This is a genomic window from Intrasporangium sp. (assembly GCF_040414665.1).
Taxonomy (GTDB): Bacteria; Actinomycetota; Actinomycetes; order Actinomycetales; family Dermatophilaceae; genus Intrasporangium.
The window spans coordinates 1-45,824 of record NZ_JBEDUL010000113.1 but is presented as its reverse complement, the minus strand read 5'-3'; the positions used below and the strand labels follow the sequence as shown (position 1 = coordinate 45,824).

The following is a 45,824-nucleotide window of genomic DNA, read 5'->3' as shown; positions in this document are numbered from 1 at the left end:
GGACGCTGATCTGCGGGCGACACCACACCCTGGCGCACCAGCTCGACCTGGTGCCCTCGATCACCCCGACCGGCGTGCGCTGGCTACGGGTACCCGACCGTCCCGGGGAGCCCCTCGGCGACCCACCGGGCGACCCACCGAACGGTCCACCCCTGCAGCTGACGGGCTGACCACCCCCAGATCCGTGCAGGTCGGACCCCACGCAGTTGCCGCTGGATCGTCCTCGAGTGGCCGTGCACAGTCATCGCCCCCGATCGAGAGCGGTGACCACCTACCTTCGGGGGCTTGCGCTCACATGGGCGGCGTGTACCGGCCGTCGATCGCCGTCCAGCCGCCGTCGACGACGAGCTGGGTGCCCGTGACGAAGGAGGAGGCGTCGGACGCGAGGTAGACGACCGCCCCGGCGAGCTCGTCCGGCCTGGACCAGCGCCCGAGCGCGCTCTTCGACGCGTAGGCGTCCGCCCACTCCGGCACGGCCCGGATTGGCGCGGTCAGCGGGGTCTCGACCACCCCCGGTGCGATCGCGTTGAGACGCACCCCCCGGGGCCCGAGCTCGGCGGCCGCGGCACGGAGGAGCTGGACGAGCCCGGCCTTCGTCGCCGCGTAGACGCCCTGCCCCGGCTCCACGGTCATCGACCGGATCGAGCTGAACGCGATGATGCTGCCCCGGCCGCGGTCGGCCATGCCGGGACCGAAGGCCCGGACGAGGTCGAAGGCCGCGCGCAGGTTGAGATCCACGACGCGGTCGAACTCGTCGTCTGCGTAGTCGAGGACTCGCTTGCGTACGTTGGTCGCCGCGGTGTAGACGAGGACGTCGACGACCCCGAGCTCGTCCGCAGCATTGCGGACCGCCTCTCCGTCGAGGACGTCGAGGCGGTAGGTCGTCATGCCCTCCCCGAGATCGGCTGTCTCCTCGGCAGCAGCCAGGTCGCGGTCCGCGCACACCACCTGCGCGCCGTGCGCCGCCAGCGCGAGCGCACTCTCCCGGCCGATGCCGCTGCCTGCGCCGACGACGACGGCCCGGCGGTCGTCGAGCCGGAAGAGCCGTGCGTAGTCGGGTCGGTCGGTCACGGCTGGCTCCTCGCGCCGGTCGACGGACGGATGATGGCCATCCGGGTCACCGTCAGCTCCTCGATCGCGAAGCGGGGCCCCTCGCGTCCCACGCCGGAGTCCTTGACCCCGCCGTACGGCATGACGTCCGAACGGAAGCCGGGCACCTCGTTGACGACGACGCCGCCCGTCTCGATGCGGTCGATCGCCCGGAACGCGGTGTCGAGCGAGGCGGTGAAGACGCTCGCGTGCAGACCGTAGCGGGACCGATTCACGAGGTCGAAGGCCGCGTCGATCGACTCGACCGACCGCACCGCGACAACCGGACCGAACACCTCCTCGTCCCACGCGAGCTGCCCGTCGGGGACGTCGAGGAGGACGGTCGGCTCCATGACGCCCTCGCGGACCGCGCCGCCGTGCACCAGCGTCGCGCCGGCCGTGACAGCCGCGTCAGCCCACGAGCGGACGCGCTCGGTGGAACGCTGGTCGATGAGGGCCGAGACCCTCGTCTCCGGCGAGCGCGGGTCGCCGACGACCACCTCGCCCAGGCGCGCGGACAGCGCGGCGAGGAACGCGTCACGCACCGCGTCGACGACGACGACGCGCTGGACAGAGATGCAGGCCTGGCCCGACGCGTAGTACCCGCCACGCACGACCGCGTCCGCGGCAGCCGCCACGTCCGCGTCAGCAGCGACGACGAGCGCCGAGTTCGAGCCGAGCTCGAGCAGCACCTTCGTCGGCGCCGCGTCCTTGGCGATCTGGTGCCCGACGGCGGCCGATCCGGTGAACGACACCGCCCCGACCCGCCGGTCCGTGGTCAGCGCCACGCCGACGTCCACCCCACCGGTGAGGAGCTGGACCAGCGCCCGTGGTGCGCCTGCCGCCGCGAGCGCCTCGCGGACGAGGTGGACGAGCCACAGCGTTGCGAGCGGCGTCTGCGGGGCGGGCTTGACCACCACGGGACACCCGGCTGCGAGGGCCGGCGCCAGCTTGTGGGAGGCCAGCAGCAGCGGGTAGTTGTAGCCCGCGATCCCGACGACGACACCGATGGGCCGGCGCACCCAGAACCCGAGCAGGCCCTCCCCACTGGGCAGCAGGTCGAGCGGCACGGTCTCACCGTGGAGGCGTGCCACCTCCTCGGCGGCCGTCGTCAGCGTCAACAGGGTCCGGTCCACCTCGACCCGGCAGTCGACGAGCGGCTTGCCCGTCTCGAGGACGAGGAGCTGCTCGAACTCACCCCGCCGGTCGGCAACCGCGCGATGCGCCTCCGTCAGCGCAGCACGACGGACGTGTGACGGCAGGGAAGACGCCTGCTCACGCAGCCCAGCGGCATACGAAACGGCTTGCGTCGCAAGCTCGGTCGAACCAACGGGTGCCTCGGCAACGAGCTCCCCGCTGAACGGGAAGCGGACCTCCGCCGTCGAGGGCGCGGGCACCCACTCCTCGCCGATCGGCAGGCCGGCGGGGTGGGCGATGCGATGCAGACCGGTCATGAGCCACCTCCGACGAGCTCGGCCGTGCCGCCGCCGCGCAGGGCCCGGCGCATGCTCGGCGCCGCGCGCAGCAGCTGCTGTGTGTAGGGGTCCTGCGGCGACTCGTAGACCTGCTCCGTCGGGCCCAGCTCGACGATCTCGCCGGCGCACATGACCGCCACGCGGTCGCAGATGTGGCGGACGACGGACAGGTCGTGCGAGACGAAGACGAGCGTCAGACCGAGCTCCTTGACCAGATCGGTGATGAGGTTGAGCACCTGGGCGCGCACCGACACGTCGAGGGCGCTCACCGGCTCGTCGGCGATGAGGATCGAGGGCCGCGGCGCGAGGGCCCGGGCGATCGAGATCCGCTGGCGCTGGCCACCGGAGAACTGGTGCGGGAAGCGGCTCGCCGCCTGCCGCGAGAGGCCGACCGCCTCGAGGAGCTCGTGGACCCGTTCCTCCCGGGCATCCCGGTCGTGGTTGCCTTGGGCGACGAGCGGCTCGGCAACGATGTCCCGCACGCGCATCCGCGGGTCGAGCGAGCCCATGGGGTCCTGGAAGACGACCTGCAGCTGCGACCGTACGAAGCCGAGGTCGCGCTCGCGCCGGCCGGTGATCTCCATGCCTTCGATGAGGATCTCGCCGCTCGTCGGCCGGTCGAGTGCTGCGATGAGCCGCATCAGGGTGGACTTGCCGCATCCGGACTCACCGACGATGCCGAAACGCTCCCCTCCCCCGACCTCGAAGCTGACCCCTCTCACTGCCTCGACTGCGGTTCCCTTGTGCCGCAGCGAGGTCCGCGGCCTGCGGTAGTGCCGCGTGACGTCGCGCACGACGATCGCCGCGCTCATCGGTCCGCTCCGGCGGGGTGCACGCAGGCATACCCGTGCTCGGGGCTCGCACCGCTCCACGGTGGGAGCACCTCGCACTCGGTGGTGGCGTGCGCGCAGCGGGTGCGGAAGACACACCCCTCGGGGAACATCCCGGCCGGAGGCACGGAGCCGGGGATCGTCTCGAGCGGTTCGAGCGGGTCGGCACCCTCGAGGTCGGATGCCGCGAGCAGCCCCTCGGTGTAGCGGTGCCGCGGCCGGGTGAAGACCTCCGACACGGGGCCGGCCTCGACGATGCGCCCGCCGTACATGACGAGCACCCGCTCGCAGACCGTGGCGACGACGGACAGGTCGTGGGTGATGAAGAGCAGCGCCGAGTTGCGCGCCTCGACACCACGGACGATGAGGTCGAGGACGCGCGCCTGGACCGTGACGTCGAGCGCTGTCGTCGGTTCGTCGCACACGAGCAGCTCGGGGTCGTTCGCCAGGGCGATGGCGAGGACCACGCGTTGCCGCTGTCCACCCGAGAGCTGGTGGGGGTAGGCGCGGGCGATCTCGGCAGGGCTGGGCAACCCCACCTGGTCGAGCAGCGTCGCGACGCGCTCGCGGACGGCGCCGCGCCCGGCCTCGGGCCGATCGCCGCGGCCTGCGTGCATGAGGATCGTCTCGGCGACCTGGGCGCCGACTCGCATCGTCGGGTTGAGGGCGGTCATCGGCTCCTGGAAGACCATCGACACCTGGTTGCCTCGCACCTGCGCCAGCTCGCGGTCGCGCGCGTCGACGACGTCGTGCCCCACACCCGCGAGGCGGGCCGAGCCCGTCACGCGCGCCCCCTCGGGCAGCAGGCCGAGCAGCGCCAGGCTCGTGAGGGACTTGCCCGAGCCGGACTCGCCGATGAGGCCGACGCGCTCGCCCCGGCGGATCGAGAACGTCAGGTCGTGCAGCAGGTCGTGCCTCCCGATGCTGACGGAGAGCCCGCGCACGTCGAGTACGGGCCGCTCGTCACCGAGGACGGACGATGGGCCGTATGCCGCTGGGCCGGCTGCCGCAGGATCCGCAGGGTTGGCGCTCATCGTCGGTCCTCCAGCCTGGGGTCGTAACGGTCGCGCAGGCCATCCCCCAGCAGGTTGAAGCCGAGGACGGCCAGGGCGATGGCGGCACCCGGGATGAATGCGAGCCGCGGCGCCGAGTAGAGCAGCTCCTGGCTCTCCTGGAGCATCCGGCCCCAGCTCGGTATGGGCGGAGGCGTCCCGTACCCGAGGAAGGACAGGGCGGCCTCGGCGAGGACGGCGATCGCGAAGGCGACTGACGCCTGGACGATGACGAGACTGCTCACGTTGGGCAGCACGTGCCGCAAGCCGATCGCCCAGGGGCTGCGACCCGCGGCCCGCGCCGCCAGGATGTACTCGCTGCTCAGCACCTGGAGGGTGCCGCTGCGCACGATGCGGGCGAAGATGGGGATGGTCGCGATGCCGATGGCGATCATCGCCACGAGCGTGCTGCCGCCATAGATGGCACTGAACATGATGGCGAGCAACAGGGCGGGGAACGCGAGGAGCAGGTCCATGGCTCGCATGAGGGTCTCGCCGAGCCAGCGCGCGGCCATCGCCGACACGATGCCGAGCGGGACGCCGATCAGGCCAGCCACGCCGACCGCCACGACGCCGACGAAGAGCGTCGTGCGCGCGCCGACGAGGATCTGGCTGAACACGTCTCGGCCGAACTTGTCGGTCCCGAGCCAGTAGTCCGGGTCGCCCACGTCGCGCAGTCGTGCCTCCGCGTTGACCAGGGTCGGGTCGTGCGGGGTCCAGACGAACGACACGAGCGCCATGAGCACGACCACGGCGACGATGACGCCGCCGACGACGAGGCTCGCGCCCGCGCGTCGCCGGACGTGCGGCTGCCCCACCAACGGGGGAACGGCGTCGACCTCGCCGGGCCCCCGGGCCCGCTCCGTGCCGTCAATGGCCTCAGCTGGCGAAGGCGGCTCGGTTGTCATGAGGTCCCCGCCCGGAGCCGGGGGTCGATCACCAGGTAGAGCAGGTCCACGAGGAAGTTGACCACGAGGACGGCGAAGACGAGGAGCATGACGATGTCCTGCACGAAGATGAGGTCCCGGTTCGAGACCTGGTCGAGCAGGAGGCTCCCGAGACCCGGGATGACGAAGACACGCTCGACGACGACGGCACCGATGAGCAAGGTGGCCAGCTGGAGGGCGAGCACCGTGACGACGGGGATCGCGGCGTTGCGGGAGCCGTGCCGCCACAGGGCGCGGAAGGGGCCGAGTCCCTTGGCCCGGGCCGTGCGGATGTAGTCCTCGCGCTGGACGTCGAGGATCGAGCTTCGAACGTAGCGACTCAGCACCGCTCCCTGGACGAGGCCGAGCGACAGCACGGGCAGCACGAGCTGGCGCAGGAACTGGACGGGATCCTCGCTGGGTGGGGTCCAGCCGTTGGCCGGCAACCAGCCGAGCCGGACGGCGAAGACGGTGATGAGCAGGATCCCGGCGAGGAACGCCGGGACCGCCACGCCGAGCTGCGACAGGCCGGTCAGGACGAAGCCGCTCGGACGGCGGTGCCGGATCGCCATCAGCGTGCCCAGTGGGACGGCGATGACGACCGCCAGGACCATCGCGCAGAGGACGAGCCAGAGGGTCACCTGGAGCCGATCGAGGATCTGGGGCGCGATCTCGACCTGGGAGACATAGCTGCGGCCGAGGTCGAAGCGCACCAGACCCGACACCCAGGAGAAGTACTGCACCACCAGTGGCTGGTCGAGCCCGAACTCTGCGCGAAGCTGCGCCACCGCCTCCTCCGACGCGTTGACCCCGAGCGCGACGCGGGCCGGGTCGCCGGGCAGGAGCACCATGAAGCCGAAGACGACCACGGAGCTGACCGCGAGGCTCGCGACGAGGATCGCGGTCCTGCGGATGACGTGCAGCAGCATGGTCCTCCAGGCTCAGCTCCTGGCTCAGCGCGGATGCGCTCAGCCGCGGCTCAGGTCGGACAGTCGGAACGACTCGGTGATCGCGTTCTTCGGCAGGCCGGTGATGCCCTTCTCCGCCACGATGAGGTTGGGCAGGAGGAAGAGGAAGTCGGCTGCAGCGTCCTGCGAGAGCTCGCGAGCCGCCTTCTTCATCAGCGTGACCTGCTCCTGCGGAGTGCCGGCGTCAGCAGCGGCCAGGTCGGCCTGGAGCTGCTTGTTGTCGTAGCGCGTGTAGTACTTGGGGTTGCCGAAGACCGCTGGCAGGTCCCGCGGCTCGACGTGCGCGACGATCGACATGTCGTAGTCCGCGTTGGTGAACACCGTGGTGAGCCAGACCGCCGGGAACTCCAGCTCGTCGAGCGTGACCTTGAAGCCGGCCTGCTCGAGCTGGCTCTTGACGACCTGCCCGCACGAGGTGGCGTAGGGCAGCGACGGAACGCGCAGCCGCAGCGGCGTCGCGGCCACACCCGTCTCGGCGACGAGTGCCTTCGCCTTCTCGAGGTCGAAGGGGTAGAGCCCGGTCAGGTCCTCGTACCACGGGTCGGTCGGCGGCACCATGCTGCCGATGAGCGTCCCGCGACCCGCCCAGCAGGTGTCGAGCAGCGCCTTGTGGTTGATGGCGTACCGAACGGCCTGGCGCACCTTGAGGTTGTTCATCGGCGCCTTGCCGTTGTTGAACGACAGGACCACCTCGCCGTTGGTCGTGCCCTCGGTGATCTCGTACTTGTCGTTGTTCTCGAACTGCTGGAGCGACTCCGGCGCCTGGACGGTGCCGATGACGTCGATCGTCCCGGTGAGCAGCGCGTTGTTGAGCGCGGAGGGGTCCTTGAAGTACTTGAGGGTGACGTTCTGGAAGAACGGCTTGGTCCCCCAGTAGTCCGGGTTCGCCTTGAGGTTGATCGAGTCGCCGCGCTTCCACTCGCCGAACACGTACGGGCCGGTCCCCACCGGCTTGTTCGCGAGGTCGGTCACGCCGGTCTGGGACATCATCGCGCCGATGCGGGTGGACATCTTGTAGAGCCAGTCGTTGCTCGGCTTGCTCAGCGTCACCTGCAGCTGCGTGTCACTCAGGGCCTTGGCGTCCGCGACGACGTCCATCGCGGCCTTGAGCGAGACCGTCCAGTCGCTCTTGACCCGGTTGATCGAGAACGCGGCATCCTTCGCGGTGAAGGTCGTGCCGTTCGTGAACTTCGCGTTGCCGACGAGGTCGAACGTGTAGGTCTTGTTGTCCGGCGAGACCTTCCAGGCCGTGGCGAGCGCCGGCTTCAGCTCGCCGGACTGGTCGACCTTGACGAGCGTCTCGTAGACGTTGTCGAGCAGCGCCTGCGGGATGGCTGCGCCGTCCTTCGTGGTGAAGTCGAGGCTGACCGGCTCTGCGACGAGGCCGACGGTGAGGGACGTGTCACCGGACCCACCGGCCCCGGTGGTCGCGGCTCCGTTTGACGTGCCGGACCCTGCCGAGCAGGCGGCGGTCACGGCAAGGAGCACGACGCTCCCGGCTGCGACGGCGAAACGGCTGAGCTTCATCGTGACTCCATCCCATGCGGCCAATCGAATGGCACCGGTCTGACCAGTGGACTTTTCTCCGTTGGGCGCTACCGTTTCCCTCGATGACGCGGATGTCAAGGGTTGACACCGCATCGAGATCGGGAAGCGGGTGAGCGGCGACGTGTCGACGGACTCAGCCCGGCGCCCGGCCAGCCTGACCGCACAGGCGATGTCAGCGGCATACCGCTCTCTCTCGTTGTCCCCGCTGGACGTCGTGGAGGACGTGGCCGACGTCATCGCAGTGCGGGAGCGCGAGCTCAACGCCTTCTGGACGTATGACCTCGACGAGGCGCGGGATGCCGCTGAGCGCAGTGCCGCACGCTGGCGAGCGCGCGCCCCGCGAAGTCCCATCGACGGCGTGCCCCTCACGGTCAAGGAGAACCTCGCCCGCGCCGGCGTGCCGATGCCGGCGGGCAATGCCGGGGTGACCCCCGCCCTTCCCCAGCGCAGCAGCCCCGTCGTCGAACGCATCGAGGAGGCCGGCGGGATCATCCTCGGCTCGACCGTCATGCCGGACTGGGGCATGCTCTCGTCCGGCGTGTCGAGCCTGCACGGCATCACGCGCAGTCCATGGGATCCCCGTCTCACGACGGGGGGGTCCAGTTCAGGGGCCGGTGCCGCCGCTGCGGGTGGCTACGGCCCGCTCCATGTCGGCACCGACATCGGGGGCTCGATCCGCCTGCCCGGGGCGTGGCTGGGACTGACGACGCTCAAGCCGAGTGCCGGCCGCGTCCCTCTCGACGCGCCCTACCTCGGGCGGGCGGCCGGTCCGATGGCGAGGTCCGCGGCCGATGCGGCCATGTTGCTCGACGTCATCAGCGGCCCCGACGCCCGCGACTGGACCACCCTCCCGGCGGAGCGACTGGAGCTCGACGACCTCACCGCCGGAGGCACCTACGACGTCGCGGGCCTGCGGGTCGCACTGCACCTCGATGCCGGGTGCGGGCTCCCCCTCGACTCGGCGATCCGGGAGGCGGTCGAGGAGGCCGCCCGGGTCTTCGAGGCGGCCGGCGCCCGAGTCGAGCGGCTGGAGCCGTTCCTCACGCCACAGCTGCTGCGACAGCTCGACGAGTTCTGGAGGGTGCGCTCACTCGTCGACTTCGACGCCCTGGAGCCGGACGCCCGGGAGCGGGTGCTGCCCTTCATCCGGCGGTGGGTCGAGGCGGCGCGCGGCGTGTCGGCGCCGGAGCTGATGCGGGACTACGCGAGCATCGCACGCATCCAGCAGGTCACGGTGGTGGCCACGGACCCGTTCGACCTCGTGCTGTCCCCGGTGGCTCCCGTGGCGGCCTTCCCCGCCGAGTGGCCGATGCCGTGGGGGGACGGCGACGAGGGGATGGCCCACATCGGGTTCACCGCTCCGTACAACATGTCGGGCCAGCCGGCTGCCACGGTGAACTGCGGCTTCCTGCCAGACGGTCGGACCATCGGCCTGCAGGTCTCGGGCCGGCGGTTCGACGACGTCGGGGTGCTCCGGGCCGTGCACTGGTTCGAGCGGCGCCGCAGCCCGGAGGCGACCCCGATCTGGCCGATCCCGCCCCGGGACGAGCAGGGCTGAGCTGCGGATGGACGCTCTCCCGTGACTGGCCAGCCGGCCTTCGAGCAGGTCCGGCCGGTCCGTCTCTACGAGCGGATCGTCGAGCAGGTCGAGGCCGCCGTCGCGAGCGGCGAGCTGGCGCCCGGGCAGCGACTGCCGAGCGAGCGGGAGCTCGTCACGCAGTTCGGCACGAGCCGCGCGACCGTGCGCGAGGCGCTCCGGGTCCTGGAGAGCAACGGCGTGGTCCGGTCTCGCCCCGGGGATCCCCACGGACCCGAGATCCTGCCCTTCAGCGCTCGCGGGCTGAGCAAGCAGCTGCGTCGGCTGGCCCGCGCGGAGGAGCTCACCCTGGCCCAGCTGCTCGTCTCACGGATGATGCTCGACGCCACCGCAAACCGGCTCGCTGCGGTCCTGCGCACCGACGAGCAGCTCACCGACATGGAGGCGGCCATCGACCGGATGCGGGGTGCGCTCGGCCTCGGCTACGACGCGTTCAGCGAGGCAGACCTGGCCTTCCACGAGGCCGTCGCTGTTGCCTCGGGCAACACGATGATCCAGGTGAGCAACGAGGTCGTCCGCGACACCGTGCTCTCCGTCATCTCCGACAAGATCACCCATGCGCGCAACAGCAAGGCGCTGATGCGCCGCTCCCTGGAGCACCACCAGCAGGTCCTCGAGGCGATCCGTGCCGGCGACGGGCCCGCGGCTGCACGAGCCTCGGTGCAGAGCCTCTACGACTACTACGCCGGCTACGTGCCGGCTTCGGAGCGGCACGCCCTGCGGGCCCTCCTCGACACCTGAGGGCGCCACCCCCACCCTTCGCCGGGATCGAGGAGGGGGCGGCTTCGTCCCGGCACGACGGGACCGGCAGAATGCTGGCTCCACGCGCGGTGGCGCGCGGTGACACGAGGGTGGGAGTGAGCGGTGGGAGCGGGACTGCAGGCGATCGAGCAGCGGATCGCCGAGGAGCTGGGGGTTCGTGATGGCCAGGTGCGCGCTGCGGTCGGCCTGCTCGACGGTGGGGCGACGGTGCCGTTCGTCGCGCGCTACCGCAAGGAGGTGACCGGCGGCCTCGATGACGCCCAGCTGCGCACCCTCGAGGACCGGCTCGGCTACCTCCGCGAGCTCGAGGAGCGTCGCCGGACCGTGCTCGCCTCCATCGACGAGCAGGGCAGCCTCACGGACGAGGTCCGCGCCCAGGTCATGGCGGCCGAGACCAAGGCGCGCCTCGAGGACATCTACCTGCCCTTCAAGCCGAAGCGCCGGACCAAGGCCCAGATCGCGAAGGAGGCCGGCCTCGCGCCGCTCGCCGACGGACTCCTCAGCGACCCCTCCGTGTCACCCCAGGCCGCCGCCGCGGCCTTCGTCGACGAGTCGAGGGGCGTCCCCAACGCTGCCGCCGCACTCGACGGCGCCCGGGCCATCCTCGTCGAGCGCTTCGCCGAGGAGGCCGACCTCATCGGTGACCTGCGCGAGCGCCTGTGGTCGCGGGGGCACCTCACCGCCACGGTCCGCGCGGGCAAGGAGACCGACGGCGCCAAGTTCTCGGACTACTTCGACGTCTCCGAGCCGTTCCCCAAGATGCCCTCCCACCGGGTCCTCGCGATGCTGCGCGGCGAGAAGGAGGAGATCCTCACGCTGACCGTCGACCCGGTGCGACCGAACGACGAGGAGGCGACAGCGACCGGGCCAACGGAGTACGAGCGGGCCATCGCCCACCGGTTCGGGATCTCCGACGAGGGACGCCCGGCCGACGGCTGGCTCGCCGACACGGTCCGCTGGGCCTGGCGGACCAAGATCCTCATCCACCTCGGCATCGACGTGCGCATGCGCCTGCGCAAGTCGGCCGAGGACGACGCCGTGCGCGTCTTCGCCGCGAACCTGCGCGACCTGCTCCTCGCGGCACCCGCGGGCACCCGGGCGACCATGGGACTCGACCCCGGCTTTCGCACCGGAGTCAAGGTCGCCGTCGTCGACGCGACCGGCAAGGTCGTCGCGACCGACGTCATCCACCCCCATGTCCCGCAGCGGCAGTGGGACCGGTCCATCAGCACGCTCGCGCGACTCTGCGCCGAGCACCGGGTCGAGCTCATCGCCATCGGCAACGGCACCGCCTCACGCGAGACCGACCGCCTGGCGAACGACCTCGTCAAGCGCCACCCCGAGCTCAAGGTGACGACCGCCGTCGTCTCCGAAGCCGGGGCCTCCGTCTACTCCGCATCCGCCTACGCCTCCGAGGAGCTCCCGGGCCTGAACGTCTCCCTCCGCGGCGCCGTCTCCATCGCGCGACGCCTCCAGGATCCGCTCGCGGAGCTCGTCAAGATCGACCCCAGGTCGATCGGCGTGGGGCAGTACCAGCACGACCTCCCGCAGACGTCCCTCGCGCGCTCCCTCGACGCGGTGGTCGAAGACTGCGTCAACGCCGTTGGCGTCGACGTCAACACCGCCTCCGCGCCCCTGCTCCGCCGCGTCTCCGGGATCACGACCAGCCTCGCGGACAGCATCGTGACCCACCGGGACGCCCACGGACCCTTCCGGAAGCGTTCCGCCCTCAAGCAGGTCCCACGTCTCGGCGCCAAGGCCTTCGAGCAGGCGGCCGGCTTCCTCCGGATCCCCGACGGCGACGACCCGCTCGACTCCTCCGCGGTCCATCCCGAGGCCTACCCGGTCGTCCGTCGGATCCTCACCGAGACCGGGTTCGAGCTGCGCGAGCTCATCGGCAACACCGTGGCGCTGCAAGCCGTGCGGCCGGAGACGTTCGTCGACGAGACCTTCGGTCTGCCAACGGTGACCGACATCCTCGCCGAGCTCGACAAGCCGGGGCGCGACCCGCGGCCCGCGTTCCGGACGGCCACCTTCAGGGAGGGGGTCGAGGAGCTGAAGGACCTCGAGCCCGGCATGACGCTCGAAGGGGTCGTCACGAACGTCGCAGCGTTCGGCGCCTTCATCGACGTCGGCGTCCACCAGGACGGCCTCGCCCACGTCTCCGCGCTGTCGCACCGGTTCGTCTCCGACCCACGCGAGATCGTCAAGCCGGGCGACGTCGTCAGGTGCAAGGTCCTCGATGTCGACCTCCAGCGCAAGCGGATCTCGCTGACGCTGCGCCTCGACGACGAGGTGACCCCGCGCGGCGGAGGCCAGGACGGCACGCGTGGTCCAGGTGGTCGACGGCCGCCAGGAAAGGGGACGCAGCGGGGCGACCGGCCCGCCACCAGCGCGATGGCGGATGCGCTCCGGCGCGCCGGCTACCAGGGCTGACATCCCGGATTCCTCGATCGAGTGAACAGGTTTCGGCCCGGAAGCTGTTCACCCGATCGGAGTGGGAGTTGTTCACTGGACCGGGCTGGGAGGTGCCCTCTCCCGGACAGGCCGGCTCAGCGGCATACGTCACGCGTTTGCCTCTTGTCCTCGGGACGGATCCTTGGTCGACTGTCACTGGTGGGTCCAGCCCATCCGGGGCCGGACCCGCCTGACAGGCGACCGGAGGTACCCAATGACCAGTCAGACGCAGTCGATCCCTGAGGACGCAGAGCTCGAGGGGTCGCCGGCCGGTGTTCATGTGAGCACCGTCGTCGCGGCCCCGCTCGAGCGCGTGTGGACGCACCTGATCAGTCCGCGCGGCACGGAGGCCCTGCTCGGCCCCGGCGCCCGCCTCGCGACGAAAGGTGAGCCCTGGCACAGCGAGGACGGCCCGTGCGGCGTCCTGCGCAGCTACCACCCTCTGGAACAGATCCGCGTCTCCTGGCATCCCCACGAGGACGGGCCGCTCAGCATCGTCGACCTCCAGCTCAAGCGCGACGGCGAGGGGACCCGGCTCGACATCTTCCACGAGGGCCGGGGCATCGCCGAGGACGGCCTGGGCGACAAGGAGCGCTGGGACGACGCCCTCGGACGCCTGACCACGACCCTGAAAGGCTGACCGTCCGCTCGCACCACCCGGGTCGTATGCCGCTGGGCCCGGGCGCGCTCCACCGTGTCGTCAATCGCCTGCCGAAGTCGGGTCGGGCACCCACACTTGACGGGTGGACGGACGACTCTCCGCCGAGACCTACCGGGCAGCACTGGCCCGGGCCCACGAGCGCGCCCTGAGCTGGCTCGACTCGCTCGACACCCGTCCGGTGACACCCCGGGCGACCATCGACGACGTCTCCCTCGCCCTTGGTACCGACCTGCCGGACGGCCCGACTCCTCCCGAGGACGTCATCGACCTGCTCGCCTCCGCGGCTGAGCCGGGACTCACGGCGATGCAGAGCGGCAGGTTCTTCGGCTTCGTCATCGGAGGCACCCAGCCGGCCGCGCTGGCGGCCGACTGGCTCGTCAGCGCCTGGGACCAGAACGCCGGGCTGCGCCTCGTCACGCCGGCACACTCGGCCATCGAGGACGTCGCCAGCGCTTGGCTGCTCGACCTGCTCGGGCTACCGCGTGGCGCTGCCGTCGGCTTCGTCACCGGCGCGACGATGGCCAACTTCACGTGTCTGGCGGCGGCGCGCCAGGACGTGCTCCGTCGCGCCGGGTGGGACGTCGACACCGACGGGCTGGCCGGTGGCCCGAGGGTTCGGGTGCTCGTCGGAGCCGAGCGGCACGACACCGTCGACCTGGCGCTTCGCCTGCTCGGGCTCGGGCGCCCCGAGGTCGTGGCCGTCGACGACCAGGGCCGGATGAGCGTGCCCGACCTCAGGGGCGCGCTCGAGGAGGACGAGCGGCTCGACCGCGCTCGTCCCACCATCGTCGTCGCGCAGGCGGGCAACATCCACTCGGGCGGGTTCGACGACCTGCGCGAGGTCATCAGCGTGGCGCGGTCGCACGGCGCTTGGGTGCACGTGGACGGCGCGTTCGGCCTGTGGGCCGCCGCCTCGCCGAGTCACGAGCACCTGCTCCTCGGGCACGAGGAGGCGGACTCCTGGGCCACCGACGCGCACAAGACCCTCAACACGCCATACGACACCGGGCTGGCCATCGTCCGTGAGCCATCGGTCCTCCGTGCGGCGATGGCCCTGCACGCCGCCTACCTCATCCATGACAGCCACGGCGAGCCGAGCGACAAGACCCCCGAGCTGTCGCGGCGAGCGCGTGCCGTCACGGTATGGGCTGCCCTGCGCTCGCTCGGCCGGTCCGGGGTGTCGGACCTCGTCGACGGGTTGTGCCACCGGGCGTCGGCGCTCGCGGCAGGACTGGCCAGCATCCCGGGGGTGACCGTGGAGAACGACGTCGTGTTCACCCAGGTCTGCGCGTCCTTCGGCGACGACGAGGCGACCCGGGAGGTCGTGCGCCGGGTCCTCGACGAGGGCGAGACGTGGATGAGCGGCTCCACCTGGCGCGGTCGTGCGGTCCTGCGGATCTCGGTCAGCAACTGGGCCACCACGGATCGCGACGTCGCCCGGAGCCTGGCGGCTGTCCGCCGAGCCGTCGAGGGGTCGGCCAGGTCGGGTTGATCCGCAGCGTCGGCAGGGTCGCTCAGCGAACCACCATGACCGGGCACACCGCATCGTGGATGACCCGATGGCTGACCGAGCCAAGCAACATCCCGGCGAAGCCGCCCCGGCCACGGGAACCGACGACGATGAGGCCGGCGTCCTTGCCCAGCTCGCTGAGCATCGCGCCGGGCTCGCCGACGACGGCCTGGGTCGTCACCTCGAGGGAGGGGTGTGCGCCGCGGACCCGGTCGGCAACCCTGTCGAGGGCCTCCTCGGCCCCCGCCAAGGTGGCCTCGGGGCCTTCGTCTCCCTTGGGTGCCTGTTCGCCGGCCCCCGCCTCGATGACCGCATACGCGTTCGCGTGCAGCCGCTCCGCGACGCGCACGATGTGCAGCCTCGCGCCCGCCGCAGCGGCAGTCTCGGCGGCGGCGTCCACTGCGCGGTCCGCGGGCGGCGAGTCGTCACTGCCGACGACAACCGGGTGAGCGGCGTCAGGGCGGTGCGGCTTCGGCAGGTTCTCCAGATCGTCCGTGTCCTCGCCCGCCCGTGCCCGGACGATGACGACCGGGCACTGCGCATGGGCCGCCACGGCGTAGGACGTCGAGCCGAGGAGGCCGCTGAGGATCCGGCCTCGCCCCCGGCTGCCGACGACGACGAGGTCGGCCGACTTGGATGCCTCGATGATCTGGCCGGCCGGGCTGCCGAGCCAGTACTGCGTCTCGATCTGGTTCACCTCGAGGGACTTCTTCGCCCGCTCCGCTCCCTCGGCAACGATCTCCTGTGCCGTGCGCTCGTACACGGGCTCGGCGTGGCCGAGGTCCATCGCGGAGAACCCCGGCGTGCCGGCCAGGTTCATCCCATGCACGATCGTCAACGGGCGTCCCCGCTCACGGGCGGTCTCGATGGCCCAGTCGAGCGCCAGCTGCGATGGGAACGAGCCGTCGTACCCCACGACGATGCCGCGGTCCGGCCTGTTCTCGCGGCCCTCCGCCGAGATCGCCGTGTCGGATGCCGAGCCAGCCTGCTCGGTCGTGTCGGTCGTGACGTTCGAGTCCATCATCCGCACCCTCTCCGGTTCTCTGGGCCGGAGCGGCCGCTCCGGCCGCTCCCATCCTCTCGCAGCGACGGGTCCCGCGCAGCACCGGGGTGAGCAGCTCGACACTGTGACATTCGGGACATCAGGGCGGTCCGACCCGCTCGCCCGGTCAGATGCCGAGCTGTTTGGCGACCGCGTCTCCCCCGATCGACCGGATGAACTCAGGGTCGCCCACGACGACGAGCCGGTCCGTCGCCCGCGACATGCCGACGTAGAGCATCTCGCGGCCACGGTCGGCGCGCGCTGTGTTGATGCACAGCACCACCGCTTTCCGCTCGAGGCCCTTGCAGCCGAGGACGTGCCCGTAGAACACGTCGTCGTTCTCCCAGAAGCTGCGCCAGTAGCCGATCTGGCCGTCCACCTCCTGGCGCTCCTTCTGCGCCGGATGACGGGACCCCATCGTCAGGAGCGCGATGTGCTCCGGACGCCAGCCCTCGTCCAGGAGCGCTTCGACCTGGTCGTCCCCGACACCGAGCGCAGCGTCGCTCGAGCACGGCACGACGGCGACCTCTGGGCCGTCGCCTCCCTTGGGGGTCATCCGCATCGGGGTGAGCGGACCGAAGGCGCTGGCGATCTGTCGCGTGTTTCGCAGGTTGTGGTCGAGCACCAGGGGCACGAGCGGCACCGGTGGCTTGCCGTACCTGGCGAAGATCCGCTGGTTCTCGTCGCTGTAGACGTAGAGCCCGCCCCTGTCCTCGTCGTTGAGAGCCTTCATGAGCGGATGCCACCAGTGGTCGGCGAAGTCCTGCGCCTCGTCGACGATGATCGCGTGGAAGCGCTTCCCCTCGGGGAGGCCGGTCGCCACCTCGGCCATCTGTGCGGCCAGGTCCCGCTCCCAGAAGTCGGCGTCGTTGCGGTCGTGGTCGGTCGAGATGCCCCATTCGTTCGCGAGGTCCTCGAAGGAGCCGGCAAAGGCGGGACGGTGCCTTCGGGGTACGCCGTCGAGCTGCCGCTTGAAGTACTGCGACAGGCCGATCGAGTAGCAGAGCAGGGCGACCCGCTGCGGCTTCCGCTCCCCCTGTCCACGGGTCAGGTCCTTGGCCTGCGTCAGGGCAAGGATCGTCTTGCCGGAGCCGGCTCCGCCGCGTACCTCCAGCCGGGGGATGAGGCGCGTCACCTTGAGCAGCGCGGCCTGCTCCTGGGTCAGGCGGTCCGCGACGGCCTCGCGCTCATCGGCCTCCGCCGTGATGTCCGGGACGGGGAAGCTCCGGCCCGTCAGGATCTCCCGGATCAGGTCGATGTCGTCGTGCGTCGGCACGCGTTGCTCGTTCTGCTGGAGCGCCACGACGTCGTGGACGCGGCCCGCGAGGTCGTCGAGGTCAGCCCGCCCGCTGACCATCCATCGTGGGCAGTCCGGGGTGGCGAAGTCGGGCGCGAGGTCCGTGTACGGCAGGACGATCGCGTGGCCGAAGCGGACGCGGCTGCGGCGGTTCTTCCACCGTGGGTCGGCCTCGACGAAGTCACGGAGGGCGTACTTGCCGTCGCGGGCCTGCTCGACCGGGCGGATCCGGCTCGTTCGGTTCCGTCCTCCCGACCACCATCGACCCTGCTCGTCGACGGAGACGCTGCCGCCCTTGACCTCGACGACGACGACGCCCACCTCAGGCATGAGGACGAGGATGTCGAGCTCGTGGTCCTTCTGCGTGCTGGTCAGCCGCAGGTTCGGGACGAGAACCGTGTCCGGCGAAACCTGTCGGGAGAGCCGGTCCCAGACGAGCCGCTCCGAGTCGTTCGCGAACTGGTGCGCCTCATCGGTGTCCCCCTCCACCCGGCAGTGCCAGCTCCTCACATCCGGCACCATAGCCACGGCCGGACCGTCCCGCAGCCAGAAACCGATTCCCGCACGGGCGATTTCGCCTCGTGCACGCGGTTTGGGCGTGACCCCGGCCACAGCCATGGACCGCCCTTCGACCCGTGCCTAAGGTAAGGAATGGCCAGTTCGGCCTCCGGGATGCCCGGACTGGCTGTGGTCAGGCGCGATGCGCCTTCCGGCGCCTGCCACCGGCAGCCCCGGACTGGAGGTCGTCATGACGACGGACACGCAAGTATCGACGCCAGGTGGCGCCGCGTCCGCCCGGGCCCTCGACGGCGAGGCCCGCGTTCGGCTGTACGAGACGATGGTCCTCTCCCGCACCTATGAGGAGGCCATCCTCAGGGAGTACCACGCCGACAAGGGGCCGGGGTTCGACATCGGCAAGGGGCTGGTCCCCGGGGAGATGCACCTGTCCGCAGGCCAGGAGCCGGTGGCTGCCGGGGTCTGCGCCCACCTCAGCACCGACGACGGAGTCACCGCCACCCATCGGCCGCACCACTTCGCCATCGCCCACGGCATGGACCTGCGGAAGATGACAGCCGAGATCTTCGGCCGCGAGACGGGGCTCGGCCGTGGCCGCGGCGGACACATGCACCTGTTCGACCCCGACACCCACTTCTCCTGTTCCGGCATCATCGCCGAGGGCTACCCGCCCGCGCTCGGGCAGGCGTTCGCCTTCAAGCGCCAGGGCACCGACCGCATCGTGGTCGCGGTGACCGGCGAGGGAGCCGCCAACCAGGGCGCGTTCCACGAGTCGCTCAACCTCGCCGCGACGTGGAACCTGCCGGTCGTCTTCGTCGTGGAGGACAACGACTGGGGCATCTCGGTGCCGAAGTCGGCCTGCACCGCGATCCCGTCCAACGCCGACCGGGCCGCGGGCTACGGCATGCCGGGCGAGCGGGTGGAGGACAACGACGTCGAGGCGGTCCATGCTGCGGCCGGACGGGCCGTCGCGCGCGCCCGCGCGGGTCGGGGCCCATCCCTCATCGAGGTCCACACCCTGCGCATGTGGGGACACTTCGAGGGCGACGCCCAGGGCTACCGCCCGGAGCTCGCCGACGTCCCGGCACAGGACCCGATCCCCCGCTATGAGCAGGTGCTGCGCACGGCGGCGCTGCTCGACGACGACGCGGTGTCCCGCATCAAGGCGGCGGCGAGCGAGCGCGTCGAGGACGCGGTCGCCTTCGCCAAGGACAGCCCCCTTCCTGACCCAGCGCGGGCCACCGACCACGTGTTCGCCTGAGGAGACGACGATGACCATCACAGACACCCCCACGACTCCCGCCCCCGCGGCGAGCCGACGTCTCAGCACCTCCAAGGCCATGGTCGAGGCCATCGCCCAGGAGATGGAGCGTGACCCGTCCGTCATCTATCTCGGCGAGGACGTCGGGGCCTACGGCGGGATCTTCAGCTCGACGACCGGGCTGCTCGACCGCTTCGGGCCGGAGCGGATCCTCGACACGCCGATCTCGGAGACGGCCTTCATCGGGCTCGGCATCGGCGCGGCGACCGAGGGCATGCGCCCCATCGTCGAGCTGATGTTCGCCGACTTCCTCGGCGTCTGCTTCGACCAGATCTACAACCACATGGCCAAGATCCATTTCGAGTCCGGCGGCAACGTCCGGGTTCCGATGGTCCTGACCACGGCCGTCGGCGGCGGGTACTCCGACGGGGCCCAGCACTCGCAGTGCCTCTGGGGCACCTTCGCCCACGTGCCCGGCATGAAGGTGGTCGTGCCGAGCAACCCGGCTGACGCCAAGGGCCTGATGACCGCGGCGATCCGGGACGACAACCCCGTGGTGTACCTGTTCCACAAGGGCGTCATGGGCCTGCCCTGGATGGCCAAGAACCCCCGCTCGATCGACGCGGTGCCGGAGGGCGAGCATGTCGTGCCGATCGGGAAGGCGGCGCTGGCCCGCGAGGGCAAGGACGTCACCGTCGTGACGCTGTCGCTCTCCGTGCACCACGCCCTCGACGTCGCTGATCGGCTCGCCGGAGACGGCATCGACGTCGAGGTGCTGGACCTGCGCAGCCTCGTCCCCCTCGACCGGGAGGCGATCCTCACCTCCGTGGCCAAGACGGGCAGGCTCGTGGTCGTCGACGAGGACTACCGGTCCTTCGGCCTGTCGGGCGAGGTCGTGGCGACGGTCACCGACCGTGACCCGACGCTGCTCAAGGCGCCGGTCCAGCGGGTCGCCGTCCCTGACGTGCCCATCCCGTACGCCCACGTGCTCGAGTACGCCGTGCTGCCGAGGCCGGAGCGCATCGAGGAGGCGGTGCGCCGGGTGGCAGCCGGATGACCGACGTCCCGTTCCCCGGGCTGTCCACCGAGAACCCCGACAGCGAGGGGGTCGTGTCGACCTGGTTCGTCGGTGAGGGTGAGTCCGTCGCCGCGGGCCAGCTGCTCGCCGAGGTCCAGGTCGACAAGGTGGCCGCAGAGGTGCACTCCCCCGTTGCCGGGGTCGTGCGCCGCCTCGTCGAGGAGGAGGCCGTGGTCACGCAGGGAGAGGCGATCGCGCGGATCGAGTAGAGCGCTGCGGGCCGGCGAAGCCGGAATGTGCCGTATGCCGCTGGGCTGGGTTCGCGTCCACCATCACGACCCAGCCCGGCGGGGTCACTGTCGGCGTTCTCTTCTACGGTGAGCGCATGACCCTCCACGAGTCCAGCACGTCCCCGTCCACCGTCCGACAGCGCTTCCGCGAGCTCCATGTCGCCTCCACGCCGTTGCTCATGCCCAATCCCTGGGATCCCGGCTCCGCAAAGGTCCTCGAGAGCCTGGGCTTCCAGGCCCTGGCCACGACGAGCGCCGGATTCGCCGGCACCGTCGGTCGGCTGGATGGGCGGGTCACCCGGGACGAGGCGCTCGGCCATGCCGAGCAGATCGTCGCCGCCGTGAACGTGCCCGTCAGCGCCGACCTGGAGAGCTGCTTCGCCGCGGACGCGTCAGGGGTCGCCGAGACCGTGCGGCTCGCCGCGGCAGCAGGGCTGGCCGGCTGCTCCATCGAGGACTACGACCGGGACACCGGCGGGCTGTTCCCGATCGAGGCCGCAGCCGAGCGCGTCGCCGCCGCGGCTGAGGCTGCCCACGCCGGGCCTGATCCGCTCGTCCTGACTGCCCGGGCCGATGGCGGCCTGCATGGCCTCGAGGACCTCGACGACACGATCGCACGCCTGCGCGCCTTCGAGGCCGCGGGCGCCGACGTCCTCTATGCCCCAGGGGTGTCCGCCGTCGCCGACCTCCGGCGGCTCCTCGATGCGGTGTCCCTGCCCGTCAATGTGTTGGCCCTCGCGGATGCGCCCGCCGTCGCCGAGCTCGCCGAGCTCGGCGTCGCGCGGATCTCGGTGGGATCCGGGTTCTACCTCGCGGCCATGGGGGCCCTTGCGGCGGCCGGACGGGAGCTGCTCGACGACGGCACCTACCAGTTCTGGGTCCCGGCCAGCAGGGGTGGGGAGGCGACCAGCGCGGCCTTCGCCTGAACCGGGCCTGAACCGTGGCGGCGAGGGCGTCAGCGGACGACCATCACCGGCGAGGTCGCGTGGTGGATGACGGTGTGGCTCACGGACCCGAGCAGCATCCCGGCGAAGCCGCCGCGACCCCGTGAGCCGACGACGACCAGACCCGCGCCCTCGCCCGCTCGGGCGATGGCGAGGCCCGGGGTGTCCTCAACCACCTCTGAGGTGACCTCAAGGCCGGGGAAACGGTCGTGGATCCCCTCGACGAGCTCCCGAGTCGAGTCCTCGGCGTAGGCGCGGAACTCCTCCACGAAACGCGCGTCGTGCATGGCGTAGCTGTCGCCGTACCCCATGGGTGCCAGTTCCGGTTGGGCCTGGGGGTCGAGGACGATCGGCTGGATGACCCGGGCGATGTGCAGGACCGCACCGGCGTCGGCGGCGACCTGCGCGGCTCGCTCGAGCGCCCTGAGCGCCGGCTCGGAGTCGTCCACGCCGACGACCACCCGGTGCTCGGCATCCGGGTGGAGCGATGCGTCGCCCCGCACGACGACCGCCGGACAGGTGGCGTGCGCGGTGACGTTGTAGGACGTCGACGCGAGCAGGCCGCCCATGATCCGGCCCCTGCCATGCGAACCGGTCACGACCAGATGTGCCGAATCGCTCTCCTCGATCAGGCCTCCGGCAGCACTGTCGAGCACGCTCTTGCCCGTGACTGCCTCACGTCCGAGCACGGCGGCGGCACGCGAGACAGCCTCCTCGACGACCTGGTCGGCCACGCTCGTCAGGAGCTCGCTCTGCCCGTCCGGAGCCGTCGTCCCCAGGGCCGGGACATGGGCGAGGCCGTAGCAGTGCAGGATCGTCAGCGGGCGCGACTCGCGGCGTGCTGTCTCGATGGCCCAGGTCAGGGCCGGCTCGCACCCTTCCGCGCCGCTGTAGCCGACGACGATCCGTCGGGGGTCCGGCGCCCCGTCGGTGGAACCGGTGTGCTCGCTCATGGTCAGCCCTCCACGTCGAGCCGGCGGACGTGTCCGGCCACCAGACCATTATCGCCTCGTTGTGCCCCGCCGCGGGTCAGGACGCACCCAGGTGGCCGACCACGGGTCAACGACCTGGCGGAGAGCGGGAGTGCAGGGGCGTCGGGAGCGAGCACAGCGGCATACGCGCAATGCTCGTCTCACTCAGACCGGGCGTTGGGCCGGGGCGTTCTCCTGGGTGAGGTTGGCGTCCCGCTCGACGACGTCGCCGAGGACCTCGTCGATGAGAGCGATCAGTTCGGGAGCCAGCGAGACGCCGACCGCCTTGACGTTCTCGGTCACCTGCTCCGGTCGGGAGGCGCCGATGATGGCGGAGGCGACATTCGGGTTGTGCAGCACCCACGCCACGGCCAGCTGCGCCATCGTGAGGCCGGCTTGGTCGGCGACGGGCCGCAGCGCCTGGACCCGCTCGAGGACGTCCTCGCGCAGGAACCGCTTGACGAAGTCGGCTCCGCCCTTGTCGTCGGTGGCACGTGATCCCTCGGGGACCGGCTGACCCGGCAGGTACTTGCCCGTCAGCACGCCCTGGGCGACCGGGCTGAAGACGATCTGGCTCAGCCCGAGCTCCTCGCTCGTCGGGATGACCTCGTCCTCGATGACCCGCCACAGCATCGAGTACTGCGGCTGGTTCGAGACGAGCTGGAAACCCAGCTCGCGGCTCAGCTTGACGCCATCACGGATCTGGTCCGCGGTCCACTCGCTCACCCCGATGTAGAGGGCCTTGCCCTGGCGGACGATGTCGGCGAAGGCCTGCATCGTCTCCGCGAGTGGCGTTTCCGTGTCGTACCGGTGCGCCTGGTACACGTCGACATAATCGGTCTGCAGGCGGCGGAGCGACCCGTTGATCGACTCCATGATGTGCTTGCGCGACAGGCCGGTGTCGTTCTTGCCCTTGGGCCCCGTGGGCCAGTAGACCTTGGTGAGGATCTCGAGGCTCTCACGCCGCTCGCCCTTGAGGGCCTCGCCGAGCACGACTTCCGCCGCCGTGTTGGCGTACGTGTCCGCGGTGTCGAACGTCGAGATCCCGGCGTCGAGCGCGGCCCGAACGCATTGGATGGCGACGTCGTTCTCCACCTGGGACGCATGGGTCAGCCAGTTGCCGTAGGTGATCGTTGAGACCTTGAGCCCGCTGTTGCCGAGGTACCTGTATTCCATGGAGCCACCGTAGGGGCTGGCCGGCACGCTCATTGAGACACCCGCCCGTCGTGGCTCTCCGCCTGGGCCCCGGCGTGGTCGGCCTCCTGGCGGATGGCCTCCTGCTCGTCGATGAGCTTGGCCCGACTCCGGGCCCGCTTCTTCGAGGCCTTCGAGCCCCGGGGCGGGAGCTGGATGGCCTCCTCCGCGGCCATCCCGGCCTGCAGCTCTCGGCCACGCTCGAGCTCGGCGTCGACCTCCGCGCCGAACAGGAGGGCAAGGTTCATCAGCCACATCCAGAGCAGGAAGACGATGACGCCGGCCAGTGACCCGTACGTCTTGTCGTAGTTGCTGAACCCGGAGACGTACAGGCCGAAGCCGATGGAGGCGACGACCGCGACGGTGATGGCGATCGCTGCGCCCACCGACAGCCAGCGGAACCGGGGCTGCTTCACGTTGGGTGTCGCCCAGTAGAGCAGCGCGACCATGACGATGACGAGCACGAGGATGATGGGCCACTTGACGATGTTCCACACCGTGATGGAGGCCTCTCCCAGACCGATGGCGTCTCCCACCGCTCGGGCGAGACCGCCCGACAGCACGAGGCCGAGCAGGATCAGCGCCGCCATGACGACGAAGACGATGGTGAGGGCGAGGTTGATCGGCCGCAGGACGAAGAAAGGCCGTCCCTCGTCGATGTCGTAGATGCGGTTCATCGCGCGGCCGAACGCGCCGATGTAGCCCGATGCCGACCAGATCGCGAGTACGAGGCCGATAACCAGTGTCAGGCCGGCCCCGCTTGAGTTGACCATGTCGGTGATGGGGCCACGCAGCGTGTCCGCGGAGTCTCCCTGCCCCACCGCCTCGAGGATGTCGAGCAGGGCGTTGACCGTCGACTGGCCCTGGCCGAAGACCCCGAGCAGCGAGACGAGCGCGAGGAGGCCGGGGAAGATCGACAGGACGCCGTAGTACGTCAGGGCCGCTGCCAGGTCCATGCACTCGTCATGGCTGAACTCGTGGACCGCCCGCTTGAGGCTGACCATCCAGACGCGGCGGCGCAGGTCAGGCGGCGACTCCGGCTTGGTTTCGTCGTCCGGCGGGATGGCGGTGTCAGCTCGCGTGACGCTCGTGCCTTCGTTCATGTCCTCACACCCCTCGACCTCATCGCCCAGTCCAGCCCTCCTTACCCACCGGGCCGAGGTCGCACACGGACCGAACACCGTCGCAGCGGTGAATCGGCGCCCCAGCGGGTCGGCTGTGCCAAGGTGGTGGCGCAATGCAGATCGAGCGCATGAGTCCCAACGACGTCACCACGCTGGCCACAGACCACGGCCCGGTGCCGATGAACATCGCGGCAGCGCTCGTCATCGACGGCGGCTCGGATCTGGGGCTCTCCACTGTCCGCACCCTGCTGGAGCAGCGACTGCCTCGGGTGCCGCGGCTGCGTCAGCGGATCCTCAGCACGCCCTTGGGGCATGGTCGCCCGGTCTGGGTCGACGATGCGGACTTCGACCTCGACCGGCATCTGGCCGAGGTCCGGCTCGAAGCGCCAACCCATGAACCAGTCGACGGCACCGCAGCCGCCAAGGCCGCCTACGCCGCTGACCGCGCCGAGCGTGGGCAGCTGCTTCGGGTCGTGTCGGACGTGGCCTGCCATCGACTTCCGGCGAGCCGACCGCTCTGGGCGGCTCGGTGGGTGACGGGCCTGGCGGACGGCAGCGCCGTCTTGATCCTCGTCGTCCACCACGCCTTGGCCGACGGCCTCGGCGGTCTCGCCGTCCTCGCGGCACTCGGGGACGACGGCGCCGGGGGCACCGAGGGCACCGGGGGCGCCGAGGGCATCGGGGGCGCCGGACTGTCGACTGCGCCACCGTTTCCCCAGCCGCCACCCCCGCGGGAGGCCCTGGTGCGCGATGCGTGGCGCGAGCGCGGCCGCGCGCTCAGACGCACCGGCACAGGGCTGGTCACGGGTGTGCAGGGCCTTCGGGAGCTCGGCCTGACCGGCCGCGCACCCCGCCGAGCACCGGCGACCTCGTTGAACCGACCCACGGGTTCGCGACGCGAGCTGGCCACGGTCACCACTCCTCTCGAGCCGGTCAGGCAGCTGGCGCAGGCAAGCGAGAGCACCGTCAACGACGTGCTCGTCACCGCGATCGTCGGCGCGTTCTCCGCGTTGCTCCGTCAGCACGACGAGGAGCCCACCGAGCTCGTCGTCTCCGTGCCCATCTCCGGGCGGCGGACGACGACACCCGATCGTCTGGGCAACGTCACTGGCGTGGTTCCGCTGACGCTGCCCACCACGCCCGACCCGCGGGACCGGCTGGCGAGGACGGCCGCCATCTCCAGGGCCCGTCGCAGCGGCCATCGAGCCAGCTCGGCCGGACCGATGGGCCTGGCCTTTCGCGCGCTGGCGCGCCTCGGCCTGTTCCAGCGGTTCATCGACCACCAGCGTCTCGTCAACACGTTCATCACGAACGTGCGCGGGCCAGACCTGGCCCTCACGCTCGGGGGGCTCCGGATCCTCGAGATCATCCCCGTCGCCGTCACTCCGGGCAACGTGGCGGTGACCTTTGACATCCTGTCGTACGCCGGCCAGGTGTGCATCACCATCGTCTCCGATCCAGACCTCGTCGCTGATCACTCGGTGCTGGCCGGCCTGCTCGACCAGGAGTTGCACGATCTTGTCGCCGGAACAGGAACACCGCGGCCTCCTCGCGCGTTGTAGAACATGCGTTCGGTCCACAGATCGAACCCGGTCGGTTAAGCGCACGCAACGGGGTAATGAGCGGACGAGTCATCAGCCCACGGCACAGAGAGAAGGTGGAAATCGTGCAGAAGCGGAAAAAGTACGTGGAGATCGAGGAAGACAACGGGGCAGTCGTGCGGTATTTCCGCCACGAGAACGGTGGGGGCCTGGTTGACGCTTCCGCCACGGTCGATCGCACCGCGTTCGTCGAGGCGACGGCCTACGTCGAGTCAGGGGCAATCGTTCGCCCTGGCGCTCGGATCCTGACGGGCGCCTGGGTCGATCGCGACGCGGAGGTCCGCGAGGACGCCGTCGTCGGCAGCGCTGCCCATGTCGGACCGCGGGCCGTCGTCGGCCGAGCGGCGCAGCTGGGTCCGCGGGTGAAGGTCGGTGCGGATGCTCGCGTCGGAGCCGGGGTCCGGCTCGGTCCGGACGCCGTCGTGCCCGCGCGCAGCCGGCTCCCTTCCCACCCCAGCACTCGCGCCGCGGCCTGAGCGCGAGCGGCTTCCCGGTTCACCCGGGCGCGGTCCAGGCCACCCGGTCGACGACCAGCGCGGGGACCACGCTCTCACCGGGCCGGTCGGGGACGTCGAAGACGGCGATGATCGCCTGCGGCGGGAGCTCGGTGGGCGCGGTGTCCGCCGTCTTCCACGCCGTCGACCAGATGGATCGCGGTGTCGGCATCCCAGTCCACGGCAGAGGTGTGCATCTCGGCCGGATCGCTGTCCAGCCGTGGCGTCACGAGTCCTCGACAAGCCCGGGGACAGCTCGCCGCACCGGTCCGGCTCGTCCTCGGACCCCAGGAGCCAGGCAGCCGCCATGGCGCGACCTGAGATCCGCATGGCGCACCGGATCTCGAGCGTGAGGCACGAGTCGGCGAGGTGCCAGGTCGCCACCGCTTCCCGCCGGGAGCTCCACGCCGGAAGATGGGCGGGCAGCCAGGGCCGCACGTCGAGTTACGGCACGTCGACGTCGTCGACGAAGGTGTCGTATGCCGCTGGGCTCGACTGCGCTGTCTCGCGGGGTGCCCCATCGGTTGGGTCATCGCCGGCAGTCACGACATTGACCGTTGGCCGGTGAGGAGGAACGTCTCCATCGGCCCCTTCCCTTTGACGGTCACCGTCCCTCGCGGCCGGACGACGAACTGCTCCGAGAGCGCGGCTGCGACGCGTCCGGTCACCTGGATCTCGCCGGCCAGCCCGTGCGACTCCATCCGGCTGGCGGTGTTGACCGTGTCGCCCCACAGGTCGTAGATGAACTTGCGTCGACCGATGACGCCCGCGACCGCCGGCCCACTGTCGATCCCGATCCGAACGGCGAGCCACGAGTGGCCGGTCTGGAGGGCAACGCGCTCGAGCTCTGCTCGCATCGCGAGCGCGGTGAGTGCGATCGCTGTCAGGTGGTCCGGACGTGGGTCGGGCAGCCCGCCGGCGACCATGTACGCGTCTCCGATGGTCTTGATCTTCTCGACGCCGTGCCGGTCCGCGACGTGGTCGAAAGCAGTGAAGATCCGGTCGAGGAGCGCGACCAGCTCCTCAGCGGACATCACCATGGCGTGTTCGGTGAAGTCGACCAGGTCGGCGAAGAGCACGCTGACGTCGTCATAGCGCTCAGCGATGATGCCGTCCCTTTCCTTGAGCCGCTGGGCTATCGGCGAGGGAAGCACGTTGAGCAGAAGCCGCTCGGAGCGTTCCCGCTCGATCTCCAGTGCGGCTCGGGCCCGCTCGCGCTGCTCGACGAAGTAGCCGAGCATGACGAACGCGCTCAGCGTCACGCCCATGACATTGAGCACGAAGAAGGTGACCACGAAGGCGGCGGGGAGCTCGGCAGGGTGCGCCGCGAACCTCGAGTCCAGGATCGCGAGCAGCACCAGCCACAGGAAGCACGCTGCGAGCCAGGCGAGTGCGCGCCTGACTCCGAGCATCGCCAGCGCCGCCAACGGGGTGAAGGCCGCCCACAGCACCATGCCGCTCGATGCCACGAAGCCACCCAGCGACGCCTGGAGGAGACCGGGGAGGATGAGAAAGGCCACGAGCTGGGTCGTGCGGAAGACGGCGAAACGCCGAGTCCTGGCGAGAACCACGAGTCCCATCACGGTGAGCACCTGGTAGGCCGCCGGAATGGCGGCAGCAACGGGGTAGCCGTAGAAGAGGTAGGTCAGGACCCAGACGAACGACAGCAGAACGATGAGCACCGAAGCGAGGACGAGCGTGCCCTGGCGCAGCCGTTCGTCCCTGGTGTCACCCGGGTTCGCACCGAGCTCCGCCAGCGCGGCGAGCACGCGCTTCACCCGCGCGCCGCTCGCAGGATCGCGTCGGCCGACAGGTCGATGTCGCGGTCAGTCGTGGTTGCGTTGGACACCGACACCCGGATGAGCCGCCGGCCCTGCCACGTCGTGCCGCCGACCCAGCACGTCCCGTCTCGTTGGATCCGGCCGATGGCCGAGTCGGTCTCCTCCTCGTCCCCGACCCCGACCAGGACCTGGTTGAGGACGACGTCGTTGACGATCTCCACTCCCCCGGCGGCCAGGCGGTCGGCCATACGCCGGGCCAGGGCACAGGAGCGTTCGACGAGCGCAGCAACGCCGGACGATCCGAGCTCCTGCAGAGCGGCCCAGACAGCGAATCCTCTTGCCCTACGGCTTGACTCGGGCGTCAGGTCACCGAGGACGAAGTCGGAGGTCGCTCCGGAACCGCTGAGGTAAGGAGCACGGTAGGACATCGTCGCGGCATGAAGACCGGGGTCGACGCAGAACACGAGGCCGCAGTCGTAGGGCACGTTGAGCCATTTGTGCGCATCGGTCCCCCACGAGTCCGCGAGCTCGACCCCCTCGACGAGGTGGGCATGACGCGCGCTCGCCGCGGCCCAGAGGCCGAAGGCACCGTCGACGTGAACCCACGCGCCCCGCTCGTGCGCGATCGGGACAGCGGAGCGCAGGTCGTCACACGCGCCCGTGTTGACGTTGCCGAGCTGAAGGCAGACGACTGTCGGTCCAGCGTCCCCCCGGTCGAGGACCCCACGCAGTGTGTTGAGATCGATGGCTCCGTTGCCATCCGTCCCGACCGTCTCGATGCTCGCAGTCCCCAGTCCGAGCAGCTGAACCGCTCGGTCGATGGTCGCGTGTCGCTCCTCGCTCGCGACGACGCGAACCCGTGGTGCGCCGGCCAGCCCGTCGCGGGCGACGTCCCACCCGGATTCCGCCAGCACCTTGTTGCGGCCGATGGCGAGCCCCACGGTGTTGGCCGCTTGCGCCCCGGTGACGAAGCCCGTCGACGCCGAACCGGGCAGGTGCAGCAGTTCCTTGAGCCAGCCTCCCGCAGCGCGCTCGGCCGCCGCCGCTGCTGGTGACAGCACCTCGTTGTAGGCGCACTGGTCCCACCCGACGGCGAGCAGGTCGGCGGCTGCAGCGGCCGGAGACGAGCCCCCGATGACGAAGCCGAAGTACCGCGGGCCGACCGTGCCGACCAGACCTGGTTCGGCAGCGGCGACGAGCTTGTCGACGACCTCGGCCGCCGGTGTCGGATCGCTTGGCAGCGGTCCGCCGAACGCCTTGTCGAGTTCGGCCCGACCCGTCGAGGGTTGGACCGGGAGACCACCGACTCTGTGGCGGTAGTCCGCCGCGACCTGCGCGGCACGGGCGAAGAGGAGCGGCAGATCGGCGGGCACACGACTACGGTCCTCCAGCCTCGACCGCCGCGCATGGCGTTTGCCAGATCGCGGACGGGCAAGCGGTTGTGACGGGTCGGTCGGTCAGGAGACCGACGCCAGAGGTTCGGGCATGGCAAACACACCTTCGCGGGTGGCCACGTGGAAACCAAGCAGGCGTACCCGGTGGACGGCGCAGAGCTCGATGGCCCGCTCATGACACGCGCGATCGAGGTCGTCAGGACGGGACCCGTGCGGTCGGCCACGCCCGATCAGCACCGATCCGTGGGTCTCGACCACCAGGGGGAGCACGATCTCCAACAGCTTCGTGAGCCCATCGACGATCTCGTCCGCGTCAGGTATGTCCTTCAGGACGATGGGCTGGAGGCCGCGGTGATGCTCGTCGCACACCATCATTCCGACGGCACCGCGGGCTCGGTCGTCGAGGCCGAGGATGAGGTCGATGACGTCGCCAGCGAGGCGGCGATCGGTGAGCGGCAGGTGCCGCGCATTCTGCGGCAGGTCCGTGAATGACATGACGGTCATGGTCTCGAAGGAGCCACCTTCGCCCGGACGGTTATCCACAGTCCGCGCAGCTTCAGCGCCGTTCCTGGTCGTGAGCTCGGCCGTTACGGCGTCCTGCCAGGGATGGAGTGGCGCCCGAGAGGAAGGTGCTGCCCATGACGCACCAGAACTCGGACGGGCCGGACGGGACGCAGCCGCAACACCCCGACCCCGAAGTACTCGAAAGCCAGGAAGAGGAGCAGCCGTCGGACGAGTGAGCACTCCCGCGGGCCTCGCCACGGCTCGGGATGCGTGAAAGTTCGCACCCCCACATCGGGGGTGCGAACTTCCATACAGACCGCCGTCGGCCATTCGAGGACGCGGGTCAGTGCGCCTCACGACTCAGGGTCAGCCGGGTCGCGATCGCCGAGAGGGCGAGCGCCCAACCGGTCAGCACCAGCGCCGAGACCCAGGGCGAGAGCAGCTGTGAGCCCGCGCTGCCGACGCTCGTCAAGGCGAGAGCGTTGCCGGCCGGGAGCCACTTGCCGACCTGTGGGGCGACAGTCGACAGGATCCCGATCTCGATGATCATGGCCCAGGCGATCCCGCCGACGATCGCGGTCACCGTGTTGCGGGTCAGGGCACCGAGCGCGACGCCGAACAGCCCGAACAGCGCGGTCGAGACGGTGGCGCCGACCCAGAGCTGCGTCAGGTCGACGGGGAGCGTGTGCACGCCGCGCGAGGCGTAGATGAGCACCGCCTCGAACCAGGCCAATCCGAAGGCCACCGCGCCCAGCACGGCACCGAGGCCGAGGGCGGTCGCCAGCTTGGCGACGAGGACCCGAGCCCGCTGCGGTGTCGCGAGGAAGGTCGAGACGATCGTCCGGGTCCGGTACTCGGAGGCGACCATGATGACGCCCATCGACAGCATGACCATCGAGGTCAGGGCCGAGACGGAGACCGCGTGGTTGACGTGGTCGGTCGAGCCGAACGCCGGCCCACCGGGTGCGATCGGGCCCAACGTGTTCGTCGCGACCGACAGACCCCCGAGGAGGGCCGTGATGACGATGGCGACCCACGCGGCCGGCGTCGTCCGGAGCTTGTGCAGCTCGAGGGAGATGAGGCGGTTCATGACCAGGCTTCCTGTTCTGTGTGGGTGGGGTGGGTGATCGAGTGGAAGACCGACTCGAGGTCGGTGTCGGCGACGAGGTCGGCGAGCGCCCCAGCGGCCGCGAGCCGGCCCTGGCTGATGACGATGAGGTCGTCCGCGACGGCCTCGACCTCGCTGAGCAGGTGACTCGAGAGGAGCACCGTGCCACCGCGATCGGCGAAGGACCGGAGATAGCGACGCATCTCCCTGATGCCGTCCGGGTCGAGCCCGTTGAGCGGCTCGTCGAGGATGAGCACGGATGGCTCGCCGATGACGGCCGAGGCGAGGGCGAGGCGCTGGCGCATGCCAAGCGAGTAGCCGCCGACCCGACGCCGTGCCGCCCCGTCGAGGCCGAACCGATGGAGCAGCTCGTCCGCCTGAGACGGTGCCACTCCGGCTTGCCTGGCGATGATGCGCAGGTGGTTCCGGGCGGTCCGGTTCGGGTGGAAGCCTTGGTCGAGGACGGCCCCGACGACCCGCGTGGGGTGGGTCAGGTCGCGGTAGCGCCGCCCGTCGATGGTCGCGGAGCCGGTCGTCGGCTCGGCCAGGCCGAGCAGGATCCGCAGTGCTGTCGTCTTGCCGGCGCCGTTGGGGCCGACGAACGCGGTGACCCGGCCGGGCATCGCAACTGCCGTGAACCCGTCGAGTGCCGCGACGTCGCCGTAGCGCTTGGTCAGCTCGTGGAAGGAAAGGGTTGACATGTGGGTGGACTCCTCGGTGTGGGTGCCCCGCTTCGGTTGCGGCGGGGGCATGTCAACCACCGTCCGCCCCGGCCCGGGTAGCCGTCGTCGGCCCCGCGGGCGAACCTCACCGTCCGCCTGCGGGCTGATGGAGCGTGAGCGAGCTGGGCGGCATACACCTTGCGGCTTACTCCTCGAAGCGGATCCGCACCTCGACGCACGCCCCTACCGTTGAGGTATGTCCCAGCTCACCCGACCGCGGGTGCCGCGACTCGACCCGCGCCTCTTCGACGCGCTCGTCGCCGTCGGTCTGTTCGTCGTGCTCGTCCTGTCCTTCCCGGGGCCGACCACGACGGGCCTGAGGCCGGCCGACGCGGGGGCGTGGGCCCTCGCGCTCGGGTTGTCCATGCCGTATGCCGCTCACCGCCGGCTCCCGTGGCTGGCCCTTGTGGTGGCCTTGGGCTCGCTCGTGACCTGGGCGCTCCTGCACTACGCCCCGTACCCGGGAATCGGGGCTCTCGTGCTGCTCTTCGGGCTGACGCTGCATGGGACGAGACGGGCGTCGCTCGTGGCCTTCAGCGCCACGGTCGCCACTCTCGCAGTCTCGCTGGCCCTCCAACCGGCGGGCGTTGTCGTCCTCGCCGACTGGATCTCAAGCCTCCTCGCGGCCTGCGTCGCGTGGCTGGCGGCCGACAACCTACGACAGCGCCGGGCCCGCTGGGCGGCGCTCGAGGAACGGGCGCTGCTCCTGGAACGGGAACGGGAGGAGCGCGAGCGCGCCGCCGTTGCCGCCGAGCGGCTCCGGATCGCCCGTGAGCTGCACGACGTCGTCGCGCACTCGATGTCGGTCATCGCCGTCCAGGCCGGTGTCGGGTCGCACGTCATCGACCAGGACGTCGCCAGCGCGAAGGCGGCGCTCGCCACGATCGAGACGACGAGCCGAGATGCGCTGGCCGAGATGCGGCGCATGCTCGGGGTGCTCCGCGACGGCACCGAGCCGGTCGAGGTCCAGCCCGTCCACGGCCTGGCCGACCTGCCGTCACTCGCGGCCCAGATGCGACGGACCGGACTCGGCGTGACCCTTGAGGCACCAACGGGGACGCAGGTGCCCGCCTGTGTCGATCTGACCGCCTACCGCGTCGTCCAGGAGGCGCTGACGAACGTGCTCAAGCACGGCGGCCCGGTCGCGCACGTGCGCGTCGGGATCGACGACGAGCTCGTGACCATCGAGGTGACCGATGACGGCAGCAGTGCTGCCGACAGCGGCCCTGCCGGCCCTGCCGGCCCTGCCAGTCCTGCCGCTCGTGTCGCCGTCGGCTCGGGGCAGGGGCTGGCGGGGATGCGCGAGCGGCTCTCGCTCTATGGGGGCACCTTCGAGGCGGGACCCCAACTCGGCGGTGGCTTCCGGGTCCTCGCCTCGCTCCCCCGCGATGCGAGCGCGTCATGACCCAAGAGGCCCGCACCCGCGTCGTCGTCGTGGACGACCAGGCGCTGGTCCGGGGCGCATTCGTCCTGCTCGTCAACTCGGCGACGGACCTCGAAGTCGTCGGCGAGGCCGCCAACGGTGCAGAGGCGGTCGACCTCGTGCGCTCGCTGGCGCCGGACGTCGTCCTCATGGACATCCGAATGCCGGTCATGGACGGGTTGGCGGCCACCCGAGCCATCGGCGACCTCGGCTGTGCGACAAAGGTGCTCGTGCTGACGACTTTCGACCTCGACGAGTACGTCTTCGCCGCGCTGCGGGCCGGCGCGAGTGGCTTCCTCGTCAAGGACACTCCCCCCGCCGACCTCCTCGCCGGCATCCGGGTCGTCGCGAGGGGCGACTCGCTGCTCGGTCCGAGCGCGACCCGACAGCTGATCGAGGAGTTCGTCCGCCGAGGCGTGGCCGACCCTGGCAGTGACCGGCTGCGGTCGACGCCGCCTGAGTCCCTGGCGGTTCTGACCGAGCGGGAGCGCGAGGTCCTCACCCTCGTCGCGCGGGGACTGTCGAATCAGGAGATCGGCGAGGAGCTCTACGTCTCAGCGGCGACCGCCAAGACCCATGTGAGTCGGCTGCTCATGAAGCTCGGCGCCCGCGACCGGACTCAGCTGGTCGTCCTGGCGTACGAGTCCGGCCTCGTCGAGCCACGTCCGAGCTGAGCTGTCCGTCCGACCTGTCATACTTCGGGTATGACTCTGACGACCATCAAGGTGACCACGCACACCCGGGACCGGTTGAAGGCCGCCGCGCGGGCTCAGCGGTCCACCTTGGAGGAGCTCCTCGAGCAGCTGATCTGCGAGCACGAGCGTCGCGGGCGGCTCGAGTCGATGAGAGCGGCGGTGGCGGCAAGCCCCCCCGACGTCATGCGCGCCTACCTCGAGGAGGCAGCCGAGTGGGAGCGCGCAGAGGCCACCCCGCGTGGGTGACCTCGCACCGGGCGACGTCGTGTGGGTCGACCTGGATCCCGTGATGGGTCATGAGCAAGGCGGGCGGCGTCCGCTCCTGGTGGTCTCAGGACGGGACCACCTCGACATCGTCTCCGCGCTCGTCGTCGGCCTGCCCATCACAACCGCGGAGCGTGGCTGGCCCAACCACGTCCGGCTGCACGGCCCGACGGGTCTGGAGCAGCCGTCATTTGCGATGACCGAGCAGCCACGCACGCTGAGTCGCGCCCGGATCCGCAACGTCAGCGGCACGGTCACACCGGCGACCTTGGCACTCGCGCGCCGTTGGGTGGGTGACCTGCTCGAGATCACCTGACCGCGCCGCGCTCCGATGGGGGCGGGGGTGGGCCTGGCCGTCAGTTCGCCGCGAAGACCTCCCTGAGGGCCCATCCGGAGGCCTTGTACTGCCCCGGACCTGCGAAGCCGCCCTTCCCGTTGCCGGGGTAGAACACGAACCGCCCCGACGCCGTGATGCCGATGAGGTCCGCTCTGCCGTCCTTGTTGAAGTCGCGGATGCCGATGATCTTCGAGTAGGTGCTCCAGCCGGAGCCGATCTTGACCCGGCTCCCGGACCAGCCGCCGATCCCGTTGCCCTTGTAGAGGTACAGGCCGCCGTCCGGCGTGCGTGCGATGACGTCGAGGGCTCCATCGCCGGTGAAGTCGCCGGCGGACAGCAGCCTGTCGTAGCCGTTCCAGCCATGGCCGATCTTGATCCGGCTGCCGGCCCACCCGCCGACACCGTTGCCCCGGTAGAGGTAGAGGTCGCCGGAAGGGGTTCGCGCCAGCAGGTCGGTGTTGCCGTCGCCCGAGAAGTCGCCAGCCCCGAAGATCCGGTCGTAGACATTCCAGCCGGAGCCGATCTGGCGGCCGGCATGGACCCGCCCGGCTCCTGTTCCCGTATAGAGATAGAGGCGCCCGTCCGGCGTCCGGGCCACGACGTCTGCATAGCCGTCGCCGTTGAAGTCGCCCGGCGAGAAGACGAGGTTGAAGCTCTGCCAGCGGCTGCCGATCGTCGTCCCGCTGTGGACGTAGCCGGCGCCGGTGCCGGTGTAGAGCCGCAGGGCTCCGCCGTTCGTCGTCGCGAGCAGGTCGGGCAGCGAGTCTCCGGAGAATCCGCGGATCGGGTTCAGCCCGGACGTCCCGTTCAGGGCAACGAACCGGTACCCGTGCGACCGATACCAGTTGATGACGCGCTGGAGGGCCTGGAGCGTGTTGCCGCGGAACGACGAGACGACGGACTCCGCCTCGTGCGAGGCCTTCCCGCCATGCATCAGAACGACCGGGTGGCTCGCGTCGGCCGAGGTCAGGGTCGTCGCCTTGGTGACGATGGAGCTCTGCGCGGCGGCGCTGTAGTAGCCCGGCTGCTTCCAGTCGTTGGAGTCGGTGCTCCACAGCACCGTCTCCATGTTCTCCGACTTCGTCACCGTGGCAACGTTGTTCAGGTAGCCGCCCGGTGGCCGGAAGTAGCAACCCCGATAGCCCACGGTCCGTTGCTGCTGGTTGGCCGTCGACGAGATCTCGCCGGTGAGGTAGGACTCGGACCAGTTGCCGTTCGCCGAGCTCGGGTAGTCGTGGTGCCAGGTGTGGTTGGCGAGGACGTGTCCGTCCGCGGCCGCGCGTTGCATGATCGTCGGCATCTCCGCGGCGTACTGGCCGGTGACGAAGAAGGTCGCCCGGATGTTGTTGCGCCGCAGGATGTTGAGGATCCCGGGCATCCACTCCTTGCGGTCGTCGTCGAAGGTGAGGGCCACCGTCTTGCCGCTACCCGGCGCGACCTTCGTCGTCTTTCCCGCGAGCGTGCTCGAGCAGGTCGCTGCACTGGCCGCCCCGGACTGCTCACCGATCCCCAGCAGCGACACGGCGAACACCGCCGCCAGAACCATGGTCGTGCGCAGTCGGCTGCGCCGCCCGTTCGATCGCTTCGTCGCCATCACCGCGACCTTTCCCACCGAGTCGGGCACCCACCGCCGACCCCCTCACTCGCCAGTGTGCGCTTGACGGAGACGCTGGCAAAGAGTCCAGCCCTGTGTAGAAATGGGCCCGCCTTCTGACGTGGGCGATCCGCACCGAACCGGCCCGGCTCCGCGACCACCGTGCGCGAGGGCGGGACCGCTACGCAAGGTCGTGTTGGTGGGCGTAGGACGCCGCAGCTGTCCGCGACGTGACGCCGGTCTTCGTGAAGATGTTGCTCAGGTGCCGGGCGACCGTCTTCTCACTGAGGAACAGCGCGGTTGCGATCTGCGGGTTGCTCCGACCCGTCGCCACCAGCCGGAGCACCTCGACCTCACGTGCGGTCAGGCCATCCGGGAGTCCGCTCGCGAGGAGCCTCTCGACCTCCCGCCGGTCCGGCTCGGCACCGAGCTCGGCGAAGGTCCGCTGTGCCACCGACAGCTCGGACGTCGCCGACATCCGGTCGCCGAGGGCCCTGAGCGCCAAGCCGATTCGCACTCGTGCGCGCGCAGCGTCATAGCGAGCGCCCAGGTCGATCCACAGCTTCCAGGCAAGTCGCAGCTGCGTGAGGGACGCCGCAGGGTCGCCACGGGCGAGCGCAACGAGCCCAGCGGCATACGCGGCATTGGCAGTGACGGCTTGGCACCCGAAGGACTCCGCGATCGTGCCGAGCTCGACGGACGCCCGCTCCGCCTCGTCGAGCTCACCTGCGGCCACGAGGACATCGACGGCGGAGCCGAGACGCCGCGACCTCATCACGGGGTCGTGCGCCTCGTCGAGGAGACGCCGGAGCGACGCGACGGCAGCACTGGTGCGACCGCGCGCCAGCCAGAGCAGGGCGAGACCGGGCTGGGGCTCGTGGCCCCACCCTGCGGCCTCGTCATAGGCAGCCTCGGCAGCGTCAAGGTCGCCGAGGGTGCGCAGCACCTCACCGCGTTCGTACAGTGCCAGCCCAGCCGCGGGATCCATCCCGTTCGCGGCGTAGCGCTGCGCTGCCGATGCGAGTTCGTCCAGCGCGTCGCGGAAGGAGCCGTGGGCACGCAGGATCTGGCCGCGGTGCACCGCACACTGCCCGGTGAAGGGCACCAGCCCCGGCTGCTCATCGCACCAGCGCGTCAGCACGCCGGTCCACTCCGCCATCCGGTGATAGTCACCGATCTCCTGGCAGCCCTCGATCATCGAGCAGTAGACGTGCCCGGCCATGATCGGCGACACCTCGCCCGTCGCGAGCGCCACCATCGCCTCGTCGAGTCTCGCGAGCCCCTCCGGGACACGCCCGAGGTAGAGCAGGGCACGCCCGGAGCTCGACAGCGCGAAGGCGACGAGGTCCGCGTCGCCAGCGCTCCGCCCGATCCCTTCGATCCGCTCGCAGGTGGCGAGCATGCCGGCGAAGTCACCCGCGAAGAGCAGCCTGAACATCTCGTGGATGAGCAGGTGACCTCGCACTGCGGCGTCGGCTGGCGCGTCCTCGACGAGCCGCTGCGCCCGCGCGACCCAGCCGGCGCCGACGGCCGGCTCTCCGGTCACGGTGAAGAGCATCGCCAGCTGGTCGGCATCCCTCGCCGCCTCGAGCCGGTCGCCCGAGGCGACGTTGATCGAGTGCGCCGCCTGGAGGGCGCGAATCGCTGAGTCACGATCACCGCTGAGGTATGCCGCTGAGCCGAGTGCGCGCAGGTCGTCCACTCCCAGCCTGGCCGGGTCGGCACGCGTCAGATGCTCACGCGCCGCTTCCCAGTCCCGGCGCGCGTAGCCCTGCCGTCCGGCTTCCAGCTCGTCGACGCCCATGTCTGCTCCGTCTCCCGAAGGTACTCCGTCGAGCTCTGCCCACGGGTGAGAACGTGGCGGACGACGTGAGCCGAGTCGGCCCCCGCCCCGAGGATCATCATCGAGCGCGCCGACGACTGGAAGCCCAAACCCATGAAGTAGAGACCGGGTGCGGCGTCGACGACTCCGCCGAGCTCCCGTGGCCAGCCGCGGTCGTCGAAGATGTCGAGATCGATCCAGCCGAACGCCTGCCGGAAGCCGGTGCACCAGATCACGGTGGCGACGTCCACCGGCCCACGGCCCTCGACCACTGGCTTGCCGTTCTCGACACCGGCCACGCGGTCCTTGACCCAGTCCACGCCTCTCTCCTCGAGGTCCTTCGTCTGGATCCTGAGCCGGAAGCCTCCGTGGAAACGAATCTCCTCCATCTCCTTGCGGCCGAGCCGTGTTCGCCGGGTGAGCACGTGGGCGAAGGCGAACAGGACGAGCGGGAAGACGATCCTGAAGCGACGGGAGTCGAAGGGGACGGGGATCTGGCCGAGGTCGCGACCGGCGAGGATCGTCGGGCGCGTCGCCGCAAGCTCGTAGGCGATGTCACAGCCCGAGTGAGAGGCACCAACGATGAGGACCGGGCCCGGTGGCAGGTCGCTCGGCCGGCGGTACTCGCTCGAATGGAGCTGAAGGATCGCCGGGTCCAGTTGGTCGGCGAAGCCGGGCACGGCCGCAGTCCGGCCGAACGTGCCGGTCGCGACGACGACGTTGTCGGCATGGATCTGTCCGCTGTCGGTGGTGACGACGTAGCCACGTGTCGCTCCGTTCCCGCCGACGTCGGCCGCACCTGCGGCCTGGAGACGCACCACGCGCGTACCGAGCCGGACCGGCAGAGCGAGCTCAGCGGCATACGACTCGAGGTAGTCGGCGAACTCCTCCTTGGTCGGGTACGACCACGCCGGCGCGGGGAACGGCTTGCCGGGGAGGCCGTCGGTCCACGCCGGGGTGAAGAGGCGCAGGCTGTCCCACTGTTGGCGCCAGCCGTCCCCGACGCGGCTCTCACTGTCCAGGATGACAAAGGGACGACCCTCGTGCTGGAGCCGGTACCCGGTGGCGAGGCCGGCCTGGCCGGCGCCGATGATCACCGTCTCGATGTGCTCAGGCTGGTGTGTGGACATGGCTGACTCCTTGGGGTGCTGGCGTGGCGCGTCGGCCAGACGAGTACCGGAGGCTCCACAGGAGCATCAGCGCGGACGACGCGAGGTAGAAGGCGTGCAGGGCCCAGATCGGACCGGGCGGCAGATGGAAGACGTAGACCGAGTAGAAGAGGTTGCCGACGTTGGCCAGAACCAGGTGACCGCGGCTATAGGAGCTCAGGTCCTTGGTCCGGACTGCCTTGCCCAGCATCGGTAGCACGCTCCCGGCGAAGATCACCGAGGCGAGAGTGCCGGCTGCGATCGGGATCGAACTGCTCATGCCCTCGACGGTAGGAAGGCAGGCGTGGCGGCCGCGTCGGGCAACTCACCCATTACGCCAGGCCCGGCGATGGGTAGGTCGTCCCATCCGCAACGAGCCCGGCGGCACAAGGCCGCCTACTTTCGCGGGTGCTGGCAGTGGCTCAGGCGGCCGGCGCTCCAAAGGCGGAGTGCAGTGCTGGCTCGGCACCTCCCGCGCGGAACGCGCGGCGGTAGGCGGTCGGCGAGGTCAGCAGGTGCTGCGCGAACCGTTGGCGCAGGGTCACGGCACTGTTGAACCCCGTCTGTGCTGCGATGCGCTCGACGGAGAGGTCAGTCTGCTCGAGCAGCTCGCGCACCCGCGTGAGCCGTTGGTGGCTCAGCCACTTGACCGGGGTGGTCCCTGTCACCTCGCGGAACCGGCGGGAGAAGTTGCGCGGCGACATGTAGGCCCGCGAGGCGAGGTGAGCCAGCCCGAGGTCCTCGTGCAGGTTCTCCAACGCGTACTGCATGGCCCGGCTCACACCTTCCTGCTCGGGCGTGAATCTCGGCACCGGGGTCATGACGAACTGCGCCTGCCCGCCCTCTCGGTGGGGTGCGACAACCATGCTGCGGGCGACGTTGCGCGCGACGTGGGCGCCATGGTCCTTGCGGATGATGTAGAGGCTGAGGTCGATTCCGGCTGCGGTGCCGGCTGACGTCAGGACCTGGCCGTCGTCGACGTAGAGCACGTCGGGATCGACCTTGATCCGCGGGTACACCCGTGCGAGCACCCCCGCGAACTCCCAGTGCGTCGTCGCCGGACGCCCATCGAGTACACCAGCGGCCGCGAGGACGAAGGCGCCCGTGCAGAAGGACACCAGTCGGGCGCCGCGGCGATACGCCCGGCGGATTGCCTCGATCACCTCGGGATCTGCGGGGTGGTCCAGGTCTTCTTCGGCATCGACGACGATGACCGTGTCGGCGTCATCGATGGCCTCGACACCGTGGCGGATCCGCGCCTCGAACAGGCCGTTGACAGCCGCCGCCTCCCCCGGATGCGCCGTGCAGACCTTGACGTCGTACCAGTCGGTCCCACCCTCGGGACGCGGTTCGGCGAAGACCTCCACCGCCACCCCCAGCTCGAAGAGGGTGAAGTCGGTGGGGACGACCACCGCGACTCGATGTGCTGCCATCCCTCGACGGTACGTTTCCACACTCGGTCGGCACAGTGGCGCGAACGACAGCAACCGATGATTTCCAGCCAGCCACCCGCGCAGACTGCCGAGTCTGGATGGAGTCGCGCCATGGTGCCGCGAACCCATTGATCGGACGCGGCCGGAGTTCTGCAATTCCTTGAGGGCCGACGCTCGAACGGGCCGGCAACCGCCGCCCAGCAGCCGGCCAAGGAGGCGAGACCCATGCGAATCTTCTTCGCGGGCGGAACGGGTGTCATTGCGCGCCATGCGATCCCGGAGCTTGTCAGGGCTGGCCACGAGGTGCACGGCTCGTCTCGGTCCTGGCTTGGTGAGGCCAAGTTGCGCCGGCTCGGCGCGCGCCCCGTCACGCTGGACGCCACTGACGCGGATGCCGTCCGGGACGTGCTGCGCGGCGTGCGACCAGACGTCGTGGTGAACATGCTCACGGACCTCAAGAACCCTCCCAGCTTCCGAGACCTCGACGGGACCATGGGCGGCACCAACCGGCTGCGCACGGAGGGCACCGACTCGTGGCTCGCGGCCGCCCTCGACGTCGGGGTGCGCACGTACGTCGCTCAGTCGTTCGCCGGCTGGTTCAGCGAGCCCCATGGTGTGACCGGGGAGGACGAGGTCGCGGAGCTCCTTGCCGACCCTCCGAAGTCGGCCACCAGGACCGTGCGTGCGCTCCAGCATCTCGAGTCGAGCGTCACCGCCGCCCCCGGCGGGGTGGTCCTCCGCTTCGGCGTCCTCTACGGCGAGCGCACGAGCCTTGGCACGTACGGCCACACGCTGGAGGAGGTGAAGCGGCGACGGATCCCCGTTGTCGGAGGCGGGCAGGGCATCTGGTCGTTCTGCCACATCGAGGACGCGGCTCATGCCGTCGCGCTGGCCGTGGACTCCGAGGTCACCGGCCTGTTCGAGATCGTGGACCACGAGCCCGCGCCGGTCCATCAGTGGCTGCCCGAGCTGGCCAGAGCCGTGGGCGCCAAACCCCCGCGACACGTGCCGACGTGGCTGGCAAGGCCGTTCATCGGCGATTTCGGCGTCCACCTCATGACGGCTGCTCCAGGCGCCTCGAACAGCCTGGCGGCGAGGAACCTCGGGTTCAAGCCACGGCACGAGACCTGGGCGGAGGGATTCCACACCGGTCTCGGCGGTTAGCGCCAGGCAGCCCGCCGGGCCGACGTCACCACCATGGTGCAGGATCTGGGCGTGGCCAGGATCATTCGCACGACCTATGACGACGGGACGGTTGTCGAGGAGCCGTGGCCGTACGACGCCGAGGACGTCTGGGAGCCGGCACCCGACGAGTCGGAGGTCGCGGCTACCTTGGAGGACCTCGTCTACGAGGCCGTGGACACCATCGAGCGGGGTGAGGACCGCTACAGGGCCTATGTGGTCCACACGAGTCTGGGCAGCGTCCTCGACCAGATCCACTCCGAGATCCGGCGGGGCTGCGCAGGCGCCACCCATCGGGCGCTGCGCCTGGCGATCGAGGAGGTCGACGAGCTCGTCGATGAGGGGATCGAGGACTCCTACGGGACCCTGAGCGAGCTGCTCCAGCGCGCGGTGGATCTCTACGCGGTCGCCTGCGCCAAGGGCGAGGCTGATCCCGAGGAGGTCGCCGATTGGCTCCTTGACTTCCGACTGAGGAGCAGGGACGTCGACTCGGCCAGCGCACCGCTGTCCGTGTTTGCCGACGCCCTAGGGGATCGCGGCCTGGCCATACTCCGGATCGCTCTCGACGAGGCCGACGCAGCCGCGCAGGCGCGGGGTCTCCTCACCCAGTCGAGGCTGACGGACGACCTGCTCGTCGAGCTGGCAGATCTCGACGGTGACGTCGACGGGGCTGTGGCCATCCTCCAGCGTGAGCCTGCGGATCCTGTCGGCATCGTCCGACGGCTCGTTGTGGCCGGACGAGGCGAAGCAGCTGTCGAGTGGGTCGACCGAGCCAGGGCGGCTCAACGCGTGTCGGCCATGGGTGCGACCGCCCATCACCTCGGCGCCATCGAGATCGCCGAGCTCTACGCCGCCCTCGATCGACGCCACGAGGCTCTGGAGACGATGCGGACAGCCTTCAAGGACCTGCCGGTTTGGACGGTCTTTCGTGCACTCGGCGAGTTCGCTGGGCGGTTCGGGCTGGGCGAGGTCGAGCAGAGCTGGGCCAGGGACGAGGCCCGCCGCATCGCAGAACGAAAGGGCGGCGACGGGAGCGCGCTGGTGTCGATCGCACTCGGCCAAGGAGATCCGGACGCCGCGTGGCGCGCGGCCGACACGTACGGACCTGGCAGCGAGGACGAGCGGCTCGTCGACCAGACGGCCGAGTCACACCCGCTGCGCGCCGTTGCCCATTACCGTTCTCGGGTCGAGAGGATGCTGGAGCGACCCGACGCGCCCCTCTACCCTGCCGTCGCCGCGCTGCTCGTTCGCATGGGCGATCTCGCACAGCTCGGCGGTGAGGCCGAAGCCTGGCGGGAGTTCGTGCTCAGCCTGCGCGATCGCTTCCGCAATCGCCCGGCGCTGCGTCGGGAGCTCGACAAGGCACGCCTCCCCGGCTGAACGACCGGTCACCCCCAGCCGCGGTATCACCTTCGGGCGCGAAGAGGCGCCAGCCGCTCGGGGTCAGGCTGGCGCCTCGTCCAACCCCTCCATCGCAGCACGGACCGCGGCGTTACACGTCCCACGCGCTCGGCGACGGTGAGCTGCGCGGCCGTCTCCGACGTCGTCACGTCTCCCTCGAGTCGCCAGCTCGGTCGGCGGCACGGTCGCCGGCTCGCTCGGCGGTTCGGTCACCGGCAGGGTCGGCTGGCAGCGGCGCCGGCGCGGACGAGCGGAACGCCGCAATGGCCTCCTCGACGGTCGGGTACACGTGGTCGATGTGGAGCAGCGCGATCACTCCGAACCGTTCGAGGGTGGCCCGCAGGTCCGGATCCAGGCCGGCCAGGGCGAACGTCGCGTGGCGGTTGTGGACGAACGTGACGAGCTGGTGCAGTGCGGCGCCCGCCGAGTAGTCGACGTCGGGGATCGCGGAGCAGTCGAGCACGAGCCAGCGCACCGGGTCCGGGGCGCTGGTGATCAGCTCCTGGACATCGTCGGAGAACTGGTTGGCGTTGGCGTAGAACAGGTCGGCGTCGTAGCGGAAGACGAGAAGCCCCGGAGCGCTCTGCATTCCCGGCGCGGCCCTCTGGAAGGTCGGCTCGCCCCCGGCGTCGAGGCCGAGCACGAACCGGTGGGGACGGTACTGGCGCCGCACCATCTCGATGAGCGAGAGCACGACGGCCAGGACGATGCCCTGCTGCACCCCGACCGCGAACACGAAGACGGCGGTGAGGATGGCGATGTAGCACTCGCTGCGACGGGCGGCCCAGACCAGCCTCAGTCCGGCAATGTCGACCAGGTCGAGGCCGATGACGAAGACGATCGCGCCAAGCACGGGTTTGGGCAGGTTCGTCAGGACGCTGGTGAAGAACAGCAGGATGAGGAGCACGACCACGGCCATGGTTGCGTTGGCGACCTGGGTCTTGCCCTTCTGCTCGTCGAGGATCTGGGTCTTGGTGGGGCTTCCGTTGACCACGAAGGTGCCGCTGAGGCCCGCGGCCAGGTTCGCCCCGCTGAGGCCGACGATGTCGCGGTTGATGTCGACCCGCTGGCCGTGCCGGGTGGCGAAACTGCGTGAGGTCGCGGCGCTCTGCGCGATGATGAGCACGAAGCAGGAGAAGGCCACCGTCAACAGCGGCGGGATGTCGGACCAGCCGACCCCCTGGGGCAGCCCGATCGGCGGGAAGCCGCCCTGCATCGCCCCCACGACGGCCACGCCGTGCGCCGACACGTCCGCGACGCTCGCCACGATGATCGACAGCACCACCGCAACGATCGCGCCGGGCACCTTCGGCAGGATCGCCTTGAACCCGAGGATGATCGCGAGCGTGGCGACGGCGAAGGCGAGCGTCGGCACGCTGACCTCGCCCAGGGAGGTCAGCGTGTGCCACTGCTGCTGGAACCAGTTCCCCTTGCCCTTGGGGATCCCGAGCATGTCTGGCAGCTGCCCGGTGAACACCTGGATGCCGACGCCGGTCAGGAAGCCGATGAGGACCGAGGCCGACAGGAAGTCGCCGAGGAACCCGAGGCGCAACAGCCGGGCCAGCAACAGGAGCACGCCGCAGAGGAGCGCGGTCAGCGACGTCAGGGCGAGCCACTGCGGCGAGTAGGGCGTGAGTCCCGCGAGCCCGAAGGTGGCCAGGCCCCCTGCGAGGATGGCCGCGGTCGCCGAGTCGGCTCCGACCACGAGCAGTCGGGACGAGCCGAGCAGCGCGAACACGATGGCCGGGAACAGAACCGTGTACAGCCCGGTGATGACCGGCACCTGGGCGATGGAGGTGTAGCCCATCGTCTCGGGCACGGCCACTGCGGCGAGGGTCAGCCCGGCGACGATGTCCGTGCGCAGCCACGACCTCTGGTAGCCGCGGAGCGACTCGGGGACGAACCGAGACATGGGACCAGAGTCCGACTCGCTCGGCGAACGCACATCACCCCGACCGGGTGGGATGTGGCGCGCCACGCCCACGGATCACGACGCCGGCTCACAACCAGCGCCGGACTCGGGCGCGATACTGCGCATAGTCCGTTCCGAGGCGCTCGCTGAGGTAGCGCTCCTCCGGCAGGACCGCACCGTAGTGGAGGCCCGCGAAAGCCAGCGGAGCCAGGGCCAGCGCAACCCATGAGGACGCGATCAGCGCTGCGCCGACGTAGAGCGCCAGCAGGCCCACGTAGAGCGGGTTGCGCGACACGCGAAACGGGCCCTCGTCCAGCAATGTCGTCGTGCGCTGCCCCGGGAGAAGCCCGGTCCGATGACGCGCGAAGAGGATCAGCGACCAGCCGTTCCACGCGATGAAGAACACGACGAGCGCCCAGCCGAGGCCGACCGCGATCGGGCCGAGGTCCATCGTGAGCCCCCAAGCCCTCTCGATCA

The 45,824-nt window shown here is 70.4% G+C and carries 42 protein-coding genes; 17 read left to right on the top strand and 25 right to left on the bottom strand.

Annotated features, from left to right (window positions below; genetic code table 11):
- Positions 1–291: 291 nt before the first annotated feature.
- Genes ABF401_RS12460 through ABF401_RS12430 form a run of 7 tightly spaced genes read right to left on the bottom strand, consistent with a single transcriptional unit; the run spans position 292 to position 7,867 of the window.
- A complete protein-coding gene (locus tag ABF401_RS12460; protein WP_353509888.1) occupies positions 292–1,071 on the bottom strand; it encodes an SDR family NAD(P)-dependent oxidoreductase in 780 nt (259 codons plus the stop codon).
- Positions 1,068–2,543: an aldehyde dehydrogenase family protein gene (locus tag ABF401_RS12455; protein WP_353509887.1), complete on the bottom strand. Its 1,476-nt coding sequence runs from the start codon at positions 2,541–2,543 to the stop codon at positions 1,068–1,070. The genes ABF401_RS12460 and ABF401_RS12455 overlap by 4 nt, the downstream gene beginning before the upstream one ends.
- Positions 2,540–3,376 (bottom strand): ATP-binding cassette domain-containing protein, encoded by an 837-nt coding sequence (locus ABF401_RS12450; RefSeq protein WP_353509886.1) that lies wholly within the window; start codon positions 3,374–3,376, stop codon positions 2,540–2,542. The genes ABF401_RS12455 and ABF401_RS12450 overlap by 4 nt, the downstream gene beginning before the upstream one ends.
- The gene (locus ABF401_RS12445; protein ID WP_353509885.1) at positions 3,373–4,428 is read right to left on the bottom strand and encodes an ABC transporter ATP-binding protein; all 1,056 of its coding nucleotides are present in this window, start codon (positions 4,426–4,428) and stop codon (positions 3,373–3,375) included. Before ABF401_RS12445 ends, ABF401_RS12450 begins: the two co-directional genes overlap by 4 nt.
- Positions 4,425–5,354 carry an ABC transporter permease gene (locus ABF401_RS12440; RefSeq protein WP_502908233.1) on the bottom strand — a complete coding sequence of 310 codons (930 nt, stop codon included), beginning with the start codon at positions 5,352–5,354 and terminating at the stop codon, positions 4,425–4,427. Before ABF401_RS12440 ends, ABF401_RS12445 begins: the two co-directional genes overlap by 4 nt.
- Positions 5,351–6,301: an ABC transporter permease gene (locus ABF401_RS12435; protein WP_353509884.1), complete on the bottom strand. Its 951-nt coding sequence runs from the start codon at positions 6,299–6,301 to the stop codon at positions 5,351–5,353. Before ABF401_RS12435 ends, ABF401_RS12440 begins: the two co-directional genes overlap by 4 nt.
- Positions 6,302–6,340: 39 nt before the next feature.
- The gene (locus ABF401_RS12430; RefSeq protein ID WP_353509883.1) at positions 6,341–7,867 is read right to left on the bottom strand and encodes an ABC transporter substrate-binding protein; all 1,527 of its coding nucleotides are present in this window, start codon (positions 7,865–7,867) and stop codon (positions 6,341–6,343) included.
- A gap of 142 nt (positions 7,868–8,009) precedes the next feature.
- Here ABF401_RS12430 and ABF401_RS12425 point away from each other — a divergent pair, with 142 nt between their 5' ends.
- The 5 genes from ABF401_RS12425 to ABF401_RS12405 all read left to right on the top strand — a co-directional run bounded on the left by ABF401_RS12425 (position 8,010) and on the right by ABF401_RS12405 (position 14,857).
- Complete coding sequence (locus ABF401_RS12425) at positions 8,010–9,446, top strand: amidase (RefSeq protein WP_353509882.1); 1,437 nt, start codon at positions 8,010–8,012, stop codon at positions 9,444–9,446.
- 21 nt (positions 9,447–9,467) lie between these two features.
- Positions 9,468–10,226 carry a FadR/GntR family transcriptional regulator gene (locus ABF401_RS12420; RefSeq protein ID WP_353509881.1) on the top strand — a complete coding sequence of 253 codons (759 nt, stop codon included), beginning with the start codon at positions 9,468–9,470 and terminating at the stop codon, positions 10,224–10,226.
- 123 nt (positions 10,227–10,349) lie between these two features.
- Positions 10,350–12,683, top strand: coding sequence for a Tex family protein (locus tag ABF401_RS12415; RefSeq protein ID WP_353509880.1), 2,334 nt, complete (start codon positions 10,350–10,352; stop codon positions 12,681–12,683).
- A 235-nt stretch (positions 12,684–12,918) separates the two neighbouring features.
- The gene (locus tag ABF401_RS12410) at positions 12,919–13,344 is read left to right on the top strand and encodes an SRPBCC family protein (RefSeq protein WP_353509879.1); all 426 of its coding nucleotides are present in this window, start codon (positions 12,919–12,921) and stop codon (positions 13,342–13,344) included.
- Positions 13,345–13,447: 103 nt separating this feature from the next.
- Entirely contained in the window at positions 13,448–14,857 is a 1,410-nt protein-coding gene (locus tag ABF401_RS12405) for a pyridoxal phosphate-dependent decarboxylase family protein (protein WP_353509878.1), read from the top strand.
- A gap of 22 nt (positions 14,858–14,879) precedes the next feature.
- On the opposite strand, the gene ABF401_RS12400 is transcribed toward ABF401_RS12405, so the two are convergent.
- Complete coding sequence (locus ABF401_RS12400) at positions 14,880–15,896, bottom strand: universal stress protein (protein WP_353509877.1); 1,017 nt, start codon at positions 15,894–15,896, stop codon at positions 14,880–14,882.
- Positions 15,897–16,044: 148 nt separating this feature from the next.
- A complete protein-coding gene (locus tag ABF401_RS12395; RefSeq protein WP_353509876.1) occupies positions 16,045–17,724 on the bottom strand; it encodes an NERD domain-containing protein in 1,680 nt (559 codons plus the stop codon).
- Positions 17,725–17,962: 238 nt separating this feature from the next.
- On the opposite strand from ABF401_RS12395, the gene ABF401_RS12390 reads away from it, so the two are divergent.
- The 4 genes from ABF401_RS12390 (at position 17,963) to ABF401_RS12375 (ending at position 21,225) form a co-directional block, all read left to right on the top strand.
- Positions 17,963–18,991 carry a thiamine pyrophosphate-dependent dehydrogenase E1 component subunit alpha gene (locus ABF401_RS12390; RefSeq protein WP_353509875.1) on the top strand — a complete coding sequence of 343 codons (1,029 nt, stop codon included), beginning with the start codon at positions 17,963–17,965 and terminating at the stop codon, positions 18,989–18,991.
- A gap of 10 nt (positions 18,992–19,001) precedes the next feature.
- A complete protein-coding gene (locus ABF401_RS12385; RefSeq protein WP_353509874.1) occupies positions 19,002–20,048 on the top strand; it encodes an alpha-ketoacid dehydrogenase subunit beta in 1,047 nt (348 codons plus the stop codon).
- Positions 20,045–20,278 (top strand): lipoyl domain-containing protein, encoded by a 234-nt coding sequence (locus ABF401_RS12380; RefSeq protein ID WP_353509873.1) that lies wholly within the window; start codon positions 20,045–20,047, stop codon positions 20,276–20,278. Before ABF401_RS12385 ends, ABF401_RS12380 begins: the two co-directional genes overlap by 4 nt.
- A gap of 116 nt (positions 20,279–20,394) precedes the next feature.
- Complete coding sequence (locus ABF401_RS12375) at positions 20,395–21,225, top strand: isocitrate lyase/PEP mutase family protein (protein WP_353509872.1); 831 nt, start codon at positions 20,395–20,397, stop codon at positions 21,223–21,225.
- 29 nt (positions 21,226–21,254) lie between these two features.
- On the opposite strand, the gene ABF401_RS12370 is transcribed toward ABF401_RS12375, so the two are convergent.
- The 3 genes from ABF401_RS12370 to ABF401_RS12360 all read right to left on the bottom strand — a co-directional run bounded on the left by ABF401_RS12370 (position 21,255) and on the right by ABF401_RS12360 (position 24,511).
- Positions 21,255–22,196, bottom strand: coding sequence for a universal stress protein (locus tag ABF401_RS12370; RefSeq protein ID WP_353509871.1), 942 nt, complete (start codon positions 22,194–22,196; stop codon positions 21,255–21,257).
- Between the two features lie 183 nt (positions 22,197–22,379).
- Positions 22,380–23,390, bottom strand: coding sequence for an aldo/keto reductase family protein (locus ABF401_RS12365; RefSeq protein WP_353509870.1), 1,011 nt, complete (start codon positions 23,388–23,390; stop codon positions 22,380–22,382).
- Positions 23,391–23,419: 29 nt separating this feature from the next.
- Positions 23,420–24,511 (bottom strand): YihY/virulence factor BrkB family protein, encoded by a 1,092-nt coding sequence (locus tag ABF401_RS12360; RefSeq protein WP_353509869.1) that lies wholly within the window; start codon positions 24,509–24,511, stop codon positions 23,420–23,422.
- 134 nt (positions 24,512–24,645) lie between these two features.
- On the opposite strand from ABF401_RS12360, the gene ABF401_RS12355 reads away from it, so the two are divergent.
- Positions 24,646–26,094 carry a wax ester/triacylglycerol synthase domain-containing protein gene (locus ABF401_RS12355; RefSeq protein WP_353509868.1) on the top strand — a complete coding sequence of 483 codons (1,449 nt, stop codon included), beginning with the start codon at positions 24,646–24,648 and terminating at the stop codon, positions 26,092–26,094.
- A gap of 104 nt (positions 26,095–26,198) precedes the next feature.
- Complete coding sequence (locus tag ABF401_RS12350) at positions 26,199–26,609, top strand: transferase (RefSeq protein ID WP_353509867.1); 411 nt, start codon at positions 26,199–26,201, stop codon at positions 26,607–26,609.
- 19 nt (positions 26,610–26,628) lie between these two features.
- On the opposite strand, the gene ABF401_RS12345 is transcribed toward ABF401_RS12350, so the two are convergent.
- The 6 genes from ABF401_RS12345 to ABF401_RS12320 form a co-directional block, all read right to left on the bottom strand.
- Positions 26,629–26,799 (bottom strand): hypothetical protein, encoded by a 171-nt coding sequence (locus tag ABF401_RS12345; protein ID WP_353509866.1) that lies wholly within the window; start codon positions 26,797–26,799, stop codon positions 26,629–26,631.
- Between the two features lie 370 nt (positions 26,800–27,169).
- The gene (locus ABF401_RS12340) at positions 27,170–28,396 is read right to left on the bottom strand and encodes an adenylate/guanylate cyclase domain-containing protein (protein WP_353509865.1); all 1,227 of its coding nucleotides are present in this window, start codon (positions 28,394–28,396) and stop codon (positions 27,170–27,172) included.
- Between the two features lie 5 nt (positions 28,397–28,401).
- On the bottom strand, positions 28,402–29,781 hold the full coding sequence (locus tag ABF401_RS12335) for a pyridoxal phosphate-dependent decarboxylase family protein (RefSeq protein WP_353509864.1): 1,380 nt from the start codon (positions 29,779–29,781) through the stop codon (positions 28,402–28,404).
- Positions 29,782–29,865: 84 nt separating this feature from the next.
- The gene (locus ABF401_RS12330; protein ID WP_353509863.1) at positions 29,866–30,306 is read right to left on the bottom strand and encodes a hypothetical protein; all 441 of its coding nucleotides are present in this window, start codon (positions 30,304–30,306) and stop codon (positions 29,866–29,868) included.
- A gap of 343 nt (positions 30,307–30,649) precedes the next feature.
- A complete protein-coding gene (locus ABF401_RS12325) occupies positions 30,650–31,396 on the bottom strand; it encodes an ABC transporter permease (RefSeq protein WP_353509862.1) in 747 nt (248 codons plus the stop codon).
- Positions 31,393–32,115 (bottom strand): ABC transporter ATP-binding protein, encoded by a 723-nt coding sequence (locus tag ABF401_RS12320; protein ID WP_353509861.1) that lies wholly within the window; start codon positions 32,113–32,115, stop codon positions 31,393–31,395. The genes ABF401_RS12325 and ABF401_RS12320 overlap by 4 nt, the downstream gene beginning before the upstream one ends.
- A 217-nt stretch (positions 32,116–32,332) precedes the next feature.
- Here ABF401_RS12320 and ABF401_RS12315 point away from each other — a divergent pair, with 217 nt between their 5' ends.
- The 4 genes from ABF401_RS12315 to ABF401_RS12300 are packed head-to-tail and all read left to right on the top strand — an operon-like array spanning position 32,333 to position 34,834.
- On the top strand, positions 32,333–33,541 hold the full coding sequence (locus ABF401_RS12315) for a sensor histidine kinase (RefSeq protein ID WP_353509860.1): 1,209 nt from the start codon (positions 32,333–32,335) through the stop codon (positions 33,539–33,541).
- Positions 33,538–34,233: a response regulator gene (locus ABF401_RS12310; protein WP_353509859.1), complete on the top strand. Its 696-nt coding sequence runs from the start codon at positions 33,538–33,540 to the stop codon at positions 34,231–34,233. The genes ABF401_RS12315 and ABF401_RS12310 overlap by 4 nt, the downstream gene beginning before the upstream one ends.
- A gap of 30 nt (positions 34,234–34,263) precedes the next feature.
- Complete coding sequence (locus tag ABF401_RS12305) at positions 34,264–34,500, top strand: hypothetical protein (RefSeq protein ID WP_353509858.1); 237 nt, start codon at positions 34,264–34,266, stop codon at positions 34,498–34,500.
- Positions 34,493–34,834 (top strand): type II toxin-antitoxin system PemK/MazF family toxin, encoded by a 342-nt coding sequence (locus ABF401_RS12300; RefSeq protein ID WP_353509857.1) that lies wholly within the window; start codon positions 34,493–34,495, stop codon positions 34,832–34,834. Before ABF401_RS12305 ends, ABF401_RS12300 begins: the two co-directional genes overlap by 8 nt.
- Before the next feature lie 40 nt (positions 34,835–34,874).
- Here the strand turns inward: ABF401_RS12300 and ABF401_RS12295 are convergent, their stop codons facing one another.
- From ABF401_RS12295 to ABF401_RS12275, 5 genes are all read right to left on the bottom strand, one after another.
- Entirely contained in the window at positions 34,875–36,449 is a 1,575-nt protein-coding gene (locus tag ABF401_RS12295) for an FG-GAP-like repeat-containing protein (protein WP_353509856.1), read from the bottom strand.
- Between the two features lie 181 nt (positions 36,450–36,630).
- Positions 36,631–38,253: a LuxR C-terminal-related transcriptional regulator gene (locus ABF401_RS12290; RefSeq protein WP_353509855.1), complete on the bottom strand. Its 1,623-nt coding sequence runs from the start codon at positions 38,251–38,253 to the stop codon at positions 36,631–36,633.
- Positions 38,178–39,401, bottom strand: coding sequence for a flavin-containing monooxygenase (locus ABF401_RS12285; RefSeq protein ID WP_353509854.1), 1,224 nt, complete (start codon positions 39,399–39,401; stop codon positions 38,178–38,180). Before ABF401_RS12285 ends, ABF401_RS12290 begins: the two co-directional genes overlap by 76 nt.
- Positions 39,382–39,699, bottom strand: a complete 318-nt coding sequence (locus tag ABF401_RS12280) for a hypothetical protein (protein WP_353509853.1) — start codon at positions 39,697–39,699, stop codon at positions 39,382–39,384. The genes ABF401_RS12285 and ABF401_RS12280 overlap by 20 nt, the downstream gene beginning before the upstream one ends.
- Positions 39,700–39,841: 142 nt before the next feature.
- On the bottom strand, positions 39,842–40,852 hold the full coding sequence (locus tag ABF401_RS12275) for a GlxA family transcriptional regulator (protein WP_353509852.1): 1,011 nt from the start codon (positions 40,850–40,852) through the stop codon (positions 39,842–39,844).
- A 225-nt stretch (positions 40,853–41,077) separates the two neighbouring features.
- Between ABF401_RS12275 and ABF401_RS12270 the strand changes: the two genes are divergently transcribed.
- A complete protein-coding gene (locus ABF401_RS12270; protein ID WP_353509851.1) occupies positions 41,078–42,016 on the top strand; it encodes an NAD-dependent epimerase/dehydratase family protein in 939 nt (312 codons plus the stop codon).
- Between the two features lie 51 nt (positions 42,017–42,067).
- Entirely contained in the window at positions 42,068–43,414 is a 1,347-nt protein-coding gene (locus tag ABF401_RS12265; protein ID WP_353509850.1) for a DUF6880 family protein, read from the top strand.
- A 166-nt stretch (positions 43,415–43,580) separates the two neighbouring features.
- On the opposite strand, the gene ABF401_RS12260 is transcribed toward ABF401_RS12265, so the two are convergent.
- Together ABF401_RS12260 and ABF401_RS12255 are read right to left on the bottom strand one after the other, a co-directional pair.
- Entirely contained in the window at positions 43,581–45,347 is a 1,767-nt protein-coding gene (locus ABF401_RS12260) for a SulP family inorganic anion transporter (RefSeq protein ID WP_353509849.1), read from the bottom strand.
- 88 nt (positions 45,348–45,435) lie between these two features.
- A partial coding sequence (locus ABF401_RS12255) for a methyltransferase family protein (protein WP_353509848.1) occupies positions 45,436–45,824 on the bottom strand: 389 nt, incomplete at its 5' end.

What these genes read in the sequence shown, in the direction of transcription:
- ABF401_RS12455 (WP_353509887.1), bottom strand. Translation starts at nt 2,543, where the DNA reads ATGACCGGTCTGCATCGCATCGCCCACCCCGCCGGCCTGCCGATCGGC.
- ABF401_RS12450 (WP_353509886.1), bottom strand. Translation starts at nt 3,376, where the DNA reads ATGAGCGCGGCGATCGTCGTGCGCGACGTCACGCGGCACTACCGCAGG.
- ABF401_RS12445 (WP_353509885.1), bottom strand. Translation starts at nt 4,428, where the DNA reads ATGAGCGCCAACCCTGCGGATCCTGCGGCAGCCGGCCCAGCGGCATAC.
- ABF401_RS12440 (WP_502908233.1), bottom strand. Translation starts at nt 5,354, where the DNA reads ATGACAACCGAGCCGCCTTCGCCAGCTGAGGCCATTGACGGCACGGAG.
- ABF401_RS12435 (WP_353509884.1), bottom strand. Translation starts at nt 6,301, where the DNA reads ATGCTGCTGCACGTCATCCGCAGGACCGCGATCCTCGTCGCGAGCCTC.
- ABF401_RS12430 (WP_353509883.1), bottom strand. Translation starts at nt 7,867, where the DNA reads ATGAAGCTCAGCCGTTTCGCCGTCGCAGCCGGGAGCGTCGTGCTCCTT.
- ABF401_RS12410 (WP_353509879.1), top strand. Translation starts at nt 12,919, where the DNA reads ATGACCAGTCAGACGCAGTCGATCCCTGAGGACGCAGAGCTCGAGGGG.
- ABF401_RS12400 (WP_353509877.1), bottom strand. Translation starts at nt 15,896, where the DNA reads ATGGACTCGAACGTCACGACCGACACGACCGAGCAGGCTGGCTCGGCA.
- ABF401_RS12390 (WP_353509875.1), top strand. Translation starts at nt 17,963, where the DNA reads ATGACGACGGACACGCAAGTATCGACGCCAGGTGGCGCCGCGTCCGCC.
- ABF401_RS12385 (WP_353509874.1), top strand. Translation starts at nt 19,002, where the DNA reads ATGACCATCACAGACACCCCCACGACTCCCGCCCCCGCGGCGAGCCGA.
- ABF401_RS12380 (WP_353509873.1), top strand. Translation starts at nt 20,045, where the DNA reads ATGACCGACGTCCCGTTCCCCGGGCTGTCCACCGAGAACCCCGACAGC.
- ABF401_RS12375 (WP_353509872.1), top strand. Translation starts at nt 20,395, where the DNA reads ATGACCCTCCACGAGTCCAGCACGTCCCCGTCCACCGTCCGACAGCGC.
- ABF401_RS12370 (WP_353509871.1), bottom strand. Translation starts at nt 22,196, where the DNA reads ATGAGCGAGCACACCGGTTCCACCGACGGGGCGCCGGACCCCCGACGG.
- ABF401_RS12365 (WP_353509870.1), bottom strand. Translation starts at nt 23,390, where the DNA reads ATGGAATACAGGTACCTCGGCAACAGCGGGCTCAAGGTCTCAACGATC.
- ABF401_RS12360 (WP_353509869.1), bottom strand. Translation starts at nt 24,511, where the DNA reads ATGAACGAAGGCACGAGCGTCACGCGAGCTGACACCGCCATCCCGCCG.
- ABF401_RS12355 (WP_353509868.1), top strand. Translation starts at nt 24,646, where the DNA reads ATGCAGATCGAGCGCATGAGTCCCAACGACGTCACCACGCTGGCCACA.
- ABF401_RS12345 (WP_353509866.1), bottom strand. Translation starts at nt 26,799, where the DNA reads ATGCCGACACCGCGATCCATCTGGTCGACGGCGTGGAAGACGGCGGAC.
- ABF401_RS12330 (WP_353509863.1), bottom strand. Translation starts at nt 30,306, where the DNA reads ATGACCGTCATGTCATTCACGGACCTGCCGCAGAATGCGCGGCACCTG.
- ABF401_RS12325 (WP_353509862.1), bottom strand. Translation starts at nt 31,396, where the DNA reads ATGAACCGCCTCATCTCCCTCGAGCTGCACAAGCTCCGGACGACGCCG.
- ABF401_RS12320 (WP_353509861.1), bottom strand. Translation starts at nt 32,115, where the DNA reads ATGTCAACCCTTTCCTTCCACGAGCTGACCAAGCGCTACGGCGACGTC.
- ABF401_RS12315 (WP_353509860.1), top strand. Translation starts at nt 32,333, where the DNA reads ATGTCCCAGCTCACCCGACCGCGGGTGCCGCGACTCGACCCGCGCCTC.
- ABF401_RS12310 (WP_353509859.1), top strand. Translation starts at nt 33,538, where the DNA reads ATGACCCAAGAGGCCCGCACCCGCGTCGTCGTCGTGGACGACCAGGCG.
- ABF401_RS12305 (WP_353509858.1), top strand. Translation starts at nt 34,264, where the DNA reads ATGACTCTGACGACCATCAAGGTGACCACGCACACCCGGGACCGGTTG.
- ABF401_RS12295 (WP_353509856.1), bottom strand. Translation starts at nt 36,449, where the DNA reads ATGGCGACGAAGCGATCGAACGGGCGGCGCAGCCGACTGCGCACGACC.
- ABF401_RS12290 (WP_353509855.1), bottom strand. Translation starts at nt 38,253, where the DNA reads ATGGGCGTCGACGAGCTGGAAGCCGGACGGCAGGGCTACGCGCGCCGG.
- ABF401_RS12285 (WP_353509854.1), bottom strand. Translation starts at nt 39,401, where the DNA reads ATGTCCACACACCAGCCTGAGCACATCGAGACGGTGATCATCGGCGCC.
- ABF401_RS12280 (WP_353509853.1), bottom strand. Translation starts at nt 39,699, where the DNA reads ATGAGCAGTTCGATCCCGATCGCAGCCGGCACTCTCGCCTCGGTGATC.
- ABF401_RS12275 (WP_353509852.1), bottom strand. Translation starts at nt 40,852, where the DNA reads ATGGCAGCACATCGAGTCGCGGTGGTCGTCCCCACCGACTTCACCCTC.
- ABF401_RS12270 (WP_353509851.1), top strand. Translation starts at nt 41,078, where the DNA reads ATGCGAATCTTCTTCGCGGGCGGAACGGGTGTCATTGCGCGCCATGCG.
- ABF401_RS12260 (WP_353509849.1), bottom strand. Translation starts at nt 45,347, where the DNA reads ATGTCTCGGTTCGTCCCCGAGTCGCTCCGCGGCTACCAGAGGTCGTGG.